General features: G+C 67.6%; 38 protein-coding genes and 2 pseudogenes. 16 read left to right on the top strand and 24 right to left on the bottom strand.

Features of this window, described 5'->3' with window-relative positions:
• The coding region (locus FMQ63_RS26400; protein WP_141276768.1) for a transposase at positions 1-155 on the bottom strand (155 nt) is incomplete at its 3' end.
• A gap of 108 nt (positions 156-263) precedes the next feature.
• Between FMQ63_RS26400 and FMQ63_RS26395 the strand changes: the two genes are divergently transcribed.
• The gene (locus tag FMQ63_RS26395; RefSeq protein ID WP_020478901.1) at positions 264-731 is read left to right on the top strand and encodes a hypothetical protein; all 468 of its coding nucleotides are present in this window, start codon (positions 264-266) and stop codon (positions 729-731) included.
• Between the two features lie 338 nt (positions 732-1,069).
• On the opposite strand, the gene FMQ63_RS26390 is transcribed toward FMQ63_RS26395, so the two are convergent.
• Entirely contained in the window at positions 1,070-2,404 is a 1,335-nt protein-coding gene (locus FMQ63_RS26390; protein WP_225909870.1) for a M12 family metallopeptidase, read from the bottom strand.
• A 258-nt stretch (positions 2,405-2,662) separates the two neighbouring features.
• Here FMQ63_RS26390 and FMQ63_RS26385 point away from each other — a divergent pair, with 258 nt between their 5' ends.
• Positions 2,663-3,133, top strand: coding sequence for a hypothetical protein (locus tag FMQ63_RS26385; protein ID WP_026114294.1), 471 nt, complete (start codon positions 2,663-2,665; stop codon positions 3,131-3,133).
• 300 nt (positions 3,134-3,433) lie between these two features.
• Here the strand turns inward: FMQ63_RS26385 and FMQ63_RS26380 are convergent, their stop codons facing one another.
• Positions 3,434-3,766 (bottom strand): DUF6289 family protein, encoded by a 333-nt coding sequence (locus FMQ63_RS26380; RefSeq protein ID WP_228556499.1) that lies wholly within the window; start codon positions 3,764-3,766, stop codon positions 3,434-3,436.
• A gap of 143 nt (positions 3,767-3,909) precedes the next feature.
• On the opposite strand from FMQ63_RS26380, the gene FMQ63_RS26375 reads away from it, so the two are divergent.
• Positions 3,910-4,821: a LysR family transcriptional regulator gene (locus tag FMQ63_RS26375; protein WP_011552207.1), complete on the top strand. Its 912-nt coding sequence runs from the start codon at positions 3,910-3,912 to the stop codon at positions 4,819-4,821.
• Positions 4,822-4,957: 136 nt separating this feature from the next.
• A complete protein-coding gene (locus FMQ63_RS26370) occupies positions 4,958-5,365 on the top strand; it encodes a hypothetical protein (RefSeq protein WP_011552208.1) in 408 nt (135 codons plus the stop codon).
• A gap of 540 nt (positions 5,366-5,905) precedes the next feature.
• Here the strand turns inward: FMQ63_RS26370 and FMQ63_RS26360 are convergent.
• Complete coding sequence (locus FMQ63_RS26360) at positions 5,906-6,430, bottom strand: sce7726 family protein (protein WP_011552211.1); 525 nt, start codon at positions 6,428-6,430, stop codon at positions 5,906-5,908.
• A 137-nt stretch (positions 6,431-6,567) separates the two neighbouring features.
• Between FMQ63_RS26360 and FMQ63_RS26355 the strand changes: the two genes are divergently transcribed.
• On the top strand, positions 6,568-6,753 hold the full coding sequence (locus FMQ63_RS26355; protein ID WP_011552213.1) for a hypothetical protein: 186 nt from the start codon (positions 6,568-6,570) through the stop codon (positions 6,751-6,753).
• Positions 6,754-6,879: 126 nt separating this feature from the next.
• Positions 6,880-7,227 (top strand): transposase, encoded by a 348-nt coding sequence (locus FMQ63_RS26350; protein ID WP_020478905.1) that lies wholly within the window; start codon positions 6,880-6,882, stop codon positions 7,225-7,227.
• 9 nt (positions 7,228-7,236) lie between these two features.
• Here FMQ63_RS26350 and FMQ63_RS26345 read toward each other — a convergent pair whose 3' ends face one another.
• The 4 genes from FMQ63_RS26345 to FMQ63_RS26325 form a co-directional block, all read right to left on the bottom strand.
• The gene (locus FMQ63_RS26345; RefSeq protein WP_011552214.1) at positions 7,237-8,649 is read right to left on the bottom strand and encodes a serine hydrolase; all 1,413 of its coding nucleotides are present in this window, start codon (positions 8,647-8,649) and stop codon (positions 7,237-7,239) included.
• A gap of 719 nt (positions 8,650-9,368) precedes the next feature.
• Positions 9,369-9,617: a hypothetical protein gene (locus FMQ63_RS26335; protein ID WP_228556497.1), complete on the bottom strand. Its 249-nt coding sequence runs from the start codon at positions 9,615-9,617 to the stop codon at positions 9,369-9,371.
• A gap of 363 nt (positions 9,618-9,980) precedes the next feature.
• The gene (locus tag FMQ63_RS26330) at positions 9,981-11,099 is read right to left on the bottom strand and encodes an aldo/keto reductase (protein WP_011552215.1); all 1,119 of its coding nucleotides are present in this window, start codon (positions 11,097-11,099) and stop codon (positions 9,981-9,983) included.
• Positions 11,100-11,711: 612 nt separating this feature from the next.
• Positions 11,712-12,149, bottom strand: a complete 438-nt coding sequence (locus FMQ63_RS26325; protein WP_225909872.1) for a hypothetical protein — start codon at positions 12,147-12,149, stop codon at positions 11,712-11,714.
• Positions 12,150-13,414: 1,265 nt separating this feature from the next.
• Between FMQ63_RS26325 and FMQ63_RS26310 the strand changes: the two genes are divergently transcribed.
• Positions 13,415-14,410 carry a deoxyhypusine synthase family protein gene (locus tag FMQ63_RS26310; RefSeq protein ID WP_011552218.1) on the top strand — a complete coding sequence of 332 codons (996 nt, stop codon included), beginning with the start codon at positions 13,415-13,417 and terminating at the stop codon, positions 14,408-14,410.
• Positions 14,411-14,743: 333 nt separating this feature from the next.
• On the opposite strand, the gene FMQ63_RS26305 is transcribed toward FMQ63_RS26310, so the two are convergent.
• The 4 genes from FMQ63_RS26305 to FMQ63_RS26290 form a co-directional block, all read right to left on the bottom strand.
• The gene (locus FMQ63_RS26305; protein WP_020478907.1) at positions 14,744-16,879 is read right to left on the bottom strand and encodes an endonuclease; all 2,136 of its coding nucleotides are present in this window, start codon (positions 16,877-16,879) and stop codon (positions 14,744-14,746) included.
• Between the two features lie 285 nt (positions 16,880-17,164).
• The gene (locus FMQ63_RS26300; protein WP_020478908.1) at positions 17,165-18,364 is read right to left on the bottom strand and encodes a hypothetical protein; all 1,200 of its coding nucleotides are present in this window, start codon (positions 18,362-18,364) and stop codon (positions 17,165-17,167) included.
• Positions 18,365-18,469: 105 nt separating this feature from the next.
• Positions 18,470-19,684 carry a methyltransferase gene (locus FMQ63_RS26295; RefSeq protein WP_011552221.1) on the bottom strand — a complete coding sequence of 405 codons (1,215 nt, stop codon included), beginning with the start codon at positions 19,682-19,684 and terminating at the stop codon, positions 18,470-18,472.
• A gap of 88 nt (positions 19,685-19,772) precedes the next feature.
• Positions 19,773-20,687, bottom strand: coding sequence for an NmrA family NAD(P)-binding protein (locus FMQ63_RS26290; RefSeq protein ID WP_011552222.1), 915 nt, complete (start codon positions 20,685-20,687; stop codon positions 19,773-19,775).
• A gap of 104 nt (positions 20,688-20,791) precedes the next feature.
• Between FMQ63_RS26290 and FMQ63_RS26285 the strand changes: the two genes are divergently transcribed.
• The gene (locus FMQ63_RS26285; RefSeq protein ID WP_011552223.1) at positions 20,792-21,343 is read left to right on the top strand and encodes a TetR/AcrR family transcriptional regulator; all 552 of its coding nucleotides are present in this window, start codon (positions 20,792-20,794) and stop codon (positions 21,341-21,343) included.
• A 231-nt stretch (positions 21,344-21,574) separates the two neighbouring features.
• Here FMQ63_RS26285 and FMQ63_RS26280 read toward each other — a convergent pair whose 3' ends face one another.
• Both FMQ63_RS26280 and FMQ63_RS26275 read right to left on the bottom strand, forming a co-directional pair.
• Complete coding sequence (locus tag FMQ63_RS26280) at positions 21,575-21,925, bottom strand: hypothetical protein (protein WP_026114292.1); 351 nt, start codon at positions 21,923-21,925, stop codon at positions 21,575-21,577.
• A gap of 183 nt (positions 21,926-22,108) precedes the next feature.
• Positions 22,109-23,638 (bottom strand): ELWxxDGT repeat protein, encoded by a 1,530-nt coding sequence (locus tag FMQ63_RS26275; protein WP_011552225.1) that lies wholly within the window; start codon positions 23,636-23,638, stop codon positions 22,109-22,111.
• A 176-nt stretch (positions 23,639-23,814) separates the two neighbouring features.
• Between FMQ63_RS26275 and FMQ63_RS26270 the strand changes: the two genes are divergently transcribed.
• From FMQ63_RS26270 to FMQ63_RS26250, 4 genes are all read left to right on the top strand, one after another.
• Positions 23,815-26,730 (top strand): DEAD/DEAH box helicase, encoded by a 2,916-nt coding sequence (locus FMQ63_RS26270; RefSeq protein ID WP_011552226.1) that lies wholly within the window; start codon positions 23,815-23,817, stop codon positions 26,728-26,730.
• Between the two features lie 275 nt (positions 26,731-27,005).
• On the top strand, positions 27,006-29,111 hold the full coding sequence (locus FMQ63_RS26265) for a serine hydrolase (protein ID WP_011552228.1): 2,106 nt from the start codon (positions 27,006-27,008) through the stop codon (positions 29,109-29,111).
• A gap of 508 nt (positions 29,112-29,619) precedes the next feature.
• The gene (locus FMQ63_RS26255; RefSeq protein WP_011552229.1) at positions 29,620-30,237 is read left to right on the top strand and encodes a DUF2239 family protein; all 618 of its coding nucleotides are present in this window, start codon (positions 29,620-29,622) and stop codon (positions 30,235-30,237) included.
• The gene (locus FMQ63_RS26250; RefSeq protein WP_011552230.1) at positions 30,234-31,259 is read left to right on the top strand and encodes an NADP-dependent oxidoreductase; all 1,026 of its coding nucleotides are present in this window, start codon (positions 30,234-30,236) and stop codon (positions 31,257-31,259) included. Before FMQ63_RS26255 ends, FMQ63_RS26250 begins: the two co-directional genes overlap by 4 nt.
• 24 nt (positions 31,260-31,283) lie before the next feature.
• Here the strand turns inward: FMQ63_RS26250 and FMQ63_RS37590 are convergent, their stop codons facing one another.
• The 7 genes from FMQ63_RS37590 to FMQ63_RS26220 form a co-directional block, all read right to left on the bottom strand.
• Positions 31,284-31,439, bottom strand: coding sequence for a hypothetical protein (locus FMQ63_RS37590; RefSeq protein ID WP_020478909.1), 156 nt, complete (start codon positions 31,437-31,439; stop codon positions 31,284-31,286).
• 449 nt (positions 31,440-31,888) lie between these two features.
• Positions 31,889-32,770 (bottom strand): NAD(P)-dependent oxidoreductase, encoded by an 882-nt coding sequence (locus tag FMQ63_RS26245; RefSeq protein WP_225909874.1) that lies wholly within the window; start codon positions 32,768-32,770, stop codon positions 31,889-31,891.
• Between the two features lie 62 nt (positions 32,771-32,832).
• Entirely contained in the window at positions 32,833-33,561 is a 729-nt protein-coding gene (locus FMQ63_RS26240) for a hypothetical protein (RefSeq protein ID WP_011552233.1), read from the bottom strand.
• Positions 33,558-35,522, bottom strand: coding sequence for a serine/threonine-protein kinase (locus FMQ63_RS26235; protein ID WP_011552234.1), 1,965 nt, complete (start codon positions 35,520-35,522; stop codon positions 33,558-33,560). Before FMQ63_RS26235 ends, FMQ63_RS26240 begins: the two co-directional genes overlap by 4 nt.
• A gap of 47 nt (positions 35,523-35,569) precedes the next feature.
• Positions 35,570-35,851: a hypothetical protein gene (locus FMQ63_RS26230; RefSeq protein ID WP_020478911.1), complete on the bottom strand. Its 282-nt coding sequence runs from the start codon at positions 35,849-35,851 to the stop codon at positions 35,570-35,572.
• A gap of 831 nt (positions 35,852-36,682) precedes the next feature.
• Positions 36,683-37,438, bottom strand: coding sequence for a Dickkopf N-terminal cysteine-rich domain-containing protein (locus tag FMQ63_RS26225; RefSeq protein ID WP_020478912.1), 756 nt, complete (start codon positions 37,436-37,438; stop codon positions 36,683-36,685).
• A gap of 192 nt (positions 37,439-37,630) precedes the next feature.
• Positions 37,631-39,376, bottom strand: coding sequence for a sigma 54-interacting transcriptional regulator (locus tag FMQ63_RS26220; protein ID WP_020478913.1), 1,746 nt, complete (start codon positions 39,374-39,376; stop codon positions 37,631-37,633).
• 311 nt (positions 39,377-39,687) lie between these two features.
• On the opposite strand from FMQ63_RS26220, the gene FMQ63_RS26215 reads away from it, so the two are divergent.
• Entirely contained in the window at positions 39,688-42,504 is a 2,817-nt protein-coding gene (locus FMQ63_RS26215) for a carboxypeptidase regulatory-like domain-containing protein (RefSeq protein ID WP_225909875.1), read from the top strand.
• A 206-nt stretch (positions 42,505-42,710) separates the two neighbouring features.
• On the opposite strand, the gene FMQ63_RS26210 is transcribed toward FMQ63_RS26215, so the two are convergent.
• On the bottom strand, positions 42,711-43,871 hold the full coding sequence (locus FMQ63_RS26210) for an ankyrin repeat domain-containing protein (RefSeq protein ID WP_011552240.1): 1,161 nt from the start codon (positions 43,869-43,871) through the stop codon (positions 42,711-42,713).
• Between the two features lie 603 nt (positions 43,872-44,474).
• Complete coding sequence (locus tag FMQ63_RS26200) at positions 44,475-45,002, bottom strand: DUF1993 family protein (protein ID WP_011552242.1); 528 nt, start codon at positions 45,000-45,002, stop codon at positions 44,475-44,477.
• Between the two features lie 164 nt (positions 45,003-45,166).
• Here FMQ63_RS26200 and FMQ63_RS38780 point away from each other — a divergent pair.
• A pseudogene (locus FMQ63_RS38780) lies at positions 45,167-45,529 on the top strand (GrpB family protein); the annotation flags it as partial.
• Positions 45,530-45,790: 261 nt separating this feature from the next.
• Here FMQ63_RS38780 and FMQ63_RS26190 read toward each other — a convergent pair.
• Positions 45,791-46,141 carry a hypothetical protein gene (locus tag FMQ63_RS26190; RefSeq protein ID WP_011552243.1) on the bottom strand — a complete coding sequence of 117 codons (351 nt, stop codon included), beginning with the start codon at positions 46,139-46,141 and terminating at the stop codon, positions 45,791-45,793.
• A gap of 690 nt (positions 46,142-46,831) precedes the next feature.
• Here FMQ63_RS26190 and FMQ63_RS26185 point away from each other — a divergent pair.
• A pseudogene (locus FMQ63_RS26185) lies at positions 46,832-46,999 on the top strand (transposase); the annotation flags it as partial.
• Positions 47,000-47,123: 124 nt separating this feature from the next.
• Complete coding sequence (locus FMQ63_RS37585) at positions 47,124-47,471, top strand: hypothetical protein (protein ID WP_052296519.1); 348 nt, start codon at positions 47,124-47,126, stop codon at positions 47,469-47,471.
• Positions 47,472-47,553: the final 82 nt, after the last annotated feature.

Genomic DNA, 47,553 nt, shown 5'->3' with positions numbered 1-47,553 from the left:
CCTGCCTCCATGCCGCCGAACTTCTGCCGCCACCGGTAGAGCGTCTGCTCGACGACGCCGTGCTTCCGGGCCACCTCCACCACGCTGGCCCCAGGCGTCTCCGCCTCCCGCAGGATGCGGACCATCTGCTCCTCGGTAAACCTGCTCTTTCTCACGACCGCCCTACCTCCTGGCCGCGAGGACTCTCTCACGCTTCAACTGGTCCGAAAATCGGGGGGCAGACCATATCGAATCCCTATGGAGTTCACCCCTGGGAGAGGGCGATGAGCGGCGGAGAAGCTTGGCGGGGCGACTTCAAGGCACGCCTGTACGAACGGGTCCGAGAGCGAGGCTACGACTCACTGACCGCTTTTGCTGAAGCGCGCCCTGCCGTTCCGCTGTACGTCCTGGCCGACGAGTTGGGCGACGACGTTGCTGCCGTACAGATTCTAAGTGGCCTGATGTTCGAGGCGGAGCAGCGCAAGCAAGTCACGCGCTTGGTTCGTGACGTCCTCGTGCGCGAGTTGGCCGAGCGGTTCCCGAATGGCTGGCCGGACGTGCTGGATGAGGCATCCCGTGTCGAAGCTGCGATGGGTCTCGGGTCCTGGTTCGCCTACACCCCACTAACCCACAGGGGGCGGGTTGACCGGGCAGGGAATGCGCTTCTCGCCAATCCACCGCCTACCGGCTGGAGACCACTCGGACCCGACGACGAGCTTCTACGGATGCTTCTCCCCGACGAAGAAGCCTGACCACGAGGGCGGCTGGTGAGTCAGCGCCGATGCCGCCATGTGTCCCCAGTGTGCCCCTCCAGCGTGGTTCGAGGTGGCACACCGGGGAGCTACATGGGGCGGGACGGGATGACGTCTCCGAGCGAAGCCGGGGCACCAGCGGGTAACAGCGCGTCCTGCTTGGGGTTTCCTGGTGCCTTGGCGAAGGTGACGCTCATCTACGTCATCGAGTCCGCGCGGTAGTTCCGCGAGGTCATCGGCAGGAAGTCCCCTGGGGATTCAGTCACCGCGTCGCGGGGCTGAATCCCCAGCGTCGTTTCAAGGCGAAGGTCCGTGCGTGAATCGCACGGACGCTTCACTCACGGGAACGCGACGGTGAAGATGTTCGCGGGGCCCAGGTTGATGGTGTCGGTGTTGACGGTCACTCCAGCGCCGCCGCCGTTCACCGCCTGCCAGTACTTGGGATAGCCCGGAGTGAGTGTGCCCAGGACCACGCCGTCGCCGGTGGCGATGGTGGAGAGACCCGTGCCGGCCATCTTCCAAATGCGGAAGGTCTCCCAGTTGCCGGGAGCCATCTCCCAGGCGTTCAGCGTCGAGCCACCACCGTTCGTCGCCTGGACGAAGTTGCCGTTGATGGTCTGGAGTTGGACAAGGTCGCCCGTCACCAGGTCATTGCCGTCCAGGTCCACCAACTGGAACCGCTCCCAAGGCCCCACTGCGACGCGATTGGCGTCCACCATGGCGCCACCGCCGCCCTCGGCCACCAGGTAGTCGCCGTTTGAAGCACGAAGCGTGATGGTCCTCGAATAGAGCCGCGTCACCGTCACGACGTCGAGCGTGCTCAGCGCGTTGCGCTGCCCGATGGTCTGTCCACCCCGGCCCTCGATGGTCGGCCGCCCGTTCTTCGAGCCCTGCATCGGGCCGTAGTGCATGATGGAGCCGAAGTCATAGCCAAAGAAGTCGTCGTCCTCGTTGTTGTTCTGCTGGAACTGGGACGCCGCGCCCGCCACCATGTTCTCCCACCGGATGATGACGTAGGTGTCGCGGTCCTGGCGGTTGTGCTCGTGGTTGAGTCCCAGGCTGTGTCCCAGCTCGTGGATGATGGTGCCCGTGCTGCAACTGCCATCCAGCCACACCCCTTGTTGCCCACCCAGACGGCCATAGTGGGCGGAGCATCCGGTGCCCGACTGGATGCGAACGTAGTCAGGATATTGCGCCGCGTTGTTCGCCGTGCGGAGCACGAACGAGATGTGGGTCCGGTCATGCCAGTGATTGATGGCGTCCTGGATTCGATTCTGGTTCGCAACGCCCGAGTCGATGGTGTACGGAACCACGGCGTTGGGCCAGCGCGAGTTCAGGTCGGTCTTGGCGAGGCCCTGGGCTCGGGGGCCCGAGGCATCCAGCCCCAGGGCCTTCACCTCGCGCACGCGCGCCTCCATCTGCTGCACCGTCCCCAGGACCATGTCGCCCTCTTGGATGGCCAGACCGTCCACCTCGGCATACGTGACCGGGACGAACTTCTCCCGCATGTTGCTCCAGATGTAGCCCTCGCGAATCGGGGCCCCCGCTGGTACTCGGGCCATTTCCGGGTCCAGGTTGAGCCCCGGCGCCAGGTTCTCCTCTCCACAGGCGATGAGCAGCAAACTCGGGATGAATAGTGCGGACAACGCCAACCTCGAAAGGTCTCGTGACATGATTTCTCCACTTCTTGTGAGGATTTCGGGGCGGCGTATATCAGAAGGAGTCTGGTTTTGTTGCGAGGATTCGGGGCACACCTCTGCCATTGCCTTGGTGACGCGTCAGGGCTGACTGGGTCGAGGTTGACTCGTGTGGGTTTGTGGAGGTGATGTGCATCTCCAGGGGTTCGGCTTGGATTGGGTGCGGGCTGGGGCCCTGGTGTGGAGACGACCTTCAAGAAGCGCGGGTCTTCGATCCACCAAAGGGAGGAGCCGATGACCGATGGACATTCATGGCGGGGAAACTGGAAGTCCCGCTTGTATGAGCGCGTCCGAGAACGGGGCTACGACTCCCTTACGGCTTTTGCCGAGTCCCGTCCCACCGCATCGCTGGTGGCACTGGCCGAGGAGCTTGGGCCGGACGACGTTGCCGGAGTCCAGGTGTACGATGGTCTGGTGATCGAGGCGGTGCGAAGCAAGCAAGTGACCCGCTTGGTTCGTGGACAACTCGTGCGCGAGCTGTGGGGCAGCCTCCCTGATGGTTGGCCTGCCGTGTTGGATGACGACAACCGCTTCAAGGTCGCCAAAGCACTTGGCCTTTGGTCCGGTATCGTCCCAGACACCCACAGGGAGAGGGTGCGGCTAGCCAGGGAGGCGCTTCGCGCCAACCCTCCCCCGGCTGGCTGGCGCCCGCTCGGACCCGACGACGAGCTTCTACGGACACTCCTCCCCGACGAAGAAGCCTGACCATCAGGGGGGCGGTGAGTCGGTGCCGAAGTCTCCATGTGTCCCCAGTGTGCCCCTCCAGCGTGGTTCGAGGTGGCACACCGGGGAACGACATGGGACGGGGCGGGAGGATGAACCCGAGGGAAATCAAGGCGATAGGGGGTAACAGCACGTCCTGCTTGGGGTTTCCTATCGTCCTGCCCACGGGTTCAAGTCCCGTACTCCTCGCCAATGAGAAGGGCCCGGAATCGCAAGGCTCCGGGCCCTTCGTCTCCGCGGGGAGCGACTTCCGCCCCGGCCCTTGCTCAGCTCAATCCCTGCTCAGTTTTGATATGGACAGGGAACCACCTTGCACGGGAACTTGGTGCAATCGTAGCACTTGAACTGCTGGTAGACCCCGTTATCACACGACATCATGATGTGCTTGTAATACCGGGTCGTGACACCCCAGTCATCGTTCGAGCCGTCGCAGTACAGGGTCCGCTCACCCACCATCTCCGCGGGGTCGAACGCCGAGCTCGTGTAGTACCAGGTACGAACCTCATTGGCCGGGAGCGTCTGAGATTGCGAGTCAAGAGTGCTGCCCTCATCCACGGGGCCAGCACCGGTACCACAAGCCGCCAGCAGGCCGGAGACCACCACGAATGCCAACACGGACGGACGCATCATCATTGTTCCTCGGTTGAAGGAGTACCCACCTCGGGCGGGCCTCCGGATTGAGTCAGACATGTGCCTTCCGAGGGGTTGTTGCGTCCAACGCATTGATGGCATCCAAGTTCATGCAGTAGCCTCATGACATGTCCCAGGAGAGCACCCTCGAGGCGCGAGACCTCCGCCTCATCCAGGCCATCGTCGAGGAGGGCAGCGTGACGCGCGCGGCGCGGCGGCTGTACCTGAGCCAGTCGGCGATCAGCCACCAGCTTTCAGGGCTCGAAACGCGGCTCGGAGTCACCCTCTTCGAGCGCGTGCGCAAGCGCATGGTCATCACGCCCGCGGGCCAACGGCTGGCGGCGCTCGCCGCCGAGGTGCTGCCGAGGCTCGCACGGGAACAGGCCCTGCTGCGCGCCGCGCTGACGCCCACGCCGCCACGTCCCTTGCGCCTCGCCGCCCAGTGCTACACCTGCTACCAGTGGCTGCCGCGGTTGCTGACGGGGCTGTCCACAGCGCACCCAGAGGTGGACCTGCGGCTGGACGTGGAAGCCACGCGCTCGGCGGAAGCGGCCCTGCTCGAAGACCGGCTGGACGTGGCCCTCTGTTGCTACCCCGTGAGCACTCCCGGGCTCGTCTCCACGCCCCTCTTCCGCGATGAGCTCGTGGCCGTGCTGCCCGCGGGCCACCCGCTGGCCGCGCGCCCCTACGTCAGCGGACCGGACCTGACAGAGCAGGCCGTCTACTTCTACCCGCTCCCCGCGGAGGACGAGGAGCGCTTCCGCCGAGAGCTCCTGCCACGGAGGCCCGATGCACTGCGCGTCCGCACGCTTCCACTCACCGAGGCCATGGTGGAGCTGGTGCGGAGCGGGCACGGGGTGTCCCTCATCGCGCGCTGGTCACTCGGGCCGCACCTGGCACAAGGGGGGCTCGTCACCCGCGGCCTCGGTCGCAAGGGCTACTGGCGACAGTGGAGCGCGGTGCACAAGCGTCACAGCCCACTCGCCCCGGCGCTCGCCACACTCGTGGACCTGCTGCGCAGCGCGGTGCTCTCCGCCTGAGCAGCCTGGGTCGCGAGGGAGACCCCGGAGCATCAGGAAATGCTCCAATCATGATCCAACCATGATGCTCCGGCCGGCCAGATGGGCCTTTATCGGCGTCATTCCCTGACGCCGGAAGTCCGGAGGAAGCCCGCCCTTGTCCGCTCGATTGTCATTCCTGGCCCCGCTCACCCTGCTCACGCTCCACGGCTGTGACGCCGCTCCATCTGACTCCGCCCCTCTCCGCACACAGTCCGCGGAATTGGCGCCCGCCACCGGCCCGGTGACGCTCGTGACGGACCTCAACGTCACGTCCCTGGCACGCCAGCTCTCCCTCTCGGACCAGTTCACCCGCATGGGGGGCTCCGTCTACTTCTCGGCCACCGGGACGGGCGTGGGCCAGGAGCTGTGGCGCACGGATGGTACGCCCCAGGGCACCACCCTCGTGCGCGACATCATCCCGGGGCCCTGGGGGCACAGACCCCTCCCAGCTCACGGTGTGGAAGGAGCGGCTGTACTTCGTCGTCTCCCTGCCGTGGGGTGGCATCACGCTCTACGTCAGTGACGGAACGGCCGCCGGCACGCTCCCGCACGCGGTCATCGCTCCCGAGGGCCAGGGGGGGCGAAGTACGTGGACTCCGCCTTCCCCACGCGCAACGGGCTGTGCCTGTCGCTGGTGTCGGGCGGCTTCGGGGCGGCGGACGAGCGGGGTGGGATGGCACGAGGGCGAGGGACATCAGCTCGCCGCCGAAGCCGTTGAATTCGGTGTCCAGGTAGTAGCGCATCACGTCTTCCTCGGGTTGGTGCTGCGATAACTGGCAGAGGTGGCCCGCGCAGCGAGGGGGAGCCGGCGACGCTCCAGCGCCTGGGCCAGCTTCTTCTCTGCCCGGTTCCGGTTCCGCGTCTCCCGTGCCTTGCGCGCTCTCTCCGCCCGGGCTGCGGCGTGGGCGGCTGCCTCCTCCGCGGGCGGAACCCCGTCAGCACGAGACGGACGGGCCCGTGCAGGGGCTGGATGCGGGCCAGTGCTGCCACCTGCGCGACGCGGGCCTTGTACGCCATGGCCTTGTCGGACGGCACCAGCCCGCGGCCCTTGGCCGGGCGCCAGTCATCGTTGGCGCTGAGCGGGTACGGCAGCACGAGGCGCATCTCGGCGCGGGGACACAACCTGACGCACCCGGGCGCGCAGCTCCGCCGGGGGCAGCACCTCAAGCAGACGGGGCAGGAGGCGCCACTTGCTGGCGGAGCGGACGCCTCGCGCCGCGCCAGCGGACTCCAGCAGAGCCAGCATCTCTGGGCGCCACAGCAGGCGCGCGGTAGCGCCTGGGCTCGGGCTCGGGCTCGGGTTGTCCCGCGCCGGGCGCACCTCCTCGAGGACGACACCGCCGCCCTCGGCGCGGGCCAGCACCACGCCCCACCAGGACGGCACCAGCGCGCGGCCGCGCTCCAGGTGTCGCTCACCTGCGACGAGGGTGCAGCGGTCGAACACCGCGCTGTAGGACAACTCCTGGACCAGCAGGCGGCGCAGCGTGTCCGCGTCCGCCTTGACCTCCCAGGCGTGGAGGCACCCGGAGCCGATGGTGGCCACGTCCACCCGCACCAGCCCGCACTTCAGCCCCACCTCGTGGAGCACCCGGGCGCCGGGCTACGTGCCCGCGGCGAGTTGGGCCAGGGGCTGGCGGATGTCCGCGTCGCGCAGGCACGTCACGGAAGGCTCCGGTAGAATGTGGCCGTGGGCTGGAGCGCCCACGAGCACGGGGGAACACAGCCATGGCCGACAACAACGACAGCGCCGAAAGGACCGACTGGACGAAGGTGCTGCTCAAGTGCCCGGAGTGCGGGAAGGAGAAGCCGGTGGTTCCCGACTTCGGACTCATGACGCTGGGCGGGCATCCGCCATCCCCTCAGTTCAGGTGCAACGTGTGTCGCATCGCCATCGTGACCAGCCAACTCTGACATATCAGGTGCGTGGCAGGGCCTGACTCGCTTCTTCCACGGCTCCGCGTCTGCCATGCGCGCCACCTTGCGCGCGCCGGCTCAGCGACGCCAGACGGGGTTCGTGCAGCGAATACGGGCCGACCGGTGCTGCTACTGCTGGACCAGGCCAGCTTTCACACCGTCCAGCGGTCGCAGGCCCTTGCTGCGCAGCTGGACATCCGCCTGCTCTGGTTGCCCAAGCAGCGTCCCGAGCTCAACGCCATGGACCACGTCTGGAGGGAGTTGAAGCTGCACATCTCGGCCAATCGCCAGTACCCCAGCGTCGGTGCTCAGGTCGAGGCCGCCGTCCTGTGGGTGCTGTCGCTCACTCCCACCCGGGCCATCCGCAAGGTGGGTATCCTCGCGGAGGCAGCGAGCTCCACGGCGAGGCGGCGGAGGTGGGCCAGGGCGACGGCGTCAAGGGAGTCGTCGTCGTACAGTCCGAGGTCGTAGTCCGAGGCCTTAGGGGATGTGCTCGTTCAGGCGGAAGGCGGACACCCGGCCATCCGGGATGAGCGACACTCTGTAGCGGAGGGTCTTGGGCCCGAACTGCACCAGGTACGTGTAGAGGCGGTCGTCACCCACCACTTCCCGCTTGACCAGGACGAGCGGCCCCGCCGGCGCCAGGCTTTGCAGCAGTTGCTGATAGAACGGCACGGCTTGGCCCCAGAACCACCAGGGGGCGTACGCGAACTCGACTGGCTCCATCGTCCCGGCCCGTGCCTGCTCGAGCAGCGTGGTGAGCCGGGCGGTGACCTGCGGCTCGAGGTCCGGGATGGGGGTCAACGGGGGCACGGCGAGCGCGGGGTTGACGATGGCAGCAATGCCTTCCACGAAGGTCATGGGGTTTGACCCACTCGAGTTGGCCAGCACGACGATGGAGAGAGAGTCCCCGATGAAGCGGGAGTAGGCGGTCCGGAAGCCCTGCCACCCACCGGTATGCTGGTGCAGGGGCTTGCCATTGCGCTCGAGGATTTCCCATCCAAAGCCATAGGGCTGGGTGGCTCCGCTGTTGAGCTTCACGGGGGACAGGATTTCCTGCCAGCTCTCCGGGCTCAGGATGGAGCGCTGCGCCACGGCGGCATCCCAGGCCAGCAAGTCCTTCACGGAGAAATAGAGCGCACCGTCCCCGGTGGTGTTGAGGGAAGGCGAAACCCACTCCTGGTTCTTCACCTCGCCGCGGACCACGCGGTAGCCGGCCGAGCGGTTGGGAATGATGTCCGCCTCGCTGATTCCGCGCGCCGTCTTCATTCCGGCGGGCCGGAAGACGTGCTCACCGAGGACGTTGGTGTAGTCGGTGCCCGCGACGCGGTTCACGATGATGCCCAGGAGGACGTAGCCGGAGTTGCTGTAGTTCCACCGCAGACCGGCGGGAAACTCCAAGGGCAACTCGTAGATGAAGTGCGCGAATTCCTCGTCCGTGTAGTCCTTGCGCACGTCGAGCAGTCCCTCGAGGTCCTGGATGCCGGAGGTGTGCGTCAGCAGGTGGCGCACTGTGATGGGGTGCCACTTGGTGGGCGCGTCGGGGAAGAACTTCGTGATGCTGTCGGAGAGCGAAATCCTGCCTGCCTCCACCTGGTGCATCACCGCCATTGCGGTGAATTGTTTGCCCAGGGAGCCAGATTGGAAGAGGGTGTCCTTGCTGACAGGAACCCGATGCTCCAGATTGGCAAAGCCATACCCCTTTGCCAGCACGACCCTTCCGTGGCTCACGACGCCCACGGCGAGGCCGGGCACATTCTGTCGTTTCTGCTCCGCGCGGACGAAGGTGTCGATCCGCTCGCGGAGCGAACCATGTGCGGCGGCGGGGCGGCTCGTGAACAGGCCTACAAGGAAGACAGCAACCAATGTGATGGATTGCAAGAAACCGCGCATGGGAGCTCCTCATGCCCGGACGGGTATGGGTCACGGGTATGCTCACGAGAACATTGCTCCCTCTGTGCTGTAAATAATTGTGGTGAATTTCCCTTTTTGAGGGTGAGGGCTGGAGCGGAGGGGCCGAGGAGGGCCGCTGACGGGGCCGCCCGAGCGATGCTCCCGACCGGTGGACAGGCCGCTTGAGCCCCCTTTTTGTGCACGCCTGTCCAGGCCGCGCTCCCATCAGGTGCGTGGCAGGGTTCTGGACCTGTTGCTGTCTTGAACCGCCACACCACGCGGCTGGGGTGGCCCTCGTGCCGGGGCCAACCTCGTAGATGCCGTGGGCAAACCCAGGTGCTCCAGAATCGCCCGCACCCCGGGGGCCCCCTTCACGTACGCCAAGACCCTTAAGCCTGCCTCCACACCTCACGCAGCCGAACACGTCGAAGTCGAACGTCCTCCTGAGCAAATCGGCCCAGTCTACTCGCGGTGTCCTCTCCTTCATCCGCTCCTTCCTGGCCGCTGACTGGTCGGGCACCATCACGTAGCATTCCGAGGTTCCAGCCTGGAGCGTCAGCGTCAACGCGACATGCTCGGAGATGGGGAAGGGCCACATCCAACTCGTGGGCACCTATAGCGGCGACGTCTGAGCCGCCCACGGTCGCACATGCCTGTCCTTCCACGGACAGGCGAGGCGACCGGACGCAGCAGTTGGACCGCCGCGGGAGCCACTTATGTCAGTGTGCACCAACCGTGCTCGCTGTCGTGGAACAGGCCGCAGCCGTTGGGAACTCATACACGAACGTGATGCCTCCGCTGTCGTGCACGTGGATCGCCATGTGAATTCCGTCGAAGCCGCTCTCGAACTTGCCGCTCATCACCGTCACTGGCGCGTAGCGTGGTAGAGCGTTGCCGAGCACACCGCTGAACTCGATCGTCGAGTGCCGCACGGCGTTGGCCGCGAGCGCGCCTTCCGCATCGGTCACGGCGTGAGGCGAGAGCTTCGGCTTGCGCCTCACCGAGATTGCCCGGCGGACCTCCGAAGCGCTGGCACTGCCCGCCGTATCGTGCAGCACCTCTCCGCTCGTCGCCGGGAGCGACCACACGCAGATCGGGAGTCCGTGCGGCGGGGCGCCTTGCGCTGTACACACACGGACCTCGTTGGGCGCAGCGGCGAAACTCGCGTGCGAAAGCGTTGTCAGCACTGCCATTGCGACAATCGATAGGGTCGTTCGCATGTTCAAGGGGACCTCGTGAGCCGGGCGCCGCGCTGGCGACGCCCACACTTTTTCAATGCAAAGGGATTGGCAGCCCAAACAGCTATGGGTTGCCTCAAACCGTTGCATGGTCTACCGGGGCTGGAGCGGTCCCCGGAACCCGCTCGGCTCCGCGCTCACCGTGGTATTGCCCGCGAGCATTCCCTTCGTGAAGAAGGGGTTTTCGAAGAACACGTACGGATTGAAGAGCTCGGGGCGACTCGCGGCGTCCAGTCTCGCGGAGAGTTCGTGCGGTAGCTTGAAGTCCAGCGCATGGAGGTTGTCCTCCAACTGCTCCAGCCTGCTCGCGCCGATGATGGTGGACACGACGGCCGGACGCGTCGCCACCCAGTTGAGCGCCACCTGGGCGGGCGAGCGCTCCACCTCTTTCGCCACAGCGACGAGCTCCTCGACAATGGCCCAGGGGCGCTCTTGCAGGAACTTGTCCGCCACGGGGTTTCCGCTGGCGAGCAGTGCATGGGCGCGCCCGTCACCCTTCGGCTGGTTTCCGTCGCGGGTGTACCTCCCGGTGAGGAGGCCCCCGGCCAGGGGGCTCCACGGAGTGAGGGCGGCCCCCATGGCCAGCGCGGCGGGGAGGTGCTCGCGCTCGACATTGCGTTCAGCGAGCGAGTACTCCAGTTGCAGCGCGGCGACCTTTTCCCAGTGGTTGCGCTCCGCCAATGTCTGTGCGCGCGCGAAGTACCAGGCAGGCACGTCGGAGAAGCCGATGTAGCGCACCTTGCCCTCGCGCACGAGGCCGGTCAGCGTCCCCATCACTTCCTCCACGGGTGTCAGGCCGTCCCATACGTGCAGCCAGTACACGTCCACGTAGCTCATCTTGAGGCGGCGCAGCGAGCCTTCGAGGGCGGCGTAGATGTGCTTGCGGCTGTTTCCGCCCGCATTCGGATCCCCCGGAGACAGGTTGGCGGAGAACTTGGTGGCGATGACCGCCCGTTCCCTCCCGCCATGCTTCGCGAAGTAGTCGCCGATGATCCGCTCGCTGGAGCCGGAGGTGTACGCATCCGCTGTATCAATGAAGTTACCGCCCGCTTCCAGATAGCGTGTCAGCAAGCGGTGTGCGTCCTCACTGGTGATGCCCCAGCCCCAGTCGGTACCGAAGTTCATGGTGCCCAATGCCAGCGGGCTCACCCGAAGGCCCGTCTGGCCGAGCAGGTGGTACTTCGCCAAGGAATCGATGATTCGCGTCGACATGGGGTGCTCTCCATCTGTGGTGATGGGGTGTGCTCCCCATCGCCCTGTTACGGATAGAAGAGCGCCTGCATGAAGGCAGCCCGCTTCTTGCGCCTGATTGATGGGGGCTCCCCGGCTCGCCGTGGTCACGACCGGGAAGTCCCTCCGTCCCCACCCGTTCGCGTAGCTCGTCGAGCGCGCGGCGGCGCAGTCAGCTCGTGTGAAGTCCGTGGGCCGCGCCGCGTTCATGACGTGTCGGTTTCTATGGCTGACGCGTCAGTGCTCAAGCTCGGCATGCACTTCGTTCCGCGAATCCCAGTGAACGAACATGCTCAATCCGAAGCGCACGGCTGTTGCCATGCCGCTGGTTCATCCAACGGAGTGAACCCGTGAAGATTCCCTTCGTGAAAATCGCAGCGGACTCGATGTTTTTAATGTGGCCGCCATCGAGCAGTGCAGCAACGTCATGGCAGCCGGTGGCCCAGTACCGGCGCGATGCCCTGGAGATGGATCGGGAGCCGGTGTTCCTCAGCAGAGGGCCCTCGCGGAGAATCAGGAGGACCGCGGCCGGGGCTCTCTGGACTCGCGGAGCGGCACGAGGCTGTGCCCTCAGTCTCAAGCACGCCGTTCGCGTCAGAAGTGGAGCGTTCCGTGGATGAAGGTGAGCTTCGGGCTGCGGAATCCCATCATGATCCACGCACCGAGGAGCTTGACGAAGAATGGGAACGGTTGAGTCTTCCCATTCGGGACATCCTCGGGAAGCACCACGCCGGGCGGGAGGTCGCTGGCCATGGTTCGCATCTCGAGCCGGGGCAGGGTTCCCTCGGGCCAGAGGCCGCCGTAGAGGCTGAGCCAGTGGCCGTTCTCGAACTCGAGGAAGACCGGCGTGTTGCAGCAGGTGGCGACGACCCGGCGGGTCTTCGCCTCGGGCGTGAGGCGAAGCTCCTGGAGGTGGCTGGTGCCTTCCTGGAAGTGGACGCGGTCCTTGCGGTAGAGCACGAAACGCGTGGCGCCATGGGGCTCCAGGATTCGGGGGGCCGAGGGGAGGGTTTCCAGCCTGGCGCCAGCCATACGGCAACTGTTGCAACAGCATTCGACGCTGACGATGGGTGCTCCCTCCACCTGGAGGTGGACCTTTCCGCAGGTGCAGCGGAGCTGAGAGGGCGGTTTCATGGCCGTGCTTTCTACTGAAGGAGACCGCCGAAGAGGCGGCGGGCGTACCGGTCTATACCGCAGAGCCTACTGTTGCCCTCGGGCGGGCCTTCTCGCACCTCGGTTCAGACGTATCGGCGGGATAGAGGCGCTGTTGAGGGTGAGGGCTGGAGCGGAGGGGCCGAGGAGGGCCGCTGACGGGGCCGCCCGAGCGATGCTCCCGGCCGGTGGGCAGACCGCTTGAACCCCCCTTGGGGTACACGCCTGCCCAAGCCGCGCTCCCATGAGGTGCGTGGCAGGGGCCTGGGCCTGTTGGCTGTCTTGCGCCTCAACACCACGCGACCTGGGGTGGCCCTCGTGCCGGGGCCAACCTCGCACAGGCCGTGGGCAAGCCCCGGTGCTCCAGAATCGCCCGCTCCCCGGGGGCCCCCTTCACGTACGCCAAGATCCTTAAGCCTGCCTCCACATCTCACGCAGGCGAACACGTCAACATCGGACGTCCTCCTCCGCAGCTCTGTCCAGTCCACGTAAGCGTTCACCGTGCCCTGTCGTGCCGGACTCCCTGGGGGCGTGAAACCTCCAGGCCTCGTGAAATAACTGTGCACTGAGGCCACGCCCCCGCTGCGATGGCACGAGGTCGTAGAGGGCGCGCGTATCCGCTTACGTCCGGCCTCGCGCTCACCCCGAGTTGACCGGCGAACACATCGTCGCGAAGCGCGAACGCGAGTCCCTCCGACATGAGGGGGGGCTTGGTGCGAGAGCCAGGCGACGTACCGCGCCGCATCAAAGGGATTCGGAGAGCCGATTCCGTGGTCCTCAAGCGCCGCGGCTCGTCTGTGCTCCCGGTCAGAGAGGTGACTCGGCGAAGGGCAGGCGTCGTGCCGACGCCGCTTCAGCTTCGCATTTCTCGGCTTTTTCAAGCGAGGAGCCCCTGCATCACACCGCAACCTGGCAGGGGCCGCAGGGGAGGCTTGCACCATGGGTGTTCGTTTGATACGCGAAATCCTGCCGGTTCCAGACGGTGTGGCGCGTGATTGTCGCCTCCGCTGCCGGTGCTCCATCCGAATGTTCGGAAAAGCTGGCGGGCTCGCTCGTGCTGCAAGGCGCGGCGTTCCCTTCACTTCGTTCGTCCGTGCCGTCCCCCCGGGGGCGATGCGGACGTCTTCTCCATTCGAGGACATGACATGACCATTTCCGTTCGATGCGTGCTGCGGCACCACTTCCGGCACTTCAACGCCCGGACCCTCGTGGATGCAGCGGACGCCTGGGCGGCGCACGCCGATGACGGTGGCAAGATGATGGTGACGCTCGCCGGTGCCATGAGCACGGCGGAGCTGGGGATCTCGCTCGCCGAGATGATCCGCCGCGACAAGGTCCACGCGATCACGACCACGGGTGCGAATCTGGAGGAGGACGTCTTCAACCTGGTGGCCCAGGAGCACTACGTGCGGGTGCCCGATCCCCGCAGCCTCACGGCGGAGCAGGAGGCCGAGTTGCGCGACAAGGGGCTCAATCGCGTGGCAGATACCTGCATCCCGGAAGAGGAGGCGATGCGCAAGGTGGAACGCCCCCTCCTCGAGCTCTGGCAGAGGGCGGAGCGGGACGGGCGCCGCCACTTTCCCCATGAGTACCTCTACGAGCTGCTCCTCTCCGGCGCGCTGGCCGGCTCGTACCAGGTGGATCCCCGTCATTCGTGGCTCCTGGCGGCTGCGGAGAAGCGCCTTCCGATCTTCGTACCGGGATGGGAGGACTCCACGCTGGGCAACGTGTTCGTCGCCAGCGTGATGCGCAAGGAGCTGGAAACCTGGAGTCCAATCCGCGGCGGCGCCGAGTACATGGCGGCCCTCGCGGACTGGTACCGGGAGACCTCCTCGTCCGCGAAGGTCGGCTTCTTCCAGATCGGCGGGGGGATCGCTGGCGACTTCCCGATTTGCGTCGTGCCGATGCTGCGCCTCGATTTGGAGGAGGAGGTCCCCTACTGGTCCTACTTCTGCCAGATCTCCGACAGCACGCCCTCGTTCGGCTCTTACAGCGGCGCACCGCCCAACGAGAAGATCACCTGGCACAAGGTCGACGTCGACACGCCTCGCTTCGTGATCGAGTCCGATGCGACGATCGTGGCGCCGTTGGTCTTCTCGTACGTCCTCGACTGCTGGGGCGTGCGCCAGCAGAAGAGCTGAAAAGAGCGGCTCTGGAGCTCCTGCCGGCGAGGTGCTCCGGCTCGGCCTCCACAAAGCGCTCCGCCATCGACTCGGGCGTGCGGATCGGCGCCGCCGCCCGGGTGCTGCCCGCCAGCACCCGGGGCGCGATTCGCATGGGACACGGCCTGTCGTGGCCGAGGTCGACCCCAAGGATGCGCGCATCGCAAGAAGCCCGCGAAAATTCGCAACGCAGCGCCCACACATTCCAGATGTGATGCCTACCTGCGGTGTCCTGACGAGCGGGCCACTCTGTTCAATGTGCGATGCTGAGGCCCTTCCCCGCCTGCTGCGCGCGGAAGGGGCCGGGCCAGATCAGCGCCCCAGTCCGCGGGCGAAGCGTACCCGCGCCGCCCACTCCGGGAAGTCGATGAAGGGGTTGCGGTTCTTCTGGATGGAGAAGATGGCCTGGTTCCGATGCAGCTCCCACTCGGAGGGGAGTTCTTGCTGGTGCCAGCGCAGCAGCGTCTCCAGCCGCTCCTCGGCGAGCTCCGCCGGGCTGTTGATGGCGTTGGGATAGCGGACGAGGAAGTAGAGCGTGGCGCGCGCGGCGGCTCCCTTCCCGGCGCCCGGCTCGAACCGGTTCTGCTCGGCCCGCCCGCAGTCTTCTTGGAAGGCCTCGGTGCTGGGGAACTCGAAGTAGGCATTGTTGCTGCGGAAGCTGTTGCAGCGCATCTCGCAGGCGAACAGGTGGTGCAGGTCTCCGCGCATCGGCTCCCTGGCCTTGAACCAGGACTGGGGCACGACGTGCTCGCAGTTGTACGGCAGGGCGGACTCAAGCTGCTCCAGGAAGCCCTCGTCGAGACTCTCTGTCAGTGGCCGCTCCAGGAGCCGTAGCGCACGCTCCCTCTCCACCTCCAGGTCCTTCTGAAGGATCTCCTGGAGCGTGAAGGAGTGGCCCGCCGCCGAGTACAGCGAGCGGAGGAGGAGGTCCTTCTGGCGGTCCACCCATGGATAGAGCCAGCGGCTCGGATCGTAAGATGGGCGGACCGTATGCGTCCGCTCGAGGAGGCCGTGCAGGCCGTCATAGAACGCGTCCTGGTCGGAGTCCGGCTGCACACCTGCGTAGTAGCGCTCCCGGTCCAGCGCGTCCGCCTCGGCGTCGTAATAGGGGAGGTCCCGCGTCCGCTGGGCTTCCGCGACAGCCGCCGCGACGTCGACCTGTGTCAGGCCCGGTGCCCCAGCCCCCACGCCTCCCCAGAGTTGGCTTGGCACTGGCGGGGGCACTGCCGGCCCGGGGACGAGCGCGGTCTGGCCATTCCCCGCCAGGGCGGGAACCCCCAGGCGGAGGGTGATGTGGAGCGGAATGGTGAGCGCCAGGGACTCGCCGCTCGGCGCCGGGACGAAGAGGACGGGAGACGGCGGAAGAGGCGAAGGCGGCATCGCCGGGGGGCCCTCGTTGTCCTTCCACGCGTTCGCCCATGGGAGCTGTCCTCCGACGTTCGTCTTCGTGAAGAGCACCCCGGCATCGACCACGCGGGAGTCCCGGCTGAGGTCATGGGCGGACACCGCGTAGTTCGCTTCGAGGTACCGGCCCCCGAAGTGGAGCCCGAGCACCTTGCCCGAGCGCGCATCCAAGATGGCCGAGCCAGAGTTGCCTCCGAGCGTCGAGCTGTCGTGCGCGAGCGCCTCCACCATCCGGCCGAAGCTCGAGGTGCGCCGTGCGCCCATGATCTTACCCGGCTGCAGGCGCTTGACCTGGTAGACGCCCCGGAAGATGCGGTGCTGGAGCGCGGCATCGTTGCGCGGGTCCTGCGCGGGATACCCGATGACGACGACGTCCTGCTCGCGCACCTCGTCCACGTGGCGCGAATCCAGGGTGAGGGGCCGCAGTCCATCAACCCCCTCTACCTCCATCAGCGCCATGTCCCAGTAGGGATGAATCATCAGGACACGCCGCACGCGGAAGGGCGCGGACGCGCTCGAGCCGCGCTCCCGCTTGAAGTCTACCTGCACGTTGTCGAGCCCCGGCTGGAACCGCAGTCCCCGCATCCCCAGCCCCAGCGTGAACAGCTCGGCAACGTGGCGATTGGTCATCAGCAGCCCGCGCCCGACCACGAAACCCGTTCCAACGTACGGCAGCGTTGGGTGCTCGGAAACCTCCACGCGTCCGATGGCGGGAATGGCCGCCTCGATGGGCTTGCGGAAGTTCGCGTCATCCAGGGCGCTCCAGGGGGCCCCGGGGCGCAGGTAGCTGCCGTTGATGATGTCGATGACCGGTCTGTTCCGAGGCAGGACGATGGCCTCGAGCGCCCACAGCTCCTCTGGCCGTAGGGTGGACTCGAGACCTCGGGTCACCGCGTGGGCCGCCTTGATGGCATGTTCCAGGGCCTCGGCACCTGGCTCGAGCGGGGCGCTGCTTTCCGTCGCGAGCGACTCGATTGTCTCGGCCGAGGGGGCGATCCGCTTCGCGTATGTCAAAAGCCGCCGCTGCTTCTCCTGCTCGTTCACGCATCCTCTCCCGGGTCTGGCCACCGCATTGGTGGGCGCAAACCCCATGGATGCAGGCAAGGGAGGAGGAGACACCATCACCTTCCAGTGCGTGAGGTCCCCGGAATGGTGGCGCTGGAGCTGCACGGCTCCAAGACGCCCGGCGAGCGGGCCTTCCCTCCTGGAGGGTCGGTGTTCCGCGGCGGGCACGCGGCCCTGGAGGAACGGGGGCAGGTCAGCCCGGAGCGCGTCGGGCAGCCCTTCCCACACCCGGTGTCACAACAAGCCAGGGCGGGGCAGGCTCCGTCAGGGCTTCAGCCCCAGCAGGAACAGGTCGCGGACGCCAGAGGGCACGAGCGTCTTGGGCCCAACGTCGAGGGGGGCGATGAGGCCTCCCAGAAACACCGACGCCCCCGCTTCGTCCACCGACACGCGATAACGGTCAATGGCGGTCGACACATCCGGCGGGTGGGCCATGGGAAAGCCCCTCGTCCAGCGGGGATGTCCGTCGACCCGGTCGTACTTCGCGGCGAAGAGGTTGGTATCACTTCCAGGCACGCCGCAGAGCGGCCCGAGGCCGAGGTCATCTCCGTCCTCATACCTCCCAACAATCACCAGGTCGTCGCGGTGGTCCAACGAAATATCCAGCACCTCGCAACCGAGTTGCTTCGCCCAGCGCTCCTCGTTCGCACGGGTGATCGCGACGACGAAGCCATCCTGCGAGTGCTGGGGGAAGAACGTCTGACCACCGAAGGAGAGCGGCGACATGAAGGTGCCGGTGAGGACCACGCGATTTCCGTGCACTCCCACGCTCTGTGCGTAGCCAAGGGTGGTGTCCAACTGCCGCTGCCACAGCCGCGTCCCCTCCGGGGAGAACTTGTTCACGAATGGAATCACATCCAGCGGCGGATACAGGTCCGTGATGATGGTTCCGGCCATGTAGAGGTTGTCGTCCTCGTCCGTGGCGACGCCGCCTGACTCACCGAAGTACGGCGATTCGACGTAGCTCCACTGGTAGCTGCCCGTTGGCGAGAACCGGAGGAGGACGGGCGCGCTGTCCGCAACAACGTACCCGGTGCCGAAGTAGATGGCGCCTCGCAGCACACCGGTGATCGCGATGTTGCCATGGCTGTCCGTGAGCATCTTTCGCGCGCCGAAGAAGCTGAAGAACTCCAGCGGATAGGCGAGAGACCAGACGTGGCGACCACTCGCGTCGAACGCGGCCAGGAACACGCCCGCCAGGAATTCACCAACGGTGAGCGGGCCCCCGCCCAGGTCGATGCTTCCTTCGAAGGTGCCGGTGACAAGCACGTGCCGCGCTCGGTTCGTCGCGAGCGCCCTCACTTGCGCGGGCACGCTCCGAGCCCACACCCGCTGACCATTGGGTCGGTACTTCGCAAGGACGGAGGCCCGCGTTGCGGACTTCCCCAGTGTCCCCTTCGCATCCGACAACTTGCCCTCGAAGGCCGCGGCGATGAAGAAGTTTCCGTCTCCATCATGTGCCACGTCGGCTGCCACCTCCTCGCTCGGACCGGTGAGTCGCTACGGAAGAAGCAAAACCTATCTGTATTGGCGGAGCCCACTGAATCGATGGACCGGCCCGAGACGTGCTCAAGCGCTCCGCGACGCGATGAGTGCGAGGTTGCGCGGAGACAGGCGCGGATCGAAGAGCTGGAGGAGTTCGACCTGGAAGCCCGATTCCTCAAGGAGGAGCGCGCGATCAAGCAGGAGCACGACCTCCAACGCCCTCGCGAAGCGGTCCCTCAGCAGATGGCAGAGCAAAAGGTCCCGTGTCTCGGCGCGAACGGACACCTCGAAGGCATTCAGCTCGGCGTCCGTCATGCCGGGATCGAGGCCCAGGCGCTCCAGGCGGTCGCGCGCGTAGACGGCGAAGCGTTCGGCGTAAAGCGCCCGGGGCGCGTCCCCTGCTCTCACGAAGCCGCGCTCGGGAAAGTGCCGCCTCGATAGGAGATCGAAAGCGAAGCGCCACGCATACACCCGCTTCATCCGCGCGAATTCCACCTCGGTCTTGTGATGCCGTCCCCGCGTCGTCAACGCCAGGGCATGCGGGGTGAAGGGGAGCGGATGCTCGCTCCCGAAGCGGGAGACGGGGTAATCCCGCGGGACCTCCAGCTTGTCGTAGCAGCAGCCGATGTTCACGACGAAGCCCGCCCCCTGGCTCTTGCGGAGCTGCGTGAGGGCGAGCGGCCCGCAGGTGTGCAGACCGATCGAGGCCCGGTCCCGGCCGGAGAAGAGTGGATCGAGCTGTGGTTGGAGCCCGTCCTCGACGGAGGCCTGGATGAAACACACGGTGTCCCCGCCTCGGGGATGGGTTCTCGTCAGCCACCGTCGGCCCTTGTCCTGCAGCGCGGCGTCCCGATCGATGCTGTGGAAGGTCCACCCGAACGTCCGCGCACAGAGGCGGGCGAGATGTCCCATGCCGCCGCCAATATCGACCGCCTGGTGGATGAAGCGCGTTCTCGGCGCGAGCAGGGCGAGCACCCGCTCGAGCTCGTGGGTCTTCTTGGCGCTGAGGCCCTGCGTCTCCGCGACAGTCAGCGCGTGAATGCCCTCGTGCCAGGGCAGCGCCGTCAGTTCCTGGAGCGCGCCCAGGAGTGCGCACAGGGCCGGAGGCGGGACGCCCGCGAGCGCCCCCTGGTCCAGCCGCTGCTCGCCCGCTTCATCGAGCGACCGGGCATAGGCCAGCCAGTCCTGGGGATAGGCGGCGCCGGACCCGGGCCAGCCCTGGAGGATGGAGCGGGACCAGAGCGGGGACCAGGGCCGGAGTTGGTGCGTGAGCGCTTCGAGTCGCGCCTGGAAGTCCATGTCGGCGCATCCTATGCGCCGCCGGTTGGTCATGACGGGGCCGCTTGCCCTGGACACGGCATCGGAGCTGCGGCGACTGGGCGGCAGGTCAGGCCATCTCGCGACGCTGGCGCGCCCAGGTCTCGAAGCTCATGGGCGAAAGGCCATAGGACCGCGCGATCTCGGGCCGCGCCAGCACCGGGGCGACGTTCATGTACGTCAGGCCTTGCGCCACGCCGGGATGCAGGCCGGCCGCGACAGCCTCCTCGACCGTGCTGAACTGGACGATGTACTCCTTGCCGTCGAGGCGCGAGAGGACCTCGGCGATCTGAGGAAGCGTGAGCAGGTCACTCGCGAGCTGCAGCGTCACTCCGTTGAACGTCGCGGGATTGTTGAGCGCCGCCGCGGCCGCCGTGCCGATGTCCTCTGGCGCGACCAACGCGATGGTTTGATCGGTCCTGATCACGGTGAGCAACCGGCGCCCGTCGACGAAGCCAGCCGGATCCAACATCGGATGATCCATGAAGGTGGCGGGGAGGATGAGGGTCCAGTGCTTGAATCCCGCGCTGCGGACGAGGTCGCAGGTGGCAAGCTTGTTCTCCCAGTACGTCTCGTGCGACTTCCAGCGCCCCTCCGCCCAGCCCTCCACGTTGCGGTGGTCGCCGACACCGGAGGTCGCGGTGTGCACGAACGTTTCGACACCTTCGGCAAGCGCGGCCTCGACGAGGTTCCTCCCTTGCTGGAGTTCCTTGCTGTAGTCGACGCCGGTCGTGGAGATGAGGGGGGACTGCATCGAGAAGACCGCCCGCGCCCCAGCGCAGGCCGCGCGCAACGACGCGGGCTCGTCGAAGTCCCCGACGACCACCTCGGCGCCAGCCGCCGCGAGGGCCTTCGCGTTTGGCGCCTTGGGATTGCGCACCATCACACGCACCCGGGTGCCGCCTTCGGCCAGCAGCGCCCGGGCGGTGGCGCCGCCCTGACGCCCCGTGGCAGCGGTGACGAGAACGGATTCGTTGCTGCTCATGGACCGCTCCTTTGTAAGTGGGGGACCCCACCGCTTATTCTCGTGGTTAAATATGGAGGGGCACCCCATTTGTCAACGCGGGTTCTCGTGAGGAGGCGGTCGCGGTGGAGCATGTGAAGCCGTTGCGAGCGGACGGGCGGCGCAACCGGGAGCGGATTGTCGCGGTCGCCGCGGAACTGGTCGGCAGGGATGGTGCGAAGGTGTCGCTCGAGGAGATCGCGCGGCGGGCGGGGGTAGGCTCGGCGACCCTGCACCGGCACTTTCCCTCGCGGCAGTCTCTGTTGGAGGCGGTATTCCGCGATGGCGTCGCGCAACTCTGTGCGCGGGCATCCTCGCAACCGGGAGAGGATCCCGCCGCCGAGTTGGCCGCCTGGCTCGAGGATTTGACGGTCTACACGGCGACCCACCGCGGGCTTGCCGCAGCGCTGTTGACCGGTCCGGATGGCCTTACGGCTGAGGAGGTCTGCTCCACCGACAAGCTGCTCGAGGTGTTGAGCGTTCTGGTGGCGCGGGCGTCATCGGCAGGCGCGATTCATGCCCTTGCCACGACGGAGGACCTGCTGATGCTGGCGAACGCGATTGCCGTCGCCAACGAAGACGATCCGCTCACCGCGAGCCGGGTGCTGCGCCTCGCGCTCACCGGCATCCGGCCCTGAATGCAGGGAGCGCGGCGGTCTGGTCTCCCGCTTGAGGACGCCCTTCTCGGGGACGCCGGAGTGATGCTACCGGTGGGTGGACAGGCCGGCCCTGTCCGCTCTCCCGTGCGGTGCGCGGCAGGGGCCTGGCTCGTCGAAGCCGCGCGCAAAGGGAAAGGTCAGATGGTTGCGGCCCTGCGTGGCCACTTCGGCCACGCAGGGCGCTCTGCTCGCGGACCTATCTGAAGGGGATCAGGTGATTTCGCGCGTCAGCTTGGAGTCCCACGGGCACCAGTGTCCGCCCGGGAGGAATGCGCCGCCCGCCTCGTCGAGGTGGTCTTCCACATACGTCATGTTGGCATCGCAGACCTCGATGGCCATCGCGAAGAAGCGGATGGTGTTCGGGTCCAGGTGGAAGGAGAACCTCGGGTTGTAGGCCGCGGCCCGCTTGATGATGCGTCCGTGGACGTGGACTTCGTTCTTCTCCTCGCCAGAGAGAATCTTCCGTGCGTGTGAAATCGTCTTCTCGTCAGACAACTCGACGATGAACTCCAGGTTGGGCTGGGCGGTCTGCGTGAACGCGAAACGAACCGGGTTTGCCATTGCAAGGCTCCTTGGGGTAGGCGCCCCATATAGGAGATTCCCCTCACGCGATTGCATCACCTGCCGGTAGCGGTGGTGTGTCTTGAATGCGGCGTCATGAAGTGTGTCGTCTGAGGCAGTCGCACGGGGCGGGGGCAGCCTCCGAGAAACGGCAGGCCGCCAGCGCGATGGGTTGGCGAGGCGTCAGTGACTCGCGACCTGAGGCTTTGGCACGGGCAATACCCAGATCTCCCGGCCGAGTTGCCCATCCAGTGCCGTGAAGTAGATGAAGTCGCCCGCGCGCAGCAGGTCCTGCGGATAGGAAGAGGCGGGGCCCGGGACGATGTCCTGCAGGAGCTTGGTGCCGCTCGGCTGTCCGTTGCTCACCCAAAGCTCGTGGCCGTGCGCTTCATCGAAGGCGTAGAAGACGACGCGGCCGTCATCGGTGGGGACCGGCGTGGGCGGTCGGAGGTCCGGAGAGACGATGAGTGGCTGGTACAGCAGCTTCGTTCCCTGGGCGGTGGCATCGGTCCGCCACAACTGGACGTCGAAGGGGGCGGGGCTGCCGATGTCGTAGAAGAGCGTGAAGTAGAGCTTTCTCTCGGTCGCCGTGGACGTGGCGACGAAGATGAAGAAATCGAAGGGAAGGTCGGCGTAGGGGTTGGGGATGCTCGCGACGAGATTCGAGCGCGGGTGGCAGGAGGGGTCCGGGTCGAGCTTGCGAATCTCCGTCACCGTGAATCCCGGTGTGAAGGTGGCGAAGTAGAGGCGCTCCTTGAACAGGGCGAAGATTTGCGCTTCCGAGCCCTGGGGGCCGGGAACGGTGTCCTCGACCAGCTCCGTGCCCTTGGCCGTGCCATCGCTGCGCCAGAGTTCACGGCCGTGCACGGCGTCGTCCGCGGAGAAGTAGAGCACCCCCTCCGCTTGCGTCAGGCTCCGAGGGAACGAAGAGGCGGCACCCGGGTTGATGTCCTTGACGAGGCGGGTTCCGGAGGCGCTGCCGTCACTCACCCAGAGTTCCACTCCGGTGTCGGGCATCCCGAGGCCCATGAAGAGGCGGTTGCCCACGCTCGCCAGGTCAAAGGGCCCGTTCACGGTGTCCCTCGGCCCCAGGTCCTTCACGCGCACCGTGCCGGCCGAGGTGCCATCACTGCGCCACAGCTCCAGGTTCTCGGCGGCGACGAGGGTGGGCCGGACCGACCGGAAGAAGTAGAGCTTGTTGCCCACCGCGATGAAGTCCGCCAGGGAGGCGGTGCCGCCCTCCGGGGCGAGGTCCTTCACCTGACGCGTTCCCGCAGTGGTGCCATCACTCACCCACAGGTCCGCGCCGTGTTCTAGGAAGCCTTCGGTGAAGAAGAGCTGCTTGCCGACGACGGTCAGCCGTCCGGGAGAATCGTCCAGGTGCTTGACGGGGACGGTGCTCGCTGTCGTGCCCGCGCTCCGCCACAGCGCGCCCCGGTCCGCCTCGAAGTCGAAGGCAGAGAAGAAGAGCTTGCCGCGGAAGGACACCAGATCCGTTGGCGACGGGCCACCCAGGGGATCCGGGAATGGCCCCGGGGGAGGCGGGTAGATGTCCTTCAACAGCGTGGCGGGCCCCAACTTCGGGAGTGGGGCATCCCAATGCGCGGTGACCTCCTCGGGGGCGTGTTCCTCGGAGAGCGATGCTTCTGGAAGAGGCCCACCGCATCCCGCGGTTGCCAGACAGACCCATGCCACTTGCCACCATGCACGCATGATTTCCCCTCGTTCTCGGGTGGGCGACAGCCCCGATGGCGATAAGTCCGGAGCAGCGCCGCGGCCAGGGGGAGCGCCGGGTTCCTGGTCGCAAATCTTCAGCAGGTCCAGTCGCGCTCACTTCCATCGCCTCGTGATGCTTCGTTGATGGATGAGAACGCGACGCAGGCTCCCGCATGCGGGCGACGGCTCCCTCTAGCATGCGTCCTTTGGACGGAGCGGTGCTCTCGGCTTGGACTACCGCGTCGTGGAGTTGGGCTTCCTCGCGCCGCAGGCCACGCTCACCGGGCGGCGCTGGACTCGCTAGCCCGATGCCCGAGTACGTCATTCCCTGGCGCACACGGTTGCCTGCCTCCCCAGGGCCGGGCTTGCGCGGGCGAATCGCTTCCCCTGGACACCGCCCATGCGTATCACTGGCCTTCGTGCGTACGCCCACCGACCGATACCTGCCGCCGCGCCCCGACGCTTCCTCCGCCGTCACGTCCCAGCGCGGGCGGGTGGTGGTCATCGCGCCCACGCGCGCCGCGTGCGAAACCATCGAGCTGGCGCTTGGGCTGGAGCTGCGCACGTACCTGGAGGAGCACCACGGCGAGCGCCTCCTCGAGCTGGCCCGGAGCGGTCAGGGGTTTGGCATCGTCGCGGGTACTGGCACGGGCAAGACGCTCGCCATCCGCTCCATCGCGGAGGAGCTCGTGGGCCGGCGGCCCCTGCGGGTGGCGGTGGTCAACCGCGAGCGGGAGGCCACCGCGCAGACGCCGCTCGCGGATGTGGCCATCGTCACCACCGGCATCGCGCGGCGCTGGTTCCAGGGCGGCGCCATCCGGCGCGAGGACACGCTCATCGTGGATGAAATCCACCAGACCTCCGCCGAACTGGAGCTGTGCCTGGCCTTGGGCAAGCGCGCGGGCTGCCGCTTCATCTGGCTGTCCGCCACCGTGGACCCGGCCTTCTACGCGCGCTACCTGGACAGCGCGGACGTGCTCCAGGTGTCCTCCTTCGAACCGAGGAAGGCGGCCCGGGTGGAGGTGGAGCGCCGTCAGCCGCTGTCCTTCCTCGACGAGGACTTCCTGCGGGAGGTGCAGCAGCAGGGGCGCGGCGTGGGCGTGTTCCTGGCCACGCGCGCGGGCGTGGAGGAGGCGGCGGCCCACGTGCGCGCGAACGCGCCGGAGCTCCATGCGGCGCACTACCACGGCGGCGAACCGCTGCGTGCCATCCGTCCCTTCCTGGAGGGCACGGCGCCCCGGCCCTTCGTCCTCGCGATGACGGCGGCGGGGCAGAGCGCGCTCAACGTGCCGGGGCTGGACACGGTCGTCATCGACGACATGCGCTTCACGAACCTGGTGGAGCGCGGCCGCAACGTCCTGACCCGCGTGCACCTGGGCAACAACGAACTCTTGCAGATGGCGGGGCGCGTGCACGGGCGGGTGGAGGGCGGGCGCGTCTTCATCCTGAGCGACCGGCCGCTACACTTCGCCTCATTGAGGCCCACCGAGCCCGAGTTCCAACTCGCGGGCGAGCCGGAGCGGGTGGCGCTCACCGCCGCGGCCCTGGGCGTGCGGGCGGATGAGTTGGATTTGCCCGTGCCACTGGACCGCAATGCCTATCGCCGGGCGCTCGCGAAGTTGCAGGCGCGCGGCATCGTGGACGCGGAAGGCCGGCTGTCCGACTACGGCCGCGCGGTGGAGGCCCTGCCCGTGGAGCGTCCGTGGGCGGAGCTCATCGTCAACGCGGAGGAGGCGCTGCTGCCGTTGCTCGCGGTGTGCAGCTCGGTGGAGTCGCTGCACAGGATGACGCGCGAGGAGCGGAACCTGGACGGGCTGCTCGTGCCCGGCAGCGACCACCTGACCGCGTACAACCTCTACGCCGAGGCCTTCCGTGAAGCGGGCACGGTGGGGGAGGTGCAGGGGCTGCCGCGCCACGTCTTCCATGCGGAGAAGCTCGCGGCCTGGGCGGAGGTGCGTGGGGTGCTGGTGAAGGCCCTGGAGGACGCGGCGCTCGCGATGGCGAGCGTGTACCGGAGCGTGGGGCTGGCGCTGCCCGCGCGCATGCCCTTTGCGGACCCGCGCGCCCACCGGCGTTTCTGCGACCTGCTCGCACGCTTCATGCCCTTCGACCTGGTCATCGACGAGCGCACCGCCTGGGGCGAGGTCGCGCGCGTGTCGAAGACGAGCGTGTGTGGCAACCTGGGCGCGGTGGCGGGCACGCTGCGCTACTTCGCCGACCGCAACGGCGACTCGCAGGCCGGCATCGAGGGGACCCAGCTTCCCCAGTCACTGCTGCGCCGCTACGCCCGCCGCCATGCGGCGGCGCCGGTGTACGACGTGCGCTTCCGCTCGGTCGTGCTCGAAAAGCGGGTGGACTATTTCGGCTTCGAGCTCGAACGGGAAGTGGAGGTGCTGCGCGCCTGGGGGCCGGAGCTCGCCAAGGCGGCCCGGCACGCGCTCGCCGAGGCGCTGGCGCAGGGCGAAGCACCCCATCCCGCGGTGGACCGGCACCGGGTCGCCATCGCCGAGGTGCGCGAGCTGTGGCGACGCTCGGGAGGGACCACCGCGCCGCTGGGGTTGTCGGAGCTGACCGCGCTCTACGAGGCGCAGTTGGATGGGGTGGACACGCTCGACGACTTCAAGGAGCGCCCGCTGCGGCTCGAACTGGACGCGCTCGTGCCGCCCGAGATGCGTCAGGCGCTCCTGGCGCTCCCGGACACCGTGGAGGTGCGCGAGCAGGCGGTGCCGCTCGAATACGACGTGGAGAGACTGTCGGACGGAGCCCCGCGAGGCGTGGTGCGGCTGCACCTGCCGGAGAAGCTCGCGCGCACGCTGGTGGAGGAGGAGCTGCCGCTGCTCGACCGTCCCCTGCGCTTCAGCGTGGCCAGGGGCCGGAGGGGCGTGCTCGAGGCTCGCTCGCTCCTCGAGCTCCAGGAGCTGCTCGACCGGCCCTGGATGCCGGACGAGATCGCCGAGGCCACCCGTGAGCGTTCACTCCCGCGACAGGACCGGGAGCGCGGCGCCCCCAGGCCTGGGGAGTACCGGGGGCATCACGGCAAGGCACCCCGGAATGGAAGACGACCGGGCGGCGGCGGACGGCGGCGCTGACCTGACGCACGGGCAGGGCGCTCATCACGCATGGGGGGCCGTCCAGCGCCGGACGGTGGATACCGCTCGTCGAGCACCTCATGGGTGGAGCGCATCTCGATGCCCTTCGGCTTGACGACGACATGGGCCGAGTCACTCACCCTCTCGCTGTCGGAACGCACCAGGCGTCACGCCCACGCTTCGCTTGAAGGCCTTACCGAAGGGACTTTCCGCGATGTGGGCCAGCCTGCTGACATGCATGTGGATTTGGCGCCACGCGCGAGGGGGCTCTCATTTTGCTGGCCGCGGCTGAGGGGAAATGCGCGCTGGAGTCGTTTCCTGTTGGCGGTACCAACGTCAAGCAGGAGTTCTCGAGCATGAAACCTTTCAGCATGAGGCCGCTACTGGCGGTCCTGTCAGTGCTGGTCGTATCCCTCGTGGGATGCGGGGTGCCAGAGGAAGAGTCCCGCGACTCTTCCAGCGCCGAGTCCCAGGCACTGGCCGGTCCATATGATGCCTGGGTTGCCCGCCACGGGCTCACCAACGCCCAATATCAGACGGAGTTCAATACGTGGGTGGGGCAAGGCTATCGTCTCTCCTATGTCAGCGGTTACGAAGAGGGGGGCAGTGCCCGTTACGCGGCCATCTGGGAGCAGACGAGCGGCCCCGCCTGGCGCGCCTTCCACGGGCTGACTTCCGCGCAGTATCAGACCACCGTCGTCAATCAAGACGCGCAGGGATACCGCCCGGTGGTGGTCAACGGGTACAGCGTCGGAGGCGTCGCCTACTTCGCGGTCATCTTCCACGTGGACAGTGGTGCCGCGTGGGTGGCCCGCCATGACCTGAGCGCGTCCCAGTACCAGACGGAGTTCAACACCTGGGCGGGGCAGGGCTACCGGCTCGTGCACGTGAGTGGCTACACGTCCGGTGGCGCGGAGCGCTACGCGGCCATCTGGGAGCAGACGAGCGGCCCGGCCTGGCGGGCCTACCACGGGCTGACCGCGGCCCAGTACCAGTCCACGTTCAATACCAACGCGGCCCAGGGTTACCAGCTCGCGAAGGTCAGCAGCTACAACGTGGGCGGCACGGACCGGTACGCGGCCATCTTCCAGGTTTCATCGGGGATTCCGACCGCCGCGCGTCATGGGCTCTCCTCCGCCGCGTATCAACAGGCCGTGACGGACCTCAAGAACCAGGGGTATCGCCCCGTCCTGGTGGCGGCGCACAACAATGGGAGCCAGCCCGAGTTCGCCCTGATTTGGCAGAACCTGACGTTCAGCGCGGCCGACCTGCAGCACATTGACGACACCGTCCAGCAGGCGATGACCAGCACGAACACCGTCGGACTGTCGCTGGCCATCACCCGCCACGGGCGCCTCGTGTTCGCCAAGGGGTATGGACTGGCCGACCGAACCAGCAACACGCCGGTCAACACCTCCCACCGCTTCCGCGTCGCCAGTGTGTCCAAGCCGATGACATCCATTGGCATCATGCGGCTGATTGAAAGCGGCCAGATCCGTCTGACGGACCGCGTCTTCGGCAGGGGCGGATTGCTTGGTGAGACGTTCGGCGCGCAGGGCACCTACGCGGACAGCCGCGTCCTGAACATCACGGTCCAGCACCTGCTCGAGCACACCGCGGGCGCATGGGACAACGACGGCGCAGACGGCACGGGCGACCCCATGTTCATGAACACGGGCATGACGCACGCCCAGCTCATCCAATGGGTGTTGCAGAACGTGCCGCTCGAGTTCGCGCCTGGGACGACGTACCAGTATTCGAACTTCGGCTACAGCGTCCTTGGCCGCATCATCGAGCGGGTCACGGGCATGACCTATGACGCCTATATGCGCGCCAACGTGTTCACGCCCAGCGGCGCCACCAGCTTCGCAGTGGGGGGCGATACGTTGAGCGCGCGTCTGCCGAACGAGCCCGTCTACTACCAGCTTGGCACTGGAGCCTTCAGCCCGTACGGCATGCCGGTGCGTCGCATGGATGCGCACGGCGGCTGGGTCGTCACGCCCATCGATTTGCTGCGCGTCGCCGTGCGCGCGGATGGGTTCTCCACCGTCCCGGATCTGCTGAGCGCGAGCTCTCTCACCACGATGACCACACGCACGACGGCGCTCGACACCTTGGGCAACTCCGTCAACTACGCCAAGGGCTGGTCGGTGAACAGCCTTCCCAACTGGTGGCACGGTGGCTACATCCCGGGCACCCGGGCCCTGTTGGTGCGCACCGATGACCGCTATGGGCCCAGCCGCTCCGAGGAGTTCACCTGGTCCGTCATGACCAACTCCAACAACAGCTCCGGTTCGGGCACGCCCGACATCAACCTCGACAGCCTCATGTGGAACGTCGTGAATGGCGTCAGCGCCTGGCCCGCGCACGACCTGTTCTAATCAGGGGCTCCGCCGGACTTTCCGGGAGGGCTCGTAGGACCGGCGAGGCTCGCAAGGGCCTCTGCCGGTCCGTGATGCATCTCACTGTACCACCAGCACGCTGGGTCCCTTGCTGAACGCACTGATTCACACCGGCTTGGGCCTGCGCCAGGTGAACGAATGGGGACCGACCGAGGCGCTGCCCGCCGCCAGCCGAAACTGGCCGAGGCGCGGGAGCGCCCCATGAAGTTGCTAGTGTCCGCGCGGCGCTAGACAAACACCGCGGCACTTCAGGAACAAGCCATTCACTGGCTTCGCTGGCCCGGGAGGACGGCCTCGAAGGCCTGTCGCTTCTGACCACGCGCCTCGTGGAGATGGGGAAGCAGGAAGAGGCGCGCGAGCGGATGGACGGAGCACCAAGACCGCCGCGACGGGAGACTCAGAAGCAAGACTCCCCGGCAACACGCGCCAGTGGATGATTTCATCCGGGTAGAATTGACCCGGGTTTTCACCCGGGTAATATTCGGCCATGCTCGAACCTCCGACACCTGGGATGCCCACGACTTCGACCACCTGGACCGCCTTCGCGGGACAGCGCCTGATTGCCTCCGGCCCTCCGGCTGACGTCATCCTCGCGGCCCGCCGCGCGCTGGACACCGGGGAGTCCGCGCCGCTGTTGCTCTTCGACGACACCACGGGCCGGACCGTGGACTTCCACCTTCGTGGCTCGCGCGAGGAGCTACTGGCCCGCCTTCAGCCCGCGCCTGCCCCCACGGAAGAAGACACCGGGCCTCGGAGCCCCGGCAGGCCGAAACTGGGCGTGGTGGCGCGCGAGGTGACCCTGCTTCCACGGCACTGGGAGTGGTTGGCCTCGCAACCGGGCGGTGCCTCCGTCGCGCTGCGCAAGTTGGTGGAGGCCGCGCGCGCGAGCAGCGGCGACACCGACCGGCACCGTCAGGCCCAAGTCGCGGCGGACCGCTTCATGACCACGATGGCCGGCAACCTGCCCGGCTACGAGAAGGCCGCCCGCGCGCTCTACGCTGGGCACCGCGCCCGGTTCAATCAGTGGACCCGAAGCTGGCCGGACGACCTCAGGAATCACGCGCGCCGGCTGGCCGCGCCCGCGTTCGGAAAGGTGACGCCATGAGCACGACGTCCAATCGTCAGTGGGTGCTGAAGACCCGTCCCCGGGAAGCGGTGTCCGAAGACTGCTTCGAGTGGCGCGAGGGGCCCGTGCCGACGCCAGGCCCGGGTGAGGCGCTGGTCCGCGTCACCTGGCTCGCCATCGAGCCCACCCAGCGCACCTGGCTCAATGCAAATGCGACGTACATCCAGCCCGTCGCGCTCGGTGAGGTGATGCGGGGCGCAGGCGTGGGCCTGGTCATCGCGTCCCGAACCGAGCGGCTGGCGGTGGGTGACTGGGTGGCCGGGCTCACCGGTTGGCAGGACTATGTACTGACCGGCGACGCGGGGCTCTTCGGCCTCAACAAGGTACCGGACGGCGTCGCTCCGAAGGCGATGCTGAACCTCTATGGCGCGAGCGGGCTGACGGCGTACTTCGGCATCACCGAGGTGGGCCGCGTTGCGCCGGGAGAGACAGTTCTGGTGTCCGCCGCCGCGGGCAGCGTGGGCTCCATCGCGGGGCAGGTGGCCCGGCTCCGGGGCTGCCGTGTCATTGGCATCGCGGGAGGGCCGCACAAGGCCGAATGGGTCACCCGCACCGCGCGCTTCGATGCCTGCATCGACTACAAGTCTGAAGACATCCGGGCGCGGCTTCGCGCCCTGGCGCCTCAAGGCGTGGACGTCGTCTTCGACAACGTGGGGGGCCACGTCCTGGAAGCCGCGCTGGACCACCTCGCCCGAGGCGCGCGGGTGGTGCTCTCCGGCAGCGTGGCCTCGGGATACAAGGACGGTGACTACGGCACCGCGCCGCGCAACTACATGCAGCTCGGCTTCAAGCGAGCGCGGATGGAGGGCTTCATCTTCCTCGACTACGTCTCGCGCTTTCCTGAGGCTTTTCGCGAGCTGGCGGCTTGGGACGCCCAGGGCGCGCTCCATTGCGCGGAGTCCATCGCGGAAGGCTTGGAGCAGGCCCCCTCTGCCCTGCGAGGACTCTTCGAAGGCCGCAACGTGGGCAAGCAGCTCGTGCGCGTCACCTCAATCCCCTGATCCCCAACGGCATCTGGAAGAACGTCACACGTCGCCGAACGGCGCCACCTGCTTGTTCAGCCAGACGGCATCCCGCTTCCCGCCCCCCTCGGTGAGCTGCAGGAACGTCTCACGTAGCAACGCGACCTGCTGGCCGAAGAGCCCCTTGCGGAAGTCGGGTATCCGGCAGACCTGGAGCATAGGAAGGATGGAAGGCCTGTTGAGAGGTGGCGGACTGGAGCGCAAGAGCGGAGGAGGGCTTCAGAGGAGGCAACGTCCCTGACACATGGGCCCTGGTGTTCATCCGAAACGTGAGGCGCCGTGCGCGCCGCTGTCCGTCAGGGTTGGATTCCAAGGATAGGTGTGAGCAACGGTGGCGCGGGTGGCGCGTCCGCGCCCAGGACGTCATGGCCTCAAGTCGCGGAGGTGACCGGGAACCCGCGCAGAACCCGCGCCGGCACACCCGCGGGTGTCTCCCAATGGGCGCTGGGCGGCATGCCTGGCAGGGCAGACGGGAGGTGTGCGCACCCCGGACGCGGGCACTTCCTCCCGCTTCGACCTCTTCCTGTTCGAGCTCGCCCCCCGCGCTCGATGAGACCGGAGGCAACTCGCAGGCTGTTGAAGCAGCGGCCTGCACGGAGTCGCGAGCGTCAGTCTTGAGTCAGGGTCCGGAACACGGCCGGCAGTTCCTGGTCCCCCAGTCCCGCACTGACGGCTCGCTTGTAGTTGTCGAGCAGCTCCTTAGGGAAGCGTGCGCTGATGCGGGCGTCCTGGCTCAGCCGGACGATGTGTTCGATTGCGGCGACGTGGGTGTTGAGACTGCACTGGTCGCCTGAGAAGCCATTCTTCTCAATCATGTCCTGCGCGGCGTCGGCGGTGACGGAAATCAGGCCGAGGAAGGAGTTCTTCTGGGCGAAGAGAGCCTTCGGGTCCAGGCCTTCCGCCTTGCACATGGCCGCCGCGTGCAGGAACGCCAGGGAGCCGCCGTAATAGGCCTCGAGAATCGCGCAGTCGAGCGTCGCGGCAGCGCCAATCTTCTCGTCGACGTACACGGAGTTCTTGGCAATCGCCTGGAGGGTCTCGACGTGCCGGTCGAAGATGCCGCGCGCCCCTGCGTAATAGACGGTCGCGTACTCGGTGGCGACGAAACTCGGGTAGGCGAGGATCGCGGCATCCAGGTAGTCCACGCCGTGGGCCTGGGCCCACGCCAGCCCCTCGCGCGCGTCCGCGGGTGAGCCACTGGTGAGCTGAACGAGCGTCGTTCCAGTCAGTGCCGCCGCGACGCCCCTCTCCGAGAGCACCTCGGCGGCGGCAGCGTAGTTGGAGAGGGAGACGACGACGAGCTCGCGTCCCGATACGGCCTCGACGAGGCTGTCGAAGGCACGGGTGCCACCACCGACAGCGGAAGCCTTGCCGGGAGTCCTGTTCCAGACCGCGACGTCGTGGCCCGCCGAGGCGAAGGCTCGCGCCAGTGCGCTTCCCATGAGACCACAACCCACCACCGCCATCTTCGCTGAACGAATCGGGTGCATGTGCAACCTCGTTTGGACTCCAGGTTGTACGGTAACCCCGAAACGTGAAGCCCGCCCATCCCTCAGTGAACCGGGCGAACGGGTGGAGCGGGCGTCAACACCAACCCATCCAGGACACCATATGCATAGGCCACCGCGAAGGCATAGGCTCCCACCAGGTACGTCACGTTGAGCGTCCGCGCCGTCCCCGCGTCGCTCGCGCTATACCGGCCGTCTGGTCCGCGCAGCGAGAGCGAGGTCCCCAGGGAGATTCCCGCCGCCGCGAGTCCCAACCCCTGCGTCACCGCCAGCACCGTGCCCATCCCTGAACGCCCGTGCTTGAAGTGCCCCACGCCCAAGGGCGCCAGATACCAGGCACGGGTCAGCGCTGGCGAGGTGGGCACCTCGTCTGCGCGGATGGGGGCGACGATGGGGGAGGGCGCTGGAAACAGCCGAGGACTCCGCTCGGCGCGCAGTTCCCCGATGCGTGTCTGGTGTTGGGCACGCGCGCGCTCGACGAAGGCGAGGAAGTCCGGTGGATACAGCAGCGGGTCCAGCGCCGAGTCGCCGTGAACGGCCAGCCCTCGCACCACCTCGTCCTCCGCGCGGGCCAGCTCCTCCTGTGCGTGATAGGTGGCTGCGAGCAGCAGGTGCGCCTCCGCTTCCAACGCCTCTCCGTCGAGCCGCAGCGGATAGAGCAGGGACTCCAGCTCGGCGCGGGCCTTGGGCAGCTCGCCGGATTGGTAGGCACCGCGCGCGCTGTCGAGCGGGGACGCCGCGAGTACCATCAGCATCAAGGCCGCGCCCATCATGGCGTCACGTCCAGCGCCACTTCGAGACGACGGCCGGCGACGACGTCCACCTCTCGCACCAAGGGCGGTTCACCCGCGCGGCGTGCCGTCACCGTGTGTCGTCCATGTTCGACCACCACTGGAGCGGGCAGGGGCGCGATGCCCACCTCCCGGCCGTCCACGAAGAGCCGCGCGCCGGCGGGAGCGTGGATGAGCACCTCTGCCTTGCGAGGTGACAACACCACGTCGCGCGTCACGGTCTCCCCCGGCGCGAGCGTCACTTCCTGCTCGACCTCGTCGCACAGCGGGTTGACGAAGCGCAGCCGGTAGGTCCCCGCTGACAGCGAGAGTTCACGCACTCGAGGTGTGTAGCCGTGGCTCTCGCCGTTCACGAACACCTCCGCCCATGGGCGCGCCGTCACCTTCAACAGGGCGGGACGCGCGGGGAGGGTGGTTTCCACGTCCGGCCCTGGCGCCGGCACCAAGGGCCGCGCGGCCCCTGTGGGCTCGGCTCCCGCCGAGTGCCCTGTCGGCAGGGGCGATACGGCCCGCTTCGCCGAATCCATTCCCCCCGAACGCCCTGTCGAAACGGATGGCCGAGCCGGCTTCGCCTTGGCACCGTCCGCCGCGCGTTCTGTCGGTACCAATGCCCCGGCCAGATTCGTGGTGTCACTTTCAGCCGAAGGCGCCGGTTCCCGCGAAGCATCCAACATGCCGGGGGCCGTCCCCGAGGCAGGCCTCTCCTGGCCCGGGGGCGTGGGCGCATGAAGGCGTTCACCCGTGGAGGCGCCGTCAACGGATGCCGTTCTGGGGGAGGCCTGCCCTGACGAGGGCTCCGCGCCACGCGGTGTCGTCACGTCTTCGACGCGCTGGTCCGGCCTCATCCACCAGCCCGCAGTCGCGCAGAGCACGAGCCCGGCGCCCACGGCGCCAGCCCTCCACGCGGAACGCCTCGGCCGCTGACGCAACAGCGCCACCACCTCGGCGGACGTCGGCTCCAGCGACAGCGCGGCGTTGAGGACCTTCGCGGCCCGCGCCCCCTCGCCGCGCGCCAGCAGTCCGCGCCCCTCCTCCAGCAACCGCTCGAAGCGCGCCCGGCGCCATCGATTGGCGCGGGCCACCGGGTCTCCCAAGAACTCCCGCGCCACGTCGGCAGGCGGGCCGACCTCTCGTTGGAGCAGCTCCTCCAGCGCCAACGCCAGCGCGGCCCCGTCGCGCGGTCTATCCCGTGCATCCTTCGCCAGACACCGCGCGACCAGCGCTGACAAGGGCGCGGGCGTGCCCGGCACCACCTCCGTCAGCGGTGGCGCATCCTTCGTCATCACTGACGCGGCCAGATGCGCCGCGCCCTTGCCCGCGTGCGGCGTGGTGCCCGAGCACAGCTCGAACAGGATGACACCCACCGCGTACACATCCGAGGCAGGGGAGTACGCGCCTGTGTCGATGCGCTCGGGCGCCATGTATGGCAACGAGCCCGTCACCGCCCCGGTACTCGTGAGGCGCTCCTGGTCCTCTAGCGCGGCGAGTCCAAAGTCCGCCAGCTTCAGCGGCCCGCCTTCCGCCACCAGCACGTTGTCGGGCTTCACATCGCGGTGGACGATGCCGCGTGCGTGCGCCGCCGCCAGCGCCCGGGCGAGCTCCCAGCCCAACACCATCACCGCCTCGGGCGGCGCCGGCGAGAGCCTTCCCGCCAGTGCGCGGAGGTCTTCGCCCCGCACCCACTCGCAGACGAGGAACGGGCCATGGGCCTCATCCTCGCCGTAGTCGTGGACCTCCAGGACGTTGGGATGATGGAGCGAGGCGGCCAGCTCGGCCTCCCGCCGGAAACGCTCCGCGCGGCCCGTGCCGCCTCCTGGGTGCATCCGCTTCAGCGCTACCGGGCGCGACAGCCGCACGTCCGTGGCCAGGAAGACCGTGGCCATTCCCCCACGCCCCAACTCCCGCTCGAGTCGGTAGCGGCCCGCAAGCACTTCACCCGTCATCACCCGGGTATTCTCCGGGAGCGGGCTCCCGCGAGCAACCTGGTAGATTACAGCGACAGCCGACAGGCCTTCGTGTTCCCCACCTGTTCGCAGGCGCCCGTCGCCCCTCCTGGGCAGTCCCGGTCCAGCCGGCACGGCTGCCGGCACCGCAGCGCCGCCCCCGATGACAGGCACACGCTACAGGGCGCGCAGTCCAGCGAGTTCTCGCAGTCCTCTCCCACCGAGACCGGGGTACCCGAGCACTCCTGCACGCACAGCCCGTCCGGAGCACATTGGTAGCCCGCCTCGCAGTGGTTGCTCTCCGGGTTGCACTTCTCCTCGCACCGCATTCGCTCCCTGGGGCAACCGGCGAAGTCGGAGCACTCGAATGTGTCCCTGCACGGCTCTCCAATCCGAGCCCCCACGACACAGGTTGCACTGGAGGAGCACCGTCGCCCGTCGCGACACGTGAAGTCCGTCGAGCACGTCAGCGTGCACGTCCCGCCGACACAGGCCGCCGCTGCATCCGCGCACTCGCACGGCCGCGTGCACGCTCCTCCCACCTCCACAGCGCTCGCGCATCCGGCGTCCGGCGACCCGCATCCCGAGCCCGTACAGCCGGCATCCGGCACCTCGCATCCCGAGCCTGTGCAGCCCCCATCCGTCGACGTCGTCACCGGCACACATGCACTCAGGGGGCCGGACGCGTCGGGCACGTGCCCACATCCGTAGCCTGGCCGAGCACAGGCCTCGCCACAGGTTCGCAGGCACTGCCCCAGCCCCGGTGCGCACACGCTTCCTGCCGGGCAGGGCGCCGCGTCGGAGCACGCCAGCAGGCAATACCCGCCCGGAAAGCCCGTGCCACAGGTGCGCCCCGGCCCGCAGTCCGCATGCTCGCCGCAGGCATCCCCAATCCGCACCGTGTCCACGGGCTCGCAGTCACCTCGCACGCAGACCTGCCCCTGGGGACAGCCGTTGGGCTCGTCACAGCGGATTCGGATGTCGAGCGGACAGCCCGGCGCGACGAGCAGCACCAGCGCGGGCAACAACGAGAGCAGGAGGAGTCGGCGCATCACCAAGGCCCGGGCGACTCTAGGCGGAGGGAGGCTCGGAGAGCACCCCCCAACAACGCCAGAGGCCCCGTGCTCCCCGACGGGGGAACACGGGGCCGTCTTCGCCAGCTACATGCAGGTGCCCATGACGCCCGGCGCGCTGAAGCACTGGCCGCTCTTGCAGTGGCTGTTCTCCGCGCACGGGAAGCCGAAGGCACCCGGGCTGCAGAACCCGAGGACCGCGCCGGAGAAGGGCTTCACGCAGCTCCACGCCGAGGGGCAGTTCGAGTTGTCACTGCAGAGCCCCTGCATGCAGAAGCGGCCCTTGTTGGGCAGGTAGCCGTCGTTGCACACCGCGCCGCCCAGGCCCGTGGGGCACACGCCATCCTCGGGGCAGGGCGCGAAGCTGGCGCAGTACGGCTGCTGCGAGCCCTGGTCCGCTGCGTCCAGGCACACCGCATAGGTGTCGCAGCCGTCCTTGAAGTCGCTGGTGTTCGGGTTGCACGAGGGCGGGTTGGCCGGAGGCGCCAGGCTGCACAGGCCCTCGATGCAGACCTGGTTGCTCAGGCACTGGCTGTTGGAGCTGCAGGTCGGCACCTTCTTGTTCTTGCAAAAGGAGACGGCCATGCCCGTGTCCTCGAGGTCGCAGTACTGGTCCGCCGCGCAGTCCCCGTTCGACTGACAGCCGATGGCACACAGGCCGTTGAAGCAGAACTGCCCGGAGGGACATGCCTTGCTCGCGCTGCACAGCCCCGCGCTCTGCTCGTTGGGGTTGCCGTCGGGCCCCTCGCCGTCATCGTCCTTCGTGCTGCCGCAGCCCATGACCGTCAGCGCCAGGAACAATCCCATCACCACATGCTTCATCGTCGTCTCCGTCAGGTTCATCTGCACCGTGGCGGTTCTCCGCCTGCGTGCGATGGGCAACACCTGAGCAACGTGCGTGCCCAAGCCTCGCGAGACATCGAATCGCCCTGATTCCACGGGGTTGCATGACGCCCCTGACCCTCCGAGCACCTGATGCCGGGGGAAACGTGCCAGGACTGGCACGCGGACAAGCCCTCCAGAGGAGGCGGCCTGTCAGTCCCCTTCGCCGAGGTAGCGAAACAGCGAGCGAAGACCGATGCCCAGCGCCGCCGCCGCGTCCTTCTTACTGCCGCCGCAGCGGGCGATGGCCTCCCGCACGTAGCGCTGGACGAACGCCTCCCGCGCCTCCTCCAGGGGAATCATGGGCGCTGCGTCGCCGCCCAGCTCCAGGTCCTCGGGGCGCAACAACTCGTCCGTCGCCAACACCGCCGCGCGGCGCACGCGCGACGCCAGCTCTCGCACGTTGCCAGGGAAGGGGTGCCCCCGCAGCGCCTCCGAGGCCTTCTGCGTGAAGCCTCGCGCCTTGCGCGCCTCTTGCGCCAGCACATGGTGGGCGATGAGCAGCACGTCCTCACCACGCGCTCTCAGCGGCGGCACGTCGACACGCACCTCTTCCAGCCGGAAGCGCAGGTCCGCGCGGAAGGTGCCCCGCCGCACCGCCTCCTCCAGGGCCACATGGGTCGCGGACACCACGCGCACGTCCACCTTGCGCGGCTGGTGTTCGCCCAGGCGGGTGACCTCGCGCTCCTGCACCACACGCAGCAAACGCGTCTGGAGCGACAGCGGCATGTCCCCAATCTCATCCAGGAAGAGGGTGCCACCGTCGGCCGCTTCCACCAGTCCCGCCCGCTCCGTGCCCGCGCCGGTGAACGCGCCACGCGCATGGCCGAACAGTTCGCGCTCGATGAGGCTCTCCGGCAGCGCCGCGCAGTTGATGGCCACCAGCCGGCCGCGCCGGCCACTGCGCCGGTGGAGTGCCCGCGCCACCAGCTCCTTGCCCGTGCCTGTCTCGCCTGTGACGAGGACGTTGAGCGGCGTGGGCCCCAGTCGCTCCACCTGCCGGTATAGGGCGCGCATCGAAGGGGATTCGCCGATGAGCCCTTCGAACGTCGCGGCTTCGATTCGGCGGGTGAGGCCCTCCACCTGCGCGCGCAGCTCCGTCAATTCGCGCCGGGTCGACAGGAGCAGCGCCGTCAGCGCGGAGAGCGCCATGGCCTCCTCCAGCGCCACCGCTGAAAAGGCCGGAGCACCCAACCTCCGTCCCAGGTACACCACGGACAGCGGCACCGGCTCCACGCGCAGCGGCACCACCAGCGCGGAGCCCAGCCGCAGGGCTTCCATGCTGGGCGCCCGGGCCAGCGCCGCGTCCGCCTCCACGTCGGCCACCCGCACCGGGGCACCCGAGGTCAGCACCCGGTCCACCAGACTGTCCACCACCGCCGCGTCGGGGCTGGCGCCCGTGGAACACAGCACGCGCCGAGGTCCCTCCCGCGAGTCCGCGGCGACGAGGAAGCCCACGTCCGCGCCCACCACGTCGGCGAGCCCCCGCATCGCCACCTCCAGCAGCTCCAGGGGAGGGCGTTGCACCAGCAGCCGCGAGGACAGCTCCGCCAGCACCGCCACCAGCCGGCCGTCCTGTCGCCGGGGGGCCACCTCCGCCGCATCACTCGCGACGGACTCCACCGCTTCGATGAGCTCCAGTTCCACCGTGCCCACGCGGAAGCGGTCCCCGGGCTCCAGGGGCGCCAGGTCCACGCGCCGCCCTCGCACTTTGATGTCACAGCCCTTGCCCGCCGGGGACACGCTCCAACCTCGCGCGTCGCGGAACAGCAGCGCGTGGCTCGGCTTCACGCCGGGGGCAACGAGCACGGCGTCACAGGTGGCGTCGGAGCCCACGGAGACGACGGGCTTGTCCAAAGGGAGACGGCGGCCGTCGGGGAGGACCAGAAGCTGGGGCATGGCGGGAGCGGACGACACAGTCGCATATCAGGAATGCGGGGGCGTGCGCATGCGGGGCCCGGAAGGGGCGTGCCGAAGAGGGGGCCCCGTGCCGTCGCCAATCGCCTGTGCTTCGACGTGTCTGAGTTCCACGGCGCCCAGGGCTACCTGAGCGCGCCAGGGTGGAATGCCGTCGCGGGGCAGACGCGCCCCCACCACACGCCTGCCGCGGCCACTCCATTCCACGGAACCGTAGAATCCATGTACCGTCAGGAGCTTCGCCGTTCCCTGGCAGTCCTTCCCATTCCCGGTTCCTCCGAGTGGCACTCCCCATGCGCCTCATACGCCCTTCCTGGCTCTGGGCCCTCCTGCTGGCCCTCTCCGCCTGTTCCTCGACCTCCACGACCCCTTCCGACGCGGGGACTCAGCCTGATTCAGGGACGCAGCTCGGGCGCATCGAAGGCCAGGCCATCCTGGAGGGGGCCTCGTCCCACGCGGGCATCAGCGTCTCCGTGGAAGGCGCTTCGCTGAGCACCACCACGGCCACTGACGGCCGCTTCGTCTTGGAGAACGTCGCCTCGGGCACGCACATCGTTGTGGCGAGAATGTCCGGCTACTCAGAGGCCCGACAGTCCGTCACGGTCACCACGGGAGCAACGGCCTCCGTGAGGCTCGACCTCGGGCGAGGACGGGGTTCAATCCTCGGCAACGTCCAGGTGGAAGGCGTCTTGGATTCCTCGGGCGTCACCGTCACCCTGGTGGAGACGGGCGCCAACACGACCACGGACGCGACGGGGCTCTTCACCTTCTCCGACCTGGCCCAGGGCACCTACACGGTGGCGCTCCAGAAGACGAACTACCTGGCGACGCAGCAGACGGTGGAGGTGCGGGGCACGGGCTCAACCCTGGTCAGCCTCTCCCTGTCACGCGAGCGGAGCAGTGTGACCGGCGTCATCCAGCTCGAAGGCTCGAGCAACCACGCCGGCGCCGTCGTCACCCTGGTGGAAGCGTCCCTCACCGCGACCACGAATGCCGAGGGACAGTTCAACATCCAGAACGTGATGACGGGCACGTACACCCTGCGAGTGCGGCGGGAGAACTATGTGGACGCGCAGCAGACCGTGGAGGTCCGCGCGAACCAGCCGAGCCAGGTCAACCTGACGTTGTTGCTGGTACGCGGGGACGTGGCGGGCACCGTCCAACTGTCGGACGGAGCCACCCCCTCGGGCGTCACCATCACCGTGACGCAGACGGGCGCCAACACGACGACGAACGCACAAGGCCAGTTCACCTTCACCGGGCTTCCGCTGGGCACCTACAACCTGACCGCCCAGAAGGAGGGCTACGCGGTGGTGCAGCAATCCGTCACGGTGCGCACGGGCGCTGCGGCCACGGTCGCCTTCACGCTGGTACGGGCCCAGGGCCGCGTGGAGGGCACGGCCCTGCTCGAGGGCGCGAGCAGCCACGGTGGCATCACCGTCACCCTGGCGGAGACGGGGGCCACCACGACCACGAACGGCCAGGGCCGTTTCGCCTTCAGCAGCGTGGCCGCGGGCACGTACACGGTGGAAGCGCGGTTGAGCGGCTACGCCGTGGCGCGCGAGTCCGTCCAGGTGCAGGAGAACCAGCAGGCCACCGTCTCGCTCTCGCTGGCGCGCGAGCGGGGCAACGTGGCCGGTGTCATCCAGCTCGAGGGCGGGAGCTCGCCGGTGGACATCAACGTCACCCTGGCGGGGACGGCCTTCAGCGCGCGCACGAACACCGCGGGCCAGTTCTCCCTCACAGGCGTCCCCACGGGCTCCTACACCTTGGAGGCCCAGAAGGACGGCTTCGCCACGGGCCAACGTACCGTGGAGGTTCGTGCCGGCGAGCAGGCCCAGGTCAGCCTGACGCTGTCCCGCGCTCGCGGGAGCATCTCGGGCGTGGTCCTGCTGGAGGACGCCAACACGACCTCGGGCATTTCGGTGGCGCTGGTGGAGAGCAACGCCTCCGTGTTGACGGACGCCCAGGGCCGCTTCTCCTTCAGTGGCCTCATCGTGGGGACGTACACGCTGTCCGCCTATTGGACGGGCTATGAGATTCAAGAGCGGAGCGTGGTGGTGCGGAATCAGGAGACCACGGTGGTCAACATCACGCTGCGGCGCAGGCCCGGCGTGGTGACGGGCACCATCCAACTTGAAGGCGAAAGCCACCACGAGGGTGTCACCGTGTCGCTCTCCGGCCATGGCGCCACCGCGATGACGGATGCTCAGGGGCACTTTGTCCTCGAAGACGTGCCCCAGGGGCGCCACACCCTGGCGGCCAGCAAGGCGAACTACGCGAAGGCGGAGGCCGCGCTGGACGTGCGCGAAGGCGAGCCCCTGCCGGTCAGCCTGGCCCTGTCGCGGCTGGGCGCGCTCGAGGTCTCCGCGCCCAAGCTGGCGGTCCAGGGGGGACACCTGACCTTGACGGGCTCCGGTTTCGGCGCCGAGCGCGGCCCCTTCACCGTCACGGTGGGAGGAGAAGCCGTCACCGACTTCATCTCCTGGTCCGACACGGAGGTGGTGGCGCGGGTGGCGCACCACGTCGCTCCGGGCGAGCGCGACGTCGTCGTGACGCCGGGTGTGCCCTGGCGGCGGAACACCACCACCTCCGTGTGGGTGGTGCCCCAGAAGACCGTCGCCTACGGGGAGCATTGGGGCGTGGGTGTCCTTGCTTCCAATCACGTCTCCGTCTGGGGTGGGCCCTCCCTGGCCGACATCCACCCGATTCCGGCGGGGCTCACCGACGTGGTGAGCGTGGCCACGTCGCGAAGGACCGCCTTCGCCCTCCAGGCGGATGGCACCGTGGTGGCGTGGGGCGGTGACCTTCCCTCGGACCTGAGTGTCCCCGCCGACCTCACGGAGGTCGTGGCCATCGCGGGAGGCGATTCCTTCGTCCTGGCGTTGAAGGCGGATGGCACCGTCGTGGCCTGGGGCGAAAGCGCCATCGCCCCGTCCTCCGACGTGAGGGACGTGGTAGGCATTGCCGTCACGAGCAACGCCAGCCAGGCCTTCCTCGCCGGTGGCACCGTGGTGACGTGGGGGCAGGACAACGAAGGACGGGCAACGCCTGCCGAGCAGCTCTACCTGCCGCCGCACGACCTGCTCCTGCGCATCCCGGCTCGCTAGCCCCGCACACCATGGGCGACGACAGACGTCGCCCATGGTGCTGGTTGAATGACGTTGGCCAGGGCGACGCGCGTCCCGTTGGCGCGCGCGTCGAAGCAGCGTGAGTTCCGCCAGGCTGTCGCGGTGAGCAACCTTCGCTGCATGCTTCAGACGGCCCATCCCCTATCCCCTGGCTCCACCGTGGGATAGGGGATGGGTGCGGTCGCTCAGCCGTCCGTCCGTCCCTTGCGCGCCGTCTCCAGCAACTCGCGGATGGCATCGGCGTGCTTGCCATCGGTTGGCGCCCAGTCGGCGGGCATGCGGCCGGCGCGGTCGCGAATGAACGGGTCGGCACCGGCTTCGATCAATGCCTGCACGAGCGTTGGCATCGCATGCGCCAGCGCGCGCTGTAGCGGTCGTTGTCCTTCATCGTCGGGCACGTTGGGATCGGCACCCGCGGCCAAGAGGCTGCGAATGATGGGGCCGTGCACGCGTGCCGACGGTTTGAACAGCGCCATGTGCAGCGCGGTGAGTCCCTTGTCCGTTCGGTGGTTCACCTTGGCTCTGCGTGCGAGCAGGAGGTCCACCGCACCCAGTTCGCCACTGCGCGCGGCCAGCATCAGCGCCGTCGGGTTGCCCTTGAACTGGGTCCAGTCGGGGTCGAGGCCGGCGTCCAGCATCCGCCCCACCAGTTCGAGGTTGCCGGCAGCGGCCACCGAAGGGAAGTCCTGGGTTGCCCACGGGCTGCGGGCAATGCCGCCGGAGAACGTCCATTCGGGTTCGGCAGCGGCAGCGCCACGGACGTCCTTGCCCGTGGCCCTGTCGACAACCTGTGCGCGCCGTGCCTCCGCCGCCTGCCGCGCAGCCTTCTTGCTGCCGCGCCAGAAGGAATGCGTGGCCGGGTAGCTCGCCGGATCGCTCAGGTAGTTCGACAGCGCGACATGGCCATTCTCCAACGCCACGATGGAGGGCAACTTGCCGTCGTTGTCCGCCTGTTCGCGATCCGCGCCGGCTTCCACCAGGCATCGTGCGATGTCGGCAAAGCCATTCGCGGCGGCCGTCCACAGCGCGCTGGCGCCGGTTTCGTCCCCCGCGTTCACATCCGCGCCGGCCTTCACCAGCAAGCTCACAAGAGCGGCAAAGCCATGCGCAGTGGCCGCGACCAGCGGCGGCTGGAAGGCCGCTGCATCCGGGGCGGCCTTCGCGTCCAGCAGCGCGCGCACGGCAGCCTCGTCACCGTGACTGCAGGCATACGCCAACGGCGTGGCCTGGTAGCCGTCGAGGTCGACTTCATCGGGGTCGGCCCCTTTGGCCAGCAGGTCCTCCACCGCGAAGACATCGCACTGCTCGATGGCAGCGAACAGGTTCTCGGGCTTGTCGAGCTTCATGAGCGCTACCTGATGGATGCGTGGTGTTGGGCTGGACGCCGCAGCATCGCAGCCTATCTACTCCGCCGACCCTGGCGGAAGCCGGAGGAGCCGTGAGTCGGCCCTCCGCGCCGCGTCACGAAGAGTCTCCAGGCCTGGCCCGAGCCCCGGGAGCGGCGGCAGGTCCAGGAGGGCTGGGCGACGAAGCGCTTCACCTCCTGGACTCCCATCCCCAGGTCGCTCCGCAGGCGCTGCATGACCTCGATGCGACACGCCCCCGTGCTCTCCAGGGTGAGGGTGGTGAGCGTCTCATCAGGGTGAGGGTGGTGAGCGTCTCATCGCACTGGGAGGTGACGTGGTCCACATGCCCCAGCTCGACGGCGCGCGCGACCCAGAAGAACGCATGGCAGCCCATGCAGCGCGCAACCAAGGGGGGCAGCGGCCGCATAGGGGCTTCGAACCAGCCATCACTCCAGAGCACGGCGCCGAACGTATTTCCGGAGGCCAGGGTCCCGCACCGATGGAGGGCGCCACAGCGCGGACAGCCAAGGACTGCGTCGGGACCAGGGATCATGACGTTGGACTCCAAGTCCTCCTCAGTCATTGAACGCCGACGCCCTCGGCTCAGGCCGCTGGCTGGCGCAGGTAGGCGAACATGTGCGGGACGTAGTCGGCCTTGCCAAGCTGCACACCGTTGTTCCGCAGAATGCTGTAGGCCGTGACGAGGTGAAAGTAGAACTGCGGTGTCACCCAGTTCCGCGCGTATTCGCTGCCGGTCATGTCGAAGGCCATGCCATTGGGCAGCTCGATGGACAGTTGGCGTTGTGCGCCTTCCTCTATCCGCGCCCTGTCAGCGCTCGACAGCAGTTGTAGCGTTCGCTCAATCAAGGCGTTCGCCTGTTCCATGTCGTCCGGCGCGTCTAGCGCCGACAGCGGCTGCTGGCCAAGCCGCAGCACTGCTTCCTGCGCCTGGGTACAGGTGAACTGCACCTGGCTGGCCAGATTGTGCATGTCAGGTGCCAGTCGCGACTGAAGCAGGTTCTTCGAGTCGCAGCCGAGCTCGCGAGCATGCGCCTCCCCCTTCTTCAGGAAACCTTGTAACGCGCGCAGCATTTGCGCGAAGCAGGGAACGGTCATTTCGTAGATCGACATCGGTGCCACCTCCTTGAAGAATGACTCAACCCTAGCAGGCTTGATGCGACCTGCCAGGCGCCCTGTCAGGCCCCTGTACTTGCGCATGGCTGCTCACAACAGCCCCTGTGTGCGTCACCGTGGAGCCCCTCGGCTTCACCGTCCGGTCGGACGGAGTGAAGGAGATGGTGACGCGAATCAAGCGGAGGAGTGTCGCCGCCCGTGTGGGAATCGAGCCTGGGATGCGAATCGAGCGCATCGACGCGCCTCGACGGAGGTTCGCGCGCGGGCCCATCGCGGAGCGCTCCCGGGTCGATCTGCACGATGCGCTCATCCCCACGTTGGGCATGCTTGAGGCGCTCAGCCATGCGTGGTGGCGAGAGCTCGGCCTACCGGGCCGGCGTTGCTGCACCAAGGACGAGCCGAGAACGCGAGAGCGTCTCGTCCACCTTCATTGCGATGCCGACGGCTCTCGGGAGATTTCTCGGCACCTCGCGTTCCGCGAATACCTGCGTGAACGGCCTGGCGTCACTCGCGCCTACGAGAAGGCGCGATGCCAGCGCCTTCATCCAGACGGCGCGCACGCTTGCAGCAAGGCCACATTCGGCAGTGCGTCAAGGCGAGTGAGCGAGGCGCGTGTGAGGCAGGTCAGCCGAGGCGACAACCTCCCTGACACAGGGGGCCGGGGTCTCCGTTGCGAAGCTTGCGAACGGAGGGTGGGCGGCTGCGGAATCTGCGCGGTTGGTTTGGGACCTCGCGACGCCGTGAATTGCACACACACACTGCAGCCACTCGGCCGCCTTCTTACCTCAAGTCACCTCACGCGTCAGCTTGGAGTCCCACGGGCACCAGTGGCCCCCCGGCAGGAACGCGCCGCCCGCCTCATCCAGATGGTCCTCTACGTACACCATGTTCGCGTCGCAGACCTCGATGGCAATCTCGAAGAACCGGATGGTGGCCGGGTCCAAATGGAATGAGAACCTCGGGTTGTATGGCTGGGTCCTCTTGATGATTCGTCCATGCACGTGAATCTCGTTCTTCTCTTCGCCTGAGAGAATCCTTCGCGCATGGGCAATCGTGTTTTCGTCCGTCAGCTCGATGATGAACTCGGTGCCCGGCGAGCTCGGCTGGGTAAATGCGAAGCGGGTTGGGGTCGCCATCTAAATCTCCTGTAAGTGAGAGCGCGTAGGTAGTTGAATGTGAATGTGATCACAAGCCCTTTGCCTATCTGTGAAGAGGTTTTGTTGAGAGCTGCTGGGTGTGGTGGAAGGGGCCACATGGGCGTGGTCGCAGATGACCCATGTGTGTCTATTGAATGCTTAGTGCTTGTCGATGTTGTCGCTGCTCCTTGTTCTCGCGCCTTGCATCGATTGAGCGAATGAGCAGCCGTTTGCGTGGGGCCCTCGACTGCCCTCGCCGGGCGCTGCGCAATGGCTTCCGACGTCTGGCTGCGCTCGGTCTGTCCCCTGCCGCCCGTCGATGGGCTTTGTTGCGGCTGGAAAGCTCCACATTTGCTCAACGCGGGGACGCTAGTTCAATGGTTGTCGGACTGCCATGGTGGGCGCACGTAGGGACTTTCGGACAGGGCATATGGAAGTGAGTCGTACTGCGCGATGGAGCTGGTCAGGTAGTAGTGTAGACCTCTAGGGTCTTATGTTCTCTATTGGATTCTTGAGGTTGTCTGAATGGATTGCTCTGGTGTCTATTGTCTGGCCATGTGCTGGCGGCTGAGTCAGGGCTGCATGAGGGTTTTATGAATTGCTGCACGGTTGCTCTTGTGGCCTGCCCCCCCGATTTTCGGACCAGTTGAAGCGTGAGAGAGTCCTCGCGGCCAGGGGGGTACGTCGGTCTTGAGGAAGCGCAGGTTTCCCGAGGAGCAAATGGTCCGCAATCTGCGGGAGGCGGAGGCGCCTGGGGCCAGCGTGGCGGAGGTGGTCCGGAAGCACGGCATTACCGAGCAGGCGCTCTACCGGTGGCGCCAGAAGTTCGGGGGCACGGAAGCCAGTGAAGCGGCGCGACCCGGCAAGTGATCTGGGTTCTTGTGGTTTGCCGAATCCCCCAGCGCCAGGACAACCGGAGAAGGGCTTGCAATTGTGCGCATCCTGGTTCGCTCCCGCTATGCCCCTTGGAGGTCGCCCGCGCGTGTTCTCGTCACTTGCTCGGCTTGCCCTGCCGCTCGTGCTACTGGTGGGCCTAACGGCTGTGGCACAGCCCCAGGAGGCCCTCCGTGGGCTGGAGATGAAGCGGCGGCGGGTGGTGCTCTCTGAGGCCACGTCTGGTAAACCCGTCAATACGTTGCTGACCGTCGCCCGGGCGCGCGGTTGCTACTTCTCCGAGGCGTTCACCCTCTACATGGGCGCGGAAGTCGCGGCGACGCTGGCCTATGCGCACCAGCGCACGGACGACGCGGGAATCTCTCTGGGTATCGTCACCCGCGACGTGAACTGCGTGTACCGGACCATGGTGAGCACCGATTCCGGCCCGAGGTGAGCACCCGTTCCGGGCATGGTGAGCACCCGTTCCGGGCATGGTGAGCACCGATTCCGGCCCGAGGTGAGCACCCGTTCCGGGC

It is taken from the genome of Myxococcus sp. CA005, assembly GCF_006518205.1.
Lineage (GTDB): Bacteria > Myxococcota > Myxococcia > Myxococcales > Myxococcaceae > Myxococcus > Myxococcus xanthus.
Note: the sequence above shows the minus strand (reverse complement) of the source record. Positions and strands in the feature narration are given on the sequence as shown.

Coding starts and splice junctions, on each gene's coding strand:
- FMQ63_RS26240 (WP_011552233.1), bottom strand. CDS start 33,561: ATGATGGGCGCGGCCTTGATGCTGATGGTACTCGCGGCGTCCCCGCTC.
- FMQ63_RS26190 (WP_011552243.1), bottom strand. CDS start 46,141: ATGGCGACCCCAACCCGCTTCGCATTTACCCAGCCGAGCTCGCCGGGC.
- FMQ63_RS26220 (WP_020478913.1), bottom strand. CDS start 39,376: ATGCCCCAGCTTCTGGTCCTCCCCGACGGCCGCCGTCTCCCTTTGGAC.
- FMQ63_RS26325 (WP_225909872.1), bottom strand. CDS start 12,149: ATGGCTGGCGCCAGGCTGGAAACCCTCCCCTCGGCCCCCCGAATCCTG.
- FMQ63_RS26215 (WP_225909875.1), top strand. CDS start 39,688: ATGCGCCTCATACGCCCTTCCTGGCTCTGGGCCCTCCTGCTGGCCCTC.
- FMQ63_RS26295 (WP_011552221.1), bottom strand. CDS start 19,684: ATGGACTTCCAGGCGCGACTCGAAGCGCTCACGCACCAACTCCGGCCC.
- FMQ63_RS26310 (WP_011552218.1), top strand. CDS start 13,415: ATGACCATTTCCGTTCGATGCGTGCTGCGGCACCACTTCCGGCACTTC.
- FMQ63_RS26235 (WP_011552234.1), bottom strand. CDS start 35,522: ATGACGGGTGAAGTGCTTGCGGGCCGCTACCGACTCGAGCGGGAGTTG.
- FMQ63_RS26355 (WP_011552213.1), top strand. CDS start 6,568: ATGGCCGACAACAACGACAGCGCCGAAAGGACCGACTGGACGAAGGTG.
- FMQ63_RS26225 (WP_020478912.1), bottom strand. CDS start 37,438: ATGAACCTGACGGAGACGACGATGAAGCATGTGGTGATGGGATTGTTC.
- FMQ63_RS26245 (WP_225909874.1), bottom strand. CDS start 32,770: ATGCACCCGATTCGTTCAGCGAAGATGGCGGTGGTGGGTTGTGGTCTC.
- FMQ63_RS26255 (WP_011552229.1), top strand. CDS start 29,620: ATGCTCGAACCTCCGACACCTGGGATGCCCACGACTTCGACCACCTGG.
- FMQ63_RS26290 (WP_011552222.1), bottom strand. CDS start 20,687: ATGAGCAGCAACGAATCCGTTCTCGTCACCGCTGCCACGGGGCGTCAG.
- FMQ63_RS26210 (WP_011552240.1), bottom strand. CDS start 43,871: ATGAAGCTCGACAAGCCCGAGAACCTGTTCGCTGCCATCGAGCAGTGC.
- FMQ63_RS26385 (WP_026114294.1), top strand. CDS start 2,663: ATGACCGATGGACATTCATGGCGGGGAAACTGGAAGTCCCGCTTGTAT.
- FMQ63_RS26280 (WP_026114292.1), bottom strand. CDS start 21,925: ATGGCAAACCCGGTTCGTTTCGCGTTCACGCAGACCGCCCAGCCCAAC.
- FMQ63_RS26250 (WP_011552230.1), top strand. CDS start 30,234: ATGAGCACGACGTCCAATCGTCAGTGGGTGCTGAAGACCCGTCCCCGG.
- FMQ63_RS26275 (WP_011552225.1), bottom strand. CDS start 23,638: ATGCGTGCATGGTGGCAAGTGGCATGGGTCTGTCTGGCAACCGCGGGA.
- FMQ63_RS26395 (WP_020478901.1), top strand. CDS start 264: ATGAGCGGCGGAGAAGCTTGGCGGGGCGACTTCAAGGCACGCCTGTAC.
- FMQ63_RS37590 (WP_020478909.1), bottom strand. CDS start 31,439: ATGCTCCAGGTCTGCCGGATACCCGACTTCCGCAAGGGGCTCTTCGGC.
- FMQ63_RS26330 (WP_011552215.1), bottom strand. CDS start 11,099: ATGTCGACGCGAATCATCGATTCCTTGGCGAAGTACCACCTGCTCGGC.
- FMQ63_RS26345 (WP_011552214.1), bottom strand. CDS start 8,649: ATGCGCGGTTTCTTGCAATCCATCACATTGGTTGCTGTCTTCCTTGTA.
- FMQ63_RS26270 (WP_011552226.1), top strand. CDS start 23,815: ATGCGGGCGACGGCTCCCTCTAGCATGCGTCCTTTGGACGGAGCGGTG.
- FMQ63_RS26375 (WP_011552207.1), top strand. CDS start 3,910: ATGTCCCAGGAGAGCACCCTCGAGGCGCGAGACCTCCGCCTCATCCAG.
- FMQ63_RS26390 (WP_225909870.1), bottom strand. CDS start 2,404: ATGTCACGAGACCTTTCGAGGTTGGCGTTGTCCGCACTATTCATCCCG.
- FMQ63_RS26200 (WP_011552242.1), bottom strand. CDS start 45,002: ATGTCGATCTACGAAATGACCGTTCCCTGCTTCGCGCAAATGCTGCGC.
- FMQ63_RS26230 (WP_020478911.1), bottom strand. CDS start 35,851: ATGCGGTGCGAGGAGAAGTGCAACCCGGAGAGCAACCACTGCGAGGCG.